At 68.6% G+C, this 57,671-nt stretch carries 48 protein-coding genes and 1 tRNA gene (1 of these 49 running past the window's edge); 34 read left to right on the plus strand and 15 right to left on the minus strand.

From position 1 onward, the window contains the following. The first annotated feature begins 35 nt into the window (after positions 1 to 35). Together CQ042_RS17300 and ccsB are read left to right on the plus strand one after the other, a co-directional pair. Positions 36 to 1,820, plus strand: coding sequence for a cytochrome c biogenesis protein ResB (locus CQ042_RS17300; RefSeq protein WP_258132309.1), 1,785 nt, complete (start codon positions 36 to 38; stop codon positions 1,818 to 1,820). Between the two features lie 4 nt (positions 1,821 to 1,824). After that, entirely contained in the window at positions 1,825 to 2,799 is a 975-nt protein-coding gene (ccsB, locus tag CQ042_RS17305) for a c-type cytochrome biogenesis protein CcsB (protein ID WP_105671695.1), read from the plus strand. A gap of 260 nt (positions 2,800 to 3,059) precedes the next feature. Here ccsB and CQ042_RS17310 read toward each other — a convergent pair whose 3' ends face one another. From CQ042_RS17310 to CQ042_RS17320, 3 genes are all read right to left on the minus strand, one after another. After that, positions 3,060 to 3,650 (minus strand): 2'-5' RNA ligase family protein, encoded by a 591-nt coding sequence (locus CQ042_RS17310; RefSeq protein ID WP_258132307.1) that lies wholly within the window; start codon positions 3,648 to 3,650, stop codon positions 3,060 to 3,062. A gap of 129 nt (positions 3,651 to 3,779) precedes the next feature. Further along, positions 3,780 to 5,762, minus strand: coding sequence for a YhgE/Pip domain-containing protein (locus CQ042_RS17315; protein WP_105671697.1), 1,983 nt, complete (start codon positions 5,760 to 5,762; stop codon positions 3,780 to 3,782). Next, a complete protein-coding gene (locus CQ042_RS17320) occupies positions 5,759 to 8,563 on the minus strand; it encodes an efflux RND transporter permease subunit (RefSeq protein ID WP_105671698.1) in 2,805 nt (934 codons plus the stop codon). Before CQ042_RS17320 ends, CQ042_RS17315 begins: the two co-directional genes overlap by 4 nt. A gap of 131 nt (positions 8,564 to 8,694) precedes the next feature. Here CQ042_RS17320 and CQ042_RS17325 point away from each other — a divergent pair, with 131 nt between their 5' ends. Next, a complete protein-coding gene (locus CQ042_RS17325) occupies positions 8,695 to 9,318 on the plus strand; it encodes a TetR/AcrR family transcriptional regulator (RefSeq protein WP_105671699.1) in 624 nt (207 codons plus the stop codon). Here the strand turns inward: CQ042_RS17325 and CQ042_RS17330 are convergent. Next, positions 9,305 to 10,744, minus strand: a complete 1,440-nt coding sequence (locus CQ042_RS17330; protein WP_105671700.1) for an MFS transporter — start codon at positions 10,742 to 10,744, stop codon at positions 9,305 to 9,307. The genes CQ042_RS17325 and CQ042_RS17330 overlap by 14 nt on opposite strands. Positions 10,745 to 10,822: 78 nt before the next feature. Here CQ042_RS17330 and CQ042_RS17335 point away from each other — a divergent pair, with 78 nt between their 5' ends. From CQ042_RS17335 to CQ042_RS17345, 3 genes are read left to right on the plus strand one after another with little or no spacing between them, the layout of a single operon-like run. Continuing rightward, entirely contained in the window at positions 10,823 to 11,497 is a 675-nt protein-coding gene (locus tag CQ042_RS17335) for a helix-turn-helix domain-containing protein (RefSeq protein WP_105671701.1), read from the plus strand. A gap of 51 nt (positions 11,498 to 11,548) precedes the next feature. Next, positions 11,549 to 12,304 carry a TetR/AcrR family transcriptional regulator gene (locus CQ042_RS17340; protein WP_105671702.1) on the plus strand — a complete coding sequence of 252 codons (756 nt, stop codon included), beginning with the start codon at positions 11,549 to 11,551 and terminating at the stop codon, positions 12,302 to 12,304. Then, the gene (locus CQ042_RS17345; protein WP_105671703.1) at positions 12,301 to 13,551 is read left to right on the plus strand and encodes an MFS transporter; all 1,251 of its coding nucleotides are present in this window, start codon (positions 12,301 to 12,303) and stop codon (positions 13,549 to 13,551) included. Before CQ042_RS17340 ends, CQ042_RS17345 begins: the two co-directional genes overlap by 4 nt. Positions 13,552 to 13,558: 7 nt before the next feature. Here the strand turns inward: CQ042_RS17345 and CQ042_RS17350 are convergent, their stop codons facing one another. From CQ042_RS17350 to CQ042_RS17360, 3 genes are all read right to left on the minus strand, one after another. After that, a complete protein-coding gene (locus CQ042_RS17350; protein WP_105671704.1) occupies positions 13,559 to 14,542 on the minus strand; it encodes an o-succinylbenzoate synthase in 984 nt (327 codons plus the stop codon). 1 nt (position 14,543) lies between these two features. Continuing rightward, positions 14,544 to 15,674, minus strand: a complete 1,131-nt coding sequence (locus tag CQ042_RS17355; protein WP_105671705.1) for a Fic family protein — start codon at positions 15,672 to 15,674, stop codon at positions 14,544 to 14,546. A gap of 171 nt (positions 15,675 to 15,845) precedes the next feature. After that, positions 15,846 to 16,865 carry a GNAT family N-acetyltransferase gene (locus tag CQ042_RS17360; RefSeq protein ID WP_105671706.1) on the minus strand — a complete coding sequence of 340 codons (1,020 nt, stop codon included), beginning with the start codon at positions 16,863 to 16,865 and terminating at the stop codon, positions 15,846 to 15,848. A gap of 87 nt (positions 16,866 to 16,952) precedes the next feature. Between CQ042_RS17360 and CQ042_RS17365 the strand changes: the two genes are divergently transcribed. The 11 genes from CQ042_RS17365 (at position 16,953) to CQ042_RS17415 (ending at position 26,846) form a co-directional block, all read left to right on the plus strand. Further along, positions 16,953 to 17,285 (plus strand): PadR family transcriptional regulator, encoded by a 333-nt coding sequence (locus CQ042_RS17365; protein WP_105671741.1) that lies wholly within the window; start codon positions 16,953 to 16,955, stop codon positions 17,283 to 17,285. Position 17,286: 1 nt separating this feature from the next. Then, positions 17,287 to 18,282: a permease prefix domain 1-containing protein gene (locus CQ042_RS17370; RefSeq protein WP_105671707.1), complete on the plus strand. Its 996-nt coding sequence runs from the start codon at positions 17,287 to 17,289 to the stop codon at positions 18,280 to 18,282. Between the two features lie 82 nt (positions 18,283 to 18,364). After that, positions 18,365 to 19,285: a 1,4-dihydroxy-2-naphthoyl-CoA synthase gene (locus tag CQ042_RS17375; RefSeq protein ID WP_105671708.1), complete on the plus strand. Its 921-nt coding sequence runs from the start codon at positions 18,365 to 18,367 to the stop codon at positions 19,283 to 19,285. Positions 19,286 to 19,315: 30 nt separating this feature from the next. After that, the gene (locus CQ042_RS17380; protein ID WP_105671709.1) at positions 19,316 to 20,476 is read left to right on the plus strand and encodes an AMP-binding protein; all 1,161 of its coding nucleotides are present in this window, start codon (positions 19,316 to 19,318) and stop codon (positions 20,474 to 20,476) included. Positions 20,477 to 20,559: 83 nt separating this feature from the next. Continuing rightward, on the plus strand, positions 20,560 to 21,351 hold the full coding sequence (locus CQ042_RS17385) for a class I SAM-dependent methyltransferase (RefSeq protein ID WP_105671710.1): 792 nt from the start codon (positions 20,560 to 20,562) through the stop codon (positions 21,349 to 21,351). Positions 21,352 to 21,412: 61 nt separating this feature from the next. Continuing rightward, entirely contained in the window at positions 21,413 to 22,585 is a 1,173-nt protein-coding gene (locus tag CQ042_RS17390; protein WP_105671711.1) for a sensor histidine kinase, read from the plus strand. Continuing rightward, a complete protein-coding gene (locus CQ042_RS17395; RefSeq protein WP_105671712.1) occupies positions 22,582 to 23,217 on the plus strand; it encodes a response regulator transcription factor in 636 nt (211 codons plus the stop codon). The genes CQ042_RS17390 and CQ042_RS17395 overlap by 4 nt, the downstream gene beginning before the upstream one ends. A gap of 167 nt (positions 23,218 to 23,384) precedes the next feature. Then, entirely contained in the window at positions 23,385 to 24,146 is a 762-nt protein-coding gene (locus CQ042_RS17400; RefSeq protein ID WP_105671713.1) for an ABC transporter ATP-binding protein, read from the plus strand. After that, on the plus strand, positions 24,143 to 25,603 hold the full coding sequence (locus tag CQ042_RS17405) for an ABC transporter permease (protein WP_105671714.1): 1,461 nt from the start codon (positions 24,143 to 24,145) through the stop codon (positions 25,601 to 25,603). Before CQ042_RS17400 ends, CQ042_RS17405 begins: the two co-directional genes overlap by 4 nt. An 18-nt stretch (positions 25,604 to 25,621) precedes the next feature. Next, a complete protein-coding gene (locus CQ042_RS17410) occupies positions 25,622 to 26,281 on the plus strand; it encodes a 2-phosphosulfolactate phosphatase (RefSeq protein ID WP_105671715.1) in 660 nt (219 codons plus the stop codon). Positions 26,282 to 26,420: 139 nt separating this feature from the next. Beyond that, positions 26,421 to 26,846 carry a DUF3054 domain-containing protein gene (locus tag CQ042_RS17415; protein ID WP_105671716.1) on the plus strand — a complete coding sequence of 142 codons (426 nt, stop codon included), beginning with the start codon at positions 26,421 to 26,423 and terminating at the stop codon, positions 26,844 to 26,846. Positions 26,847 to 26,853: 7 nt separating this feature from the next. On the opposite strand, the gene CQ042_RS17420 is transcribed toward CQ042_RS17415, so the two are convergent. The 4 genes from CQ042_RS17420 to CQ042_RS17435 form a co-directional block, all read right to left on the minus strand. Further along, entirely contained in the window at positions 26,854 to 27,342 is a 489-nt protein-coding gene (locus tag CQ042_RS17420; RefSeq protein WP_105671717.1) for a SprT-like domain-containing protein, read from the minus strand. 46 nt (positions 27,343 to 27,388) lie between these two features. Further along, positions 27,389 to 27,916 (minus strand): hypothetical protein, encoded by a 528-nt coding sequence (locus tag CQ042_RS17425; protein WP_105671718.1) that lies wholly within the window; start codon positions 27,914 to 27,916, stop codon positions 27,389 to 27,391. A 164-nt stretch (positions 27,917 to 28,080) separates the two neighbouring features. After that, the gene (locus CQ042_RS17430; protein WP_105671719.1) at positions 28,081 to 28,941 is read right to left on the minus strand and encodes a spermidine synthase; all 861 of its coding nucleotides are present in this window, start codon (positions 28,939 to 28,941) and stop codon (positions 28,081 to 28,083) included. Between the two features lie 29 nt (positions 28,942 to 28,970). Beyond that, positions 28,971 to 30,242 carry an LCP family protein gene (locus CQ042_RS17435; RefSeq protein ID WP_105671720.1) on the minus strand — a complete coding sequence of 424 codons (1,272 nt, stop codon included), beginning with the start codon at positions 30,240 to 30,242 and terminating at the stop codon, positions 28,971 to 28,973. 150 nt (positions 30,243 to 30,392) lie between these two features. Here CQ042_RS17435 and CQ042_RS17440 point away from each other — a divergent pair, with 150 nt between their 5' ends. The 5 genes from CQ042_RS17440 to CQ042_RS17460 are packed head-to-tail and all read left to right on the plus strand — an operon-like array spanning position 30,393 to position 35,891. Continuing rightward, positions 30,393 to 31,682, plus strand: coding sequence for a sugar ABC transporter substrate-binding protein (locus CQ042_RS17440; RefSeq protein WP_105671721.1), 1,290 nt, complete (start codon positions 30,393 to 30,395; stop codon positions 31,680 to 31,682). Positions 31,683 to 31,697: 15 nt separating this feature from the next. Beyond that, on the plus strand, positions 31,698 to 32,672 hold the full coding sequence (locus CQ042_RS17445; protein ID WP_105671722.1) for a carbohydrate ABC transporter permease: 975 nt from the start codon (positions 31,698 to 31,700) through the stop codon (positions 32,670 to 32,672). Then, the gene (locus CQ042_RS17450) at positions 32,669 to 33,502 is read left to right on the plus strand and encodes a carbohydrate ABC transporter permease (RefSeq protein ID WP_105671723.1); all 834 of its coding nucleotides are present in this window, start codon (positions 32,669 to 32,671) and stop codon (positions 33,500 to 33,502) included. The genes CQ042_RS17445 and CQ042_RS17450 overlap by 4 nt, the downstream gene beginning before the upstream one ends. Next, on the plus strand, positions 33,499 to 35,010 hold the full coding sequence (locus tag CQ042_RS17455) for a glycoside hydrolase family 3 N-terminal domain-containing protein (RefSeq protein WP_105671724.1): 1,512 nt from the start codon (positions 33,499 to 33,501) through the stop codon (positions 35,008 to 35,010). The genes CQ042_RS17450 and CQ042_RS17455 overlap by 4 nt, the downstream gene beginning before the upstream one ends. 14 nt (positions 35,011 to 35,024) lie before the next feature. Continuing rightward, positions 35,025 to 35,891 (plus strand): MurR/RpiR family transcriptional regulator, encoded by an 867-nt coding sequence (locus CQ042_RS17460; protein WP_105671725.1) that lies wholly within the window; start codon positions 35,025 to 35,027, stop codon positions 35,889 to 35,891. A gap of 89 nt (positions 35,892 to 35,980) precedes the next feature. On the opposite strand, the gene CQ042_RS17465 is transcribed toward CQ042_RS17460, so the two are convergent. Next, positions 35,981 to 36,901 carry a sugar kinase gene (locus tag CQ042_RS17465; RefSeq protein ID WP_105671726.1) on the minus strand — a complete coding sequence of 307 codons (921 nt, stop codon included), beginning with the start codon at positions 36,899 to 36,901 and terminating at the stop codon, positions 35,981 to 35,983. 164 nt (positions 36,902 to 37,065) lie between these two features. Between CQ042_RS17465 and CQ042_RS17470 the strand changes: the two genes are divergently transcribed. From CQ042_RS17470 to rpoC, 6 genes are all read left to right on the plus strand, one after another. Further along, entirely contained in the window at positions 37,066 to 38,739 is a 1,674-nt protein-coding gene (locus CQ042_RS17470) for an ABC transporter substrate-binding protein (protein ID WP_105671727.1), read from the plus strand. A gap of 136 nt (positions 38,740 to 38,875) precedes the next feature. Next, entirely contained in the window at positions 38,876 to 39,880 is a 1,005-nt protein-coding gene (locus tag CQ042_RS17475) for an ABC transporter permease (protein ID WP_105671728.1), read from the plus strand. 34 nt (positions 39,881 to 39,914) lie between these two features. Further along, entirely contained in the window at positions 39,915 to 40,880 is a 966-nt protein-coding gene (locus CQ042_RS17480) for an ABC transporter permease (RefSeq protein ID WP_105671729.1), read from the plus strand. Then, on the plus strand, positions 40,877 to 42,583 hold the full coding sequence (locus tag CQ042_RS17485) for an ABC transporter ATP-binding protein (protein ID WP_105671730.1): 1,707 nt from the start codon (positions 40,877 to 40,879) through the stop codon (positions 42,581 to 42,583). Before CQ042_RS17480 ends, CQ042_RS17485 begins: the two co-directional genes overlap by 4 nt. A gap of 503 nt (positions 42,584 to 43,086) precedes the next feature. Continuing rightward, a complete protein-coding gene (locus tag CQ042_RS17490; RefSeq protein ID WP_105671731.1) occupies positions 43,087 to 46,590 on the plus strand; it encodes a DNA-directed RNA polymerase subunit beta in 3,504 nt (1,167 codons plus the stop codon). An 81-nt stretch (positions 46,591 to 46,671) separates the two neighbouring features. Next, on the plus strand, positions 46,672 to 50,547 hold the full coding sequence (gene rpoC, locus CQ042_RS17495; RefSeq protein ID WP_105671732.1) for a DNA-directed RNA polymerase subunit beta': 3,876 nt from the start codon (positions 46,672 to 46,674) through the stop codon (positions 50,545 to 50,547). 258 nt (positions 50,548 to 50,805) lie between these two features. Here rpoC and CQ042_RS17500 read toward each other — a convergent pair whose 3' ends face one another. Continuing rightward, a complete protein-coding gene (locus CQ042_RS17500; RefSeq protein ID WP_105671733.1) occupies positions 50,806 to 51,393 on the minus strand; it encodes a hypothetical protein in 588 nt (195 codons plus the stop codon). 86 nt (positions 51,394 to 51,479) lie between these two features. On the opposite strand from CQ042_RS17500, the gene CQ042_RS17505 reads away from it, so the two are divergent. Together CQ042_RS17505 and CQ042_RS17510 are read left to right on the plus strand one after the other, a co-directional pair. Beyond that, complete coding sequence (locus CQ042_RS17505) at positions 51,480 to 52,409, plus strand: PfkB family carbohydrate kinase (RefSeq protein WP_105671734.1); 930 nt, start codon at positions 51,480 to 51,482, stop codon at positions 52,407 to 52,409. 86 nt (positions 52,410 to 52,495) lie between these two features. Further along, a tRNA-Tyr gene (locus tag CQ042_RS17510) sits at positions 52,496 to 52,580 on the plus strand. A 139-nt stretch (positions 52,581 to 52,719) separates the two neighbouring features. Here CQ042_RS17510 and CQ042_RS17515 read toward each other — a convergent pair. Both CQ042_RS17515 and CQ042_RS17520 read right to left on the minus strand, forming a co-directional pair. Then, positions 52,720 to 53,202 carry a hypothetical protein gene (locus CQ042_RS17515; RefSeq protein WP_146115423.1) on the minus strand — a complete coding sequence of 161 codons (483 nt, stop codon included), beginning with the start codon at positions 53,200 to 53,202 and terminating at the stop codon, positions 52,720 to 52,722. Next, entirely contained in the window at positions 53,199 to 54,527 is a 1,329-nt protein-coding gene (locus tag CQ042_RS17520) for a hypothetical protein (protein ID WP_105671736.1), read from the minus strand. Before CQ042_RS17520 ends, CQ042_RS17515 begins: the two co-directional genes overlap by 4 nt. A 174-nt stretch (positions 54,528 to 54,701) precedes the next feature. On the opposite strand from CQ042_RS17520, the gene CQ042_RS17525 reads away from it, so the two are divergent. From CQ042_RS17525 to CQ042_RS17540, 4 genes are all read left to right on the plus strand, one after another. After that, the gene (locus CQ042_RS17525) at positions 54,702 to 55,601 is read left to right on the plus strand and encodes a bile acid:sodium symporter family protein (protein WP_105671737.1); all 900 of its coding nucleotides are present in this window, start codon (positions 54,702 to 54,704) and stop codon (positions 55,599 to 55,601) included. Between the two features lie 9 nt (positions 55,602 to 55,610). Beyond that, on the plus strand, positions 55,611 to 56,102 hold the full coding sequence (locus CQ042_RS17530; RefSeq protein ID WP_105671738.1) for an FBP domain-containing protein: 492 nt from the start codon (positions 55,611 to 55,613) through the stop codon (positions 56,100 to 56,102). Between the two features lie 45 nt (positions 56,103 to 56,147). After that, positions 56,148 to 56,948, plus strand: a complete 801-nt coding sequence (locus tag CQ042_RS17535; RefSeq protein ID WP_105671739.1) for an enoyl-CoA hydratase/isomerase family protein — start codon at positions 56,148 to 56,150, stop codon at positions 56,946 to 56,948. A 117-nt stretch (positions 56,949 to 57,065) separates the two neighbouring features. After that, positions 57,066 to 57,671 carry the 5' portion of a hypothetical protein gene (locus CQ042_RS17540; RefSeq protein WP_105671740.1) on the plus strand. The gene runs 375 nt beyond the window's last position, so only the first 606 of its 981 coding nucleotides appear in the window; it begins with the start codon at positions 57,066 to 57,068; its stop codon lies beyond the right edge, outside the window.

The following is a 57,671-nucleotide window of genomic DNA, read 5'->3' on the forward strand; positions in this document are numbered from 1 at the left end:
ACATCGAGTACGACCCCAACCGCACCGAGAAGGCCATGACGAAGAACAAGGGCGCCGCGAGAGGCGACTCCAGCGATCCGCTCCGCCCGTCCGACCATGTCGATGGCGATGACTCGATCACCCAGCCGCGGCTCGGGTTCGTCGGCTGGTTGCGGTGGGGCTGGCGTCAGCTGACCTCGATGCGCACCGCGCTGGTCCTGCTGCTCGTGCTCGCGATCGCGGCGATCCCCGGCTCGATCTTCCCGCAGCGGATGGCCGACCCCAACGGCGTCACGCAGTGGGAGCGCGACAACCCCGACCTCTTCCCCGTGCTCGACGGGCTGAAGATGTTCGACGTGTACCTGTCGCCGTGGTTCTCGGCGATCTACCTGTTGCTGTTCGCCTCGCTCGTCGGCTGCGTGATCCCGCGCATCAAGCACCACGCCAAGGCGCTGCGGGCGCGCCCCCCGCGCACCCCCGCGCGACTGCAGCGGCTCGAGGACTACCGTTCGATCACGCGCGACCCCTCCGTCGAGTCGGGCACCAAGACCGGAGATGCCGAAGCCGAGGCCGCCGCGTCGATCGACATCGCGACGAAGCAGCTCAAAGCGCTCGGCTACCGCGTCGAGCGTTACGACCGCGGACGCACGTTCTCCGTATCCGCCGAACGCGGCTACTGGCGCGAGACCGGCAACCTGCTCTTCCACCTCGCGCTCGTGGGCGTCCTGGTCACGGTCGGTGTCGGCGGGGGGTTCTCGTACACCGGGCAGCGCGTGCTGGTGGAAGGGGAGACGTTCGCGAACACGCTCCTCGATTACGACTCGATGAACCGCGGCCGCTTCGTCGGCGACGACGCCTTCGCCCCGTACTCGATGCGCCTCGACTCGTTCGACGTGACCTACCAGCCGTTCGGAGAACCGGGCTCGGGTCAGGCCGGCGACTTCTCGGCCAACGTCACGGTGCAGGAGAACGGCGAGGAGCGTACGGGCGCCGTCAAGGTCAACGAGCCGCTCGCGGTCGCCGACGACGACGTGTTCCTGCTCGGCAACGGCTACGCGCCGACCGTGACCGTGCGCGACCCCGAGGGCAACGTCGTGTTCACCAACAGCACGCCGTTCCTCCCGCAGGACAACAACATGACCTCCCTCGGCGTGCTCAAGGTGCCGGACGGACTGGCAGAGCAGGTGGGCCTGGTCGGGTTCTTCTACCCGACCACCGGTGTGCTCGAGAGCGGTGCGTTCTTCTCCGCCTACGGCGATCTCACCAACCCGACCCTCACGCTCGACGTGTACACGGGCGACCTCGGGATCAACGAAGGTGTGCCGCGTTCGGTCTACGTGCTCGACACCACCGGCATGACCAAGCTCACCGGCCGCAGCACCGACGTCGAGTCGATCGAGCTCGCCCCCGGCCAGACGGCGCAGCTGCCGAACGGACTCGGCTCGGTGACGTTCGAAGACGAGTCCCCGCCCGGCGCGACGGATGCCTCGGAGTCCGTGAAGCGCTTCGCCTCGCTGCAGATCCACCGCGACGAGTCCGGCGTATGGGTCCTCGGCTTCGCGTTGCTCGCACTCGGCGGTCTCATGATCGCGCTGTTCGTGCCGCGTCGACGCGTGTGGGTCAAGGCCACGGCGCACGACGGCGAGATCGCACTCGAGTACGCCGCGCTCGCCCGAGGTGAGGACCCGACCCTGGCCGCCGCCGTGGAAGATCTCGTCGCCGATCACGCCCGACTGCTCGACGCCGCGGGCGGGACCACGACCCGCCCCGCCACAGACGAGACCGCGGACGAATCCGCCGAACCGGAGACCCCGGCGGCCGACACCCGGAAAGTAGACTGACACCATGCTCGAGCTCAATGTGATCTCGCCGATCCTGCTCTGGACGGCGATCGCGATCTACGCGGCGGCCTTCGTGGCCTACGCCTTCGATCTCGCGCGGCGCTCGCAGGTGACGGCCGACGCGCAGACCGTCCGGGAATCGGTGCTCGTCGGCGCGGGCGGGGGAGCGACCACCGCGTCCGCCGGTGGTTCCGCCACCGACGCACCGCCGCAGCGCTTCGTGATGGCGCGGATCGGCACCTCGCTCACGGTGCTCGGATTCCTGTTCCACCTCGCCGCAGCCGTCACACGCGGCATCGCGGCCGGACGTGTCCCCTGGGCCAACCTCTACGAATTCGCGATGATGGGTACGCTGCTCATCATCGCGGTGTACCTCGTGGTCCTCACCCGCATCGACCTGCGTTTCCTCGGCACCTTCATCACAGGCCTCGTCGTGGTGCTGCTCGGCCTCGGGGCGACGAACTTCTACGTCGAGGTCTCGCCGCTGATGGACCCGCTGAAGAGCGTGTGGCTCGTCATCCACGTGTTCGTAGCCTCGCTCGCGACCGCGTTCTTCGCACTCGCTTTCGCGCTCTCGGTGATCCAGCTCATGCAGTCGCGCCGCGAGCGTCTCCTCGGCGAGGGTGCGACGAAGACCGGTCCCGGCTTCCTCCGAACCTTCCCGAATTCGGTGCGCCTGGAGAGCCTGGCGTACATGTTCACGATCATCGGGTTCATCCTCTGGACCTTCACGCTCATCGCCGGGTCGATCTGGGCGTACTACGCCTGGAGCCGTTTCTGGGGCTTCGACGTCAAGGAGACCTGGACCTTCGTGATCTGGGTCATCTACGCCGGATACATCCACGCCAGGGCGACCCGTGGCTGGCGGGGAAACCCCTCGGCGTGGCTGGCGATCGTCGGCTTCTCGGCCGTGATCTTCAACTTCACGATCGTGAACGTGTTCTTCAAGGGCCTGCACGCATACTCCGGCCTGAGCTGACCCCCTCCGGGGAACGACATCGAGACCCGTCCGCGGCACGATCCGCGCGGACGGGTCTCGTGCGTCCGCCGCCGAGAGGCAGCGAGCATGGCTCGTGCGAGAACCTCGGTGCGAAGACTTCGGTGCGAAAACAGAGACGAGACTCCCCCGGCCTGGCGCGTCCGGTGCCGACGCGCCGGGCCGGGAGCGGATGGTCTCCGCTTCGGCAGGTGAGGGCAGGTGAGGGCAGGTGAGGCGCGGCAGGTGGGCGGCAGGACGAGTCAGCCGCCCAGGGGCAGGATCTCGGCGTGCTCGATGCCGTCCTGGTACCAGACGAGTTCGGCCTCGGTGACGACCTCTGTGGGCTGCGGGCTGAGGGGGCGGGACTCGGCTCGGGCGAACGAGGTCCAGTCGGCGGCAGCGAGCGTCTTGCCGTAGAGCACGGAGAGGTGGAATGTCCAGTCGTCGAGAGACAGCTCACCGAGGCGGCGGAAGTCCGTGGGATCCAGTGCGGCCGTCAACGTCGCGTATGCCGATACGAGCGATGCGCTGCGGGCGAGTCGGACGATCAGGATCTGCCAGGGCGCGGCGAACTCATCGACGGCTTCGGCCACCAGGTCGATCGGAGGCTGCCGGGCCGCCCACTCGCGGATCAGCGCCGTGAGTTCGTCGCGCCGCTCCGGCTCGAAGAAGCCGCGGAGGGTGACGTGCTCGGTGTGGGGATGCCGCAGCGGGGTGCCGAGACGCGTGAGGGCGGCATCCTGGACCTGCCGATAGGACGCAGCGACGCTCGCGGTGGGCCGGAGCACGAGGTACTGCTGCCCGTCCAGGCTCGCGAGCTGTTCCGGGGTGTCCATGAACGGTCGACGCATGTCGAGAGCCTAGGGCGTGGCGGGGTCGGTGCGAGAACGGAGACGAAACACTTCCGGCCCGGAGCGTCTTGTGTCGACGCGCCGGGCCGGAAGAGGATGATCTCCGTTTTGGCGGATGTGGAAGCAGCGTCAGGCCGCGGCGAGGACCGCCTTGGCCGAGGTCGTCCGCCGCAGCGTGACGGCGAGCGTCGTGGCCACGAGCGACAGCACACCCCACACCACCAGGGCGGCCACCGCGGAACCGCTGCCCGCGATCAAGCCGGCGAAGGCCGGAGCCGTCGGGAGGGCTGCGCCGATGCCGGCGAGCCAGTCGGGCACGGTCGAGATCAGGCCGGTCGCGACAGCGAGTACCCCGACGAGGGCCGAGATCCAGCGTCCGACGCCGCCGAACAGGGCGACGAGCGCCTGGTTCACGGCGGCGAACGCCACGCCGGCGAGCACCGCGGTCCCGGCGAACGCCCACCACGTCGCGGCATCGTAGCTCGCCACGATCTGCACGATCAGCGACACCAGGAGGCCCTGTCCGGCACCGATGAGTGCGGCGGGAGCGAACGCCCTCAGCGTCAACGTCGCCGACGACCGGCGAGAGGTGAGGGTGCGGGCGGTGTGGGCGCGCATCACCACGAACGTCGCGAGTCCGCCGAACCACAGCACGACGGCGGCGAGCAGCGGGATCGCGGTCGGGCCGAAGATCGTGTTCGTCGACGAGTTCGACGAGTTCGACGACACGGGGTCGGCGATGACCGAGGCGAGCGAGGTCGACTCGCTGTCGCTGAACGAGGGGAGGGAATCGGCGGCCGTGCGCAACCCACCCGCGAGGTCGCCCGTGCCGGTCGCCAGGGTGTCGAGCCCTGTCGCCAGCTCGGTGGTGCCGTCGGCGAGGGCGGTCGCACCGTCGGACAGCTGGGTCGCACCGGATGCCAGGCCGCGAGCCCCGGTGGCGGATGCGCCGATGCCCTGGTCGGCGAGCTGGGTGAGTCCGCCGGCGAGCTGCGTCGCGCCGGCGCCCGCCTGGGACATGCTGGACGCCAGCGTGCTGAAGGTGCCGGGCAGCGCAGCGATCCCACCTGCGACCGTGGCGTCGTTCAGGACGCCGGATGCCGTGCCGGCATCCTTCGCCACCGCGCCCGCATCGGCGGCGAGGGACCTCAACAGGTCGCACTGCGCCTGGTCTGCGACCGGGGGAGTGCACGCCGTGGCCGCGAGGGTGCCGAGCCGCCCCGCCAGAGCAAGGGAACCGCCCGCTGCGGACTGTGCCGATGCGGAAGCGCCCTGGACCGCGCCGACGAGCTGCTGGGTGCCGCCGACGTTCTGCTGCAGCTGCGCTCCGCCATCGGTGAGGCCAGCCCCGATCGCCCCGGCGCCGGCCGCGGCCTCACGGGTCTTGCCCGCGATCGTGTCGAGTCCCGATGCCAGAGAGGATGCCCCCGCCCCAAGCTCCCCTGCACCGGCGGCCAGCTTCGTGGCACCCTCGGGGATCGCGGCAGCACCGGTCGCGGCATCACGCGCGCCGTTCGCGAGCTTCACCGCACCGTCAGCCGCTTCGCCGATCTGGTCGCCGATCGTGGTGAAACCGACGAGGATGTTCTCGGTCGTCGCCTCGGAGAGCATCGTGCCCATCGTCGATGCCGCGACATCGGCGATCTGCCCCGTGATGAGGTCGTCGGCGACGAGCCCGTCCTCCGGGGTCGTCACGGTGATGGTCGCCTGCTCGGGGTCGCCCCCGCCGTCGGCGATCGCCGTGCCGGCCGAGGTGGCGGCAGCCGAGAATTCCTCGGGGATCGTGATGACGGCCTGGTAGGAGCCGTCCGCGAGACCGTCTGCGGCGTCGTCCTCGTTGGAGATCACCCAGGTGAGGTTCGAGTCCAGGTCGTCGGAGCCCTCGACGAGTCCCGACGCGAGCTGGCGCCCGAGCGGGGTCAGCTGGCCGTCGATGGTCACGGGCTCGTCGAGGTTGACGATGGCGGCGGTCATGGAGTCGAGGCGCTCCGTCGGGTTCTGCAGGGCCGCGACCAGGATGCCGCCGACCGCCGCCGGCAGCAGCAGCACGCCGAGGATGGTCAGCCACGTGATGGGCTTGCGGGAGCGCGCGCGCTCGATGGGGAGGGTCATGCGGTCACCTCGGTGGATTCTGCGGCGCTCCGGCGAGGAGCACGCGTGTCGAGAGTCTGTGCGTCGGGCCATCCGGCCTCGGCGAGGGTGGTCCGTGCCGAGCCGGCATCGGAGGCGGTGGCGAAGACCGCGAGCGTCCGGGAGGCCGCGGCATCGCGCAGCATCGCGGTGGCCTGGTCCCGCTGCCCGCCGGTCAGGCGGTCGATGCCGTCGATCACGACGAACTGCGACCTGCCCCGCAGGGCTTCGGCGAGGTCGCCGAGTGCGGCATCCGCGTCGTCGACCAGCACGCAGCCGACGTGCGAGCGCACCCAGGCCGCACGTCCGGGGAGCAGATGTCCGGCGACGCGGAGCTTTCCGTCGGTGGGCATCAGGCGTCCCGCGATCGTCAGGGCCAGAGCTCGACGGCTGCGCAGGTCGCCCCCGGCCGCGATCACCGCTCCACCTTCGGGGACCCGCATCGACAGGCCATCGACGAGCGGCGCGTCGGCGCTGATCTCGAGGTCGTCGGCGGCGACGATCGATCCGTCGCCCGGCCATCCGGCCAGATGGCGTTCGCGTTCGACCGCCTCGCCCTCGACATCGACGCGGGGGAGGATCTTCTCCAGCCAGCGCGGGAGCTCCCAGGCGCGCTCGCCGAGGATCGCCATGAGGGCGGGGATCAGCGTCATCCGCACCAGGAAAGCGTCGAATGCGATGCCGGCGGCGAGGCCGAGGGCGATCGGCTTGAGCGATGAGTCACCCTCGGGCACGAATGCGACGAACACCGCGAACATGATGAGTCCAGCCGCGGTGACGACCTTCGCCGAGCCGGTGAAGCCGCTGCGCACCGCGCGGAGGGCGGCGGCTCGCCGGGTGGCGCGGTTCGGGCTCGTCGCATCCTTGTCGTGCACGAAGTCCTCTCGCATGCGGGACACCAGGAACACCTGGTAGTCCATGGCGAGGCCGAACAGCACGCCCATCAGGATGATCGGCATGAAGCTGATGATCGGCCCGACTTTGGCGACGTGCAGCAGATCGGCGAACCAGCCCCACTCGAACACGGCCCCGACTACGCCGAAGGCGGCGACGATCGAGAGCAGGTAGCCGAGAGCCGCGGTGATCGGCACCCAGAGCGAGCGGAACACGATGGTCAACAGGATCAGCGAGAGGCCGATCACGAAGATGCCGAAGGGCAGCAGCGCGTTGCCGAGCTGGTCGGAGATGTCGATGCCGACGGCCGTGAAGCCGGTGACCTTCAGATCGATCCCGAACTCGTCGAGCCATTCGTCGTGGTGGCTGCGCAGCTCTCGCACCAGGTCGGCGGTCGCCGGGTCGTCGGGGGCGGTCTCCGGGATGATCTGCACGATGCCGGTGTCGGCGGTCTCGTTCGGGGTCGCGAGGGCGACCTCCTTGACGCCGGGGACCTCCGCCACCGCGTCCCCGAGGTCCTCCATCAGGGTGAGCGGGTCGGTGGAGGTGACGATCGTGCCGGTGAGGATGAGCGGGCCGTTGAAACCGGGCCCGAACTCCTCACCCACCAGGTCGTAGTTCTGACGGGCCTCGGAGTCCTTCGGCAGCACTCCGGCGTTCGGCAGTGCGAGGTCGAGGCTCAGCGCGGGGACGGCCACGATCCCGAGTCCGAGGACGACGGCGAGCGAGACCAGCACCGGGTGCTTCATGACGCCGCCGACCCAGCGGGCGCTGCCCTTGACCGGAGCGGCGGGCTCCGACGGGGCGGATTCGTCGGTCGAACCGTCGGCGTTCTTCTTCGTCTTCGGCGCCTTGACCTTCTTCGGGCGGCCGACGACCCTGCCCTTCATGAATCCGAGCAGGGCAGGGGTGAGGGTGACGGCGATCGCGACGGCGACGGCCACCGCGGCGGAGGCGGCGATGCCCATGGTCGTCAGGAACGGGATGCCCGCGAAGCCGAGGCCGATCAGCGCGATGAGCACCGTGACACCGGCGAACACGACGGCCGAGCCGGCCGTGCCGACAGCGCGGGACGCCGACTCCTCGGGATCCACGCCGTCGCGCACCTGATCCTGATGTCGCGCCATGATGAACAGCGCATAGTCGATGCCGACCGCGAGCCCGAGCATGAGCGCCAGCAGCGGGGTGGTCGAGGAGACGGTCGCGAACGCGGTCGCGGTGAAGATGCCGGCCATCGAGATGCCCACGCCGAGGATCGCGGTGAGCAGGGGGAGCCCCGCCACGACGAACGAGCGGAACGTGACGATGAGCACGAGGAGCGCGATGAGGAGCCCGACCGCCTCGGTGAGGGTGACGCCGGGGATCGAGATGGCGAAGAGGTCGCCGCCGAGTGAGGTCTGCGAGCCGTCGGGGAGCTCGGAGTCCAGGTCGCTCACGACCGTGCGCAGCGCATCCTTCGTGTCATCGGAGACATCGGTCGACTCGCCGTCGAACTGCACACGCACGATCGCGGCCGTGTCGTCGTCGTTGATCATGCCCTTGACCATCTCGTCGTACGGCGAGGTGGCGGCGAGCACGCCGTCGAGGTCGTCGAGCTGGGTGACGGCATCCTCGATGTGCTCGCGATAGTCGTCATCCGTGATCTCGTCGCCGTCCGCGGCGACCACGATGAACTGCGCGTTCGTGCCGCTCACCTGCGGGAAGGAGCGCGAGAGCTGCTCGAGACCCGCTTGGGACTCGGTGCCGGGGATGGAGAACGTGTTGTCGGTTCCCGCGCCAAGGACGAGTGCTCCGGCGCCGGCGATGCCGAGCGCGAGCAGCCAGGACACGAGGACTCGCCACGGGTGCCGGAACGACCAGCGTCCGAGCGAGGACAGGAGTGTGGACACGCGTTCCTCCGAGGGGTGCGGGGTGGATACACAGGTGTATCCAATACATAGATGTATCGTAAGGTGACCCGCCCGGCCAAGCCTGTGTGCGGGGTGTGAATCGTGCGAGAGTGAAGGGTCAGGAGGTTTCGATGTCGACACCCGCAACCCGCAGTCGCGAGAACACGCGCGCCCGACTGCTCGAGGCGGCCGCGCAGGTCTTCGCCGAGGTCGGGCTCGACGGCGCGTCGGTCGAGGCCGTCTGCGAGCGCGCCGGTTTCACCCGCGGTGCCTTCTACTCGAACTTCGAATCCAAGGACGAGCTTTTCCTCATGCTCGCCGCCAGCGTCTCCGAGGTGCGCGTGAATGCGGTGCGCACTCGTGTCGAGGAGTTGACCGCCGCCGGCGCCCTGGTCGAGGGATGCGATCCGATCGACCTGGTGCAGCAGATCATGGAGCTCGGCGGCGACGACCGCCTCGGCGTGATGCTGCTGAGCGAGATCCGCATCCGCGCGCTGCGCGACGCGAAGTTCGGCGAAGCGTACCTCGCACAGGAACGCGAGATGGTCTCGAGCATCGCGCAGATCGTCGACGACATCGTCACGGCCGGTCTGCTGCGGCTGCGCCTGCCTGCGGAGACGGCGGCGCGCATGCTCATGATCATCTGGGAGGGCATGACCGTGCGCGGGGCGATGGCCGGGCAGGACGACGCCCAGCTGCGGCACTCCGGCGGCGAGGAGCTTGGTCGTCTGGTGCAGCTGCTCATCGAGCCGTAGTCTCCGCAGACGTCCCCACGGTCTTCGCCCGGGTGCCCGAGCTCTCGGGCACCGCCGCGAGGGAGAGCGCAGCGGCGGCGGCGAGGAGCGCTGCCGTCACGAGGAAGGTCGTCCGCAATGCCGAGGCGAGTGCGTCCGGGGATGCGGCGATGATGTCGGGCGCCCCCGCCGCCGCGGCGAAGAGAGCGGCCACGACGGAGGCGCCCGTGACGAGCCCCAGATTGCGGGAGAGGCCGAGCAGTCCCGACGCCACACCGCGGTGCTCGGCGGGCGTCGAGCGGAGGACCCCGGTGTTGTTGGCGGCGAGGAACAGCTGGTAGCCGGGGGCCAGCAGTACGGTGCCCGTGATGTATCCGGGGAGCCCCCACCAGGCGGGCAGCAGCGCGAGGGCGAGTGCCCCGACGATCATGGCGGCGAGTCCGGACGTTGTCATGGGTCGCGTGCCGTACCGATCGACCGCGCGACCGGCGAGGACCCCCGTGCAGATCGAGGCGAGCGGGCCGGCCGCCATGGTGGCCCCGATCGCCGCGGGGGCGAGGTGCAGGCCGCCGGCGAGGAAGAACGGCCCGACCACGAGGGTGCTCATCATGACCGTGCCGACGATGAGGTTGAGGATCGCGCCGATCGAGACGCTGCGGGTGCGAAGCAGCGTGGGCGGCAGAAGGGCATGCGAAGCGCGCGCCTCCCGGAGCCCGAACAGGGCGGCCGCGACGACGGCTCCGCCGAGAAGCGGCAGCGTCGGCCAGGACTCTCCGGAGCCGGGTGCGGTCACGCCGAGCGTGTAGAGGGCGACGGCCACCGTGAGCAGCAGGACACCGCCGATGTCGAACCGGCGTCCGCCGCTGCCGGTGACGCCCGCATCGCGACGGGTCATGCCGATCAGGGTCGCGGCGAGCATGCCGAGCGGCACCATGGCGGCGAAGATCGCCGGCCACCCGGCCGCCGTGAGGAGGAGGCCGCCGAGTGCGGGGCCGGAGGCGGTTCCGATCGCTGCTGTCGTCCCCAGCAGGCCCATGACCCGCCCAAGGCGTTCCGGCGCCACCACGTCGCGGGCACGGGCCAGGGGGAGTGCCATCATCACGGCCGCGCCGACGCCCTGCAGCGTGCGCGCGCCGATCAGCATCCCCAGGGTCGGAGCGAACGCGCAGAGCGCGGCGGCGCCGGTGAAGACGGCGATGCCGATCCACAGGATGCGCCTCCGCCCGAGCAGGTCGCCGAGGTGCCCGACGGTGAGGCTCGTCGCCGTCATCGCCAGCAGGTAGCCGAGCGCTACCCACTGCGTCTGCGCGAACGTGCCGCCCAGGTCCTTGGCGATCGTCGGGAGCGCCACGTTGGCGGCGCTGGTCCCGAGGGAAGCGACCAGGACGCTGAGGGCGAGCCCGGCTGTTCCCGAGCGGAGCGGGGTGCGGGTGGTGATCTCCGTCATGTGTTCAGCATCGATCTCGACATGCCGGAACGGCAACTCGCTTTGCTGAAACAGGGACGGCTGTGGTGTCATGAGGCCATGGATGAACACGAGGCCAGGGATGAACATGAGGCCACGGATGGACACGAAGCCAGGGATGAACACGAGGCGGTCGTGGATGCGACGCTGGAGCAGGTCGGCCCGCGGCTGCAGGCGCTGCGCGCACGCCGGGGGGCGACGCTCGACGCGGTGGCCAGGTCCACGGGCATCTCGAAGAGCACGCTCTCGCGGCTGGAGACCGGACAGCGGCGCCCGAGTCTCGAGCTCCTGCTGCCTCTCGCGCGGATGTACCGGGTGTCGCTCGATGATCTCGTCGGTGCTCCCGAGACCGGCGACCCTCGAGTGCGGCTTCGTCCGCGACGCGTCAACGGTCGGACCGTGGTGGCCCTGACCCGCCAGCCGGGGGAGCGGCATGCGTGGAAGATCATCGTGCCCCGCGACGCCTCGGAGCCGAAGCTCACCTCGCATGAGGGGTCGTCGTGGATGTACGTGCTCACCGGCCGCATCCGACTCGTGGTGGGCGACAGCGATGTGATGCTCGAGGCCGGGGAGGTCGCCGAGTTCGACACGCGGACACCGCACTGGTTCGGCGCCGACGGGGAGAGCGACGCTGAGATCCTGACGATCTTCGGCACCACCGGTGATCACGGCCCGCGCAGTGCCGCCCTCGCGACGCGTCATCTCGCCGAGGTGCTCGGAGGGGCGGCGAGGTGAGCGGCGCGGCGACGCCTTGATTTCGAGAGTCCTCTCTCATAATCTTGTGAGGTGACCCTAACTCCCGCCGATGGCCGGCCAACGCCCCGAAGACGCCCCGGACGACCGCCGGTGGTGGATGCCGAGGCGATCGCGACGGCCGTGATCGCCGTCGGCTTCCACGAGCTGACCTTCGCTGCCGTCGCGGAGAAGCTGGGGGTCGGGCAGGCGACGCTCTACCGGCACGCGAGCAACCGCGACGAGCTGGTGCGCCTCGGCTTGGATCGGGTGGTCCGCACCGCGGAGTGGCCGGATCTGGAAGGCGAATGGCGTCCCCTGCTCGAGCGCTGGGCGGTCGCCGCCTGGCGGCTGTGGGAGCAGCACCCGGGGGCGGTCATCGAGCTGACCAGAGGCGTGGTGCCCTGGTCGATCGTGATGCTGTCGGATCGAGTGGGCACCGCCCTGGTGGAGCGCGGGTTCACCGCTCGTGCCGCCGTGCTCGCCGTCGACCTCGTGTTCGACCTCACGGCCGACAGCAGGCGCGGCGTCGAGATTCTCGATGCGCCGATCGCGGCACAAAACGGCCGGGTGCGCGAGGTGCTCGAGAAGCAGTGGCGAACGCCCTCCGCAGAAGCGCCGGACAGCATCGCGGCTCAGGTGCACGAGGAGATGATCCTCGCCATCACCGCCGGTCCGTTCGACTGGTTCCAAGGGAAGCTGCGGGTGGTCCTCGTGGGGATCGAGCACGAGCTGGCAGGGGACGGCGCCCGCGGCCGACCGCACGTCGACGGCGATGAGACCACAGGAACGACAGGAGTCCCCCGATGACCAGCCCCGACACCGCCTCCGTGCCCACGGCGCCGGCAGCACCGCATTCGCAGGTGCCCCTCCTGCTCGGGGCGGTGTTCCTCGCCTACCTCGCCCAGATGACGCTGAACCCGATCATCGCGCCGCTCTCGCGCGAGGTCGGGCTCGCCGAATGGCAGATCGGGGTCACGATCAGCGTCGCCGCGGTGATGATCGTACTGACCAGTCAGTTCTGGGGGCGACGGTCGCAGTCGTGGGGCCGCAAGCCGGTGCTGGTCCTCGCCTTCGCGCTCGCGGTCGTGACGATGGCGCTGTTCGCCCTCACCGCCTTCTGGGGCATGAACGGCATGATCGGCGGAACGGTGCTCTTCCTGCTCTTCGTCCTTCTCCGCGGGATCGGCTTCGGAACCGCGCTCGCCGCCGTGCCACCGACCGCGCAGGCGTACATCGCCGATGTGACGCCGGATGAGCAGGCCAGGGTGAAGGGGATGGCCGGAGTCGGAGCGGTCCAGGGCATCGCGATGATCGCGGGGTCCGTGGTCGGCGGAGTCCTCTCGGCGTTCGGCCTCCTCACGCCGCTGATCGTGGTGCCATTCCTGCTGCTGGCGGGGTTGAGCGTCGTGGCGTTCCGGCTGCGCCGCGAGATGAGCATCGAGCTGATCGAGAAGCCGGCGAGGGTGCGTCCGTTCGACACGCGCGTCTGGCCGTTCCTGGTCGCCGGGTTCGGGATGTTCACCGCGCTGGGCTTCATCCAGGTCATCACCGGCTTCATCGTGCAGGACCGGCTGCATCTCGCCGCCGCGCAGACCGGTCTGGTCACCGGGGGTGCGCTGCTCGCGGCCGGCGTGGGCATGGTCACGGCGCAGGCCGTCATCGTGCCGCGGAGCGGATGGACGCCGCCCACCCTGCTCCGCGTCGGCGGTCTCACCGCCTCAGCGGGGTTCGCCCTTCTCGTCTTCGACCTCGGTGCGGTGGCGCTGTTCGCGGCGATCCTGATCATCGGGCTGGGCCTCGGTACGGCCATGCCGGGATACACGGCGGGCCCCACTCTGCTCGTCCGCCGCGACGAGCAGGGCGGACTCGCCGGGCTCATCGGGGCCACCACCGGGCTCACTTTCGTCGTCGCGCCGACCCTCGGCACCACGCTCTACGGCGTGTGGCCGACGCTGCCGATCATCATCGGCGCGGCGATCATGATGCTGGTCACCGTCTTCGTCTGGGCTCATCCGCGGTTCCGGCAGGTCGGCGCGCTGCCGACGGTGCCGTAGCTCCGGGTCAGCCGGCGGCGACCGTCAGCTCGTAGTGGCAGCGGGCGAGGCGGGCGGACCACCACTCCCGGCGCTCGTCCGAGGCGGTGAGACGGGTGAGCGCTTCCGGATCGGGCGTGACGCGGCCGACCGGGATCGAGCCGTCGACCGGGCGCCGGTCGGCCACATCGTCGAGGAACAGCGAGGCCGTGCCGAGCCCGCAGTCGTAGTCGAGTGTCGGGAGGGCGGCCGCGAGGGCCGCTCCCTGGGACAGGCCGATCGCGGTGTCCAGCGCACTCGAGACGACGACAGGGAGCCCCGCCGCCGTGACGATCTGCAGCGCGTGCGTGATGCCGCCGAGCGGCTGCGCCTTGATCACGAGGAGGTCGGCGGCACCCGCGCGGGCAACCGCGAGCGGGTCGGAGGACTTGCGCACGCTCTCGTCGGCGGCGACAGGGATACCCATGTACTTCACGCGTCTGCGGAGATCCGCCAGCTCCGGCACGGTCGCGCACGGCTGCTCCACGTACTCCAGGTCGTACTCGCCCAGCGCGTGCACGGCGTGCTCGGCCTCATCCACGTTCCAGGCGCCGTTCGCATCGATGCGGATGCGTCCCTCCGGACCCATCGCCTCGCGGACGGCGCGGACCCGCGATACGTCGTCGGCCAGTGTCTGACCCGGCTCGGCGACCTTGACCTTGGCCGTACGGCATCCGGGGAACCGCGCCAGCAGCTCGGGCACGCGGGCGGCTTCGATCGCCGGCACCGTGGCGTTCACCCCGATGCGGTCGCGCAGTGGAGTCGGCTGCTCCTGCCACGCGAAGTCGATCGCGGCTGCGAGCCAGGTGGCGGCCTCGGCGTCGTCGTATTCGGTGAACGGAGAGAATTCCGCCCACCCCTGCGGACCTTCGAAGAGCAGGGCCTCCCGCACGTCGACGCCGCGGAAGCGACTGTGCATCGGCAGGGCGACGACCCTGGCCGAGTCGAGCAGGTCTGCGAGCGGCGGGATCATGTCAGTCGTTCTCCAGGATCTTGGGGAGATGCCCCAGTTCGTTCAGGCGTCGGATGAGACGTGAAGCAAGTGGTCCTCGGCTCAATGAGAGCAGGTAGAAGCGGGGGCCGTCTTCCGCTTGACGCAGCAGCCCACGGTCGAGGAGTGCGCGGATGACCCGCGAGCGTTGCGAGGCGGTGCCGGGGATCACCGATTCGAGATCGCCGGCCTTCACGACTCCGGCGGCGAGAACCGCGCGAAGCACCGTCTCGTCTGCGTGACTCAGGATTCCTTCGCGCGTGAGCTGGGAAAGCGCCGGACCCACGAGAGCCGAGCCGACGAATTCCTGATCCTGCAACCGGACGAGTCGTGCGAGGTCGTCTCGAATGCCTCTGGCGAAGAAGGTGATCCACGAGACGGTTCCCTTCTCGTCCAGGGCATCAGCCGATTCGAGTGCGGCGATGTACGCCGATCGGTTGTTGCCGAAGACCGCGGCGGGATTCAGCGCGCTGCGGCCGCGCGTGGTGAACACCGTCTTGCGCAGCATCGCGTAGGTGAAGAGGCGGGAGACGCGGCCGTTGCCGTTGCGGAAAGGGTGGATCCAGACGAAACGATGGTGAGCGAGCGCGATCTGCATCATCTGCTCGTGCAGCGGTCGGTCGCCGTTCGCGAAGTCGAGCAGGTCGGTCATCTCAGCGTGCACCGCGACCCAGGACGGAGGAACGTGGCCCGAGCCGGAGATCGCGACCTCCTGCTCGCGGTATGCCCCTGGCGTGGGGTCGCCTTCGCGGATCAGGCCACTCACGGTGCGGGCGTGCAGGTCTCGGATCAGTCCATGGGTGAGAGGGAGCGCGGGGTCCAGGGTGTCGAGGTGGCGCACGGTCTCGACGATGTGGGAGATCTCGCTGAGGTGATCGTCGAACCGGATTCCGCCGCCTATGGTCTCGACGGCTTCATAGACGGTCGTGTGGTTTCCCTCGATGCGGGCGGAGATGACGCTCATCACCAAGTCGAACAGCAGGTGCAGCTCGTCGACGATCTCCCGATGCGTCGTCCCGGCGTCGGCATCGGCTCTGAGGCGTTCGATCTCGAACAGGAGCGGGACGAGTTCGGAGTCGAACGCGGGGCGGGGGAGCCGGTACAGGTCAGCCATCGATGCCTCTCCGATCCGCCATGGAAACTTCTCTGATTCTGTCAGACTTTTTGCCGGAGATGCGTTCGGATTCCCTGGTTTACGAGGAAGTTCGTCGAATCGGGGAGGTATGCAATTTGCGCGGCCGGTGGTTCCTTCTTGCGGGCGATGCGGGTGGGGGCCTGCGGCGGTTCAGGCGAGGCGCTTCTGCAACTCGCCCATCCGCTCGGTCGGCACGAAGCCGAGAAGCGTGTTGACGGCGAGCATGTGGATGTTCGATTCCGCGTTGTAGGTGTACACGGCGCGGGCGTGCGAAGCCTCGCGCAGCAGCATCCGGAGGTTGGCGGTCTTGACGGCGGTGCCGAGGCGGTGCCCGCGGTCGGCCGCGCGCACGAGTGTGCCCCACTGGTAGGCGTTGCCGTCGTCGCCGGACACGACCAGCTGCGTGTACGCGGCGGCCTCACCCGCCGGGGTCAGAGCGATCGTGCCGATCGAGAGGCGATTCTGCCGGACGAGGAGCGCTTCGTTCTCGCGGATGCTCTCGACGTCCGGCTTCGCGGGCTCGATGTCGAGCTCGCCGCTGGGGGCTTCGGTGTCGATCGAGGCGTCGAGGATGGCCCAGCCTTCGACGACGTCATCCGGGACGGGTCCGACCCAGCTCCGGATCGTGTACCCGCTGATCGCCTCGGCGGCGTCGGCATCGAGCCGGTCGAGCACGGCCGGGTCGAAGGGGAGGGCGAGCCTGTTCTGCACATCGCCGAGCGCGAGCGCATAGCCGTGCCGGCGGGCGAACTCGCGACCGGGCGCCCCCGCGCCGTCGGATCCGAGCTCGTAGCGCCACGAGGTGTCGCCCTGCGCGGTGGTGCGTCCGGCATCGGCGGCTTCCGCTTCGAGGAAGGCGAGAGCGGCGGAGCCGATCCCTCGCCGTCGGTGGGCAGGCGGCACGTGGACGACGACGTGCGCGACGTGCGTGTTGTCCTTGAGGGGGAGCGCGAGACCTGCTGCTCCCACGATCGTGCCGCCGTCGCGCAGCAGGAAAGGGCGGCGTTCGATCACCCGCGACTCCTGCTGCATCTCGCTCCGGGTCTCCTCCCGGGACCACACCGGCACGTCGGGTCCGCGGTCGGCCCGCTCGGCGGTGGCGTAGGCGTCCCACCAGGCGTCCACTGCATCGGAGTCGAACGGGTCGATACGCGTGATCTCGAGCGTCATGCCTCCACGCTACTTCCCGTCCGGTTCTTGGATCGCGCATAAATGTGTGATTGACAATGGTGTGTGATGCACAGTAATGTGATCGACATGAACGAGACGCTGGACACGCACCTGCAGGAACTGCGGCGAGGCACCGTGGTGCTGGCCTGCCTGCAGCTGCTGCGTACGCCGGGCTATGGCTACTCGCTGCTCGAACAACTCGAGAAGCGCGGCTTCGCGACGGATGCCAACACCCTGTACCCGCTGCTTCGACGGCTCGAGAAGCAGGAGTACCTCACGAGCGAGTGGAACACCGACGAGGCCAGACCTCGCAAGTTCTACCGCACCTCGGATGCCGGCGCCCGCCTCGCCGACACCCTCACCGACGAATGGCGCTCGCTCACCACGGCGATCGCGTCCCTCACCTCAGAGGAGAACTGACATGACCGCGACGACCCCACTCACCGAGCGCTACATCAGCGCCACGATCCGCAGCCTCCGCCCCGAGACCCAAGCCGACGTCCGCGCCGAGCTGGAAGCCTCCATCGCCGATGCGATCGAGGCGCGGCTCGATCAGGGCGAAGCGCCGGAGGCTGCCGAGCGCGCGGTGCTCACTGAGCTCGGAGATCCCGGCGCTCTTGCGGCGGGATACGCGGACCGCCCGCTGTACCTCATCGGGCCGCGTTTCTACCTGACCTGGTGGCGGCTGCTGAAGCTGCTGCTGGCCATCGTCCCCGTCTGCGTTCTCGGTGGTGTCGCGGTGGGACAGACCATCTCCGGGGCGCCCGTGGGGGAGATCATCTCCACGTCGATCCTCGCGACCGGAGGGGCGATCCTCCATCTCTGCTTCTGGACCACCCTCGTCTTCGTCATCCTCGAACGCTCCAACAGCGCGACCGCGATCGAGGAGTGGGATCTCGACCAGCTCCCCGAGCCGACGCAGAACGGTGCCGGCCGGAGCGAGCTGATCGCGTCGTTGGTCTTCCTCGGGATCGCCGTCGGTGCCCTGCTCTGGGACCGCTTCCGCGGCTTCGTGTCGGTGGACGGCGAAGCGCTGCCGATCCTCGACCCGCAGCTCTGGCCGTGGGGGATCGGTGTGCTGTTCCTCCTCATCGTCGCTGAGGCCGTGTTCGCGGTCGTGCTCTTCCGCAGGGGGAGGTGGAGCACGGGGTTGGCCGTGGCGAACACGATCCTCGCGCTGGCGTTCCTCGGATGGGTGCTCGTGCTGCTGCTGGGCGGCGACCTCGTCAACCCGGCGTTCCTCGCGCACCTCACGGCGGCGGGCGGAGAGGGCTTCGCCGCGGGACAGGCCGAATCGGCCGGTGAGGGCGGGGTGTTCCGCATCCTCGCCGTCCTGCTCGGATTCGGGATCGCGGCAGGCGTCGTGTGGGACATCGTCGACGGGTGGATCAAGACCGCTCGCGCGCCACGCGTCTGACCGCACCGGCCGAGGAAGCGCCGTCCCCTCGGGGCGGCGCTTCCTCCCTCGCGGGGAGACGGCGAGGAATAGGCTGGATGCCGTGACCACCGCATCCGTCTCCGATCTCTTCGACCCGGCCGAATGGGTGCTCGCGCCCGGTGCCGAGGACTACACCGACATCACCGCGCACGTCTCGCACGACGGCGGCGTCGCGCGCATCGCCTTCAACCGACCGGAGGTGCGCAACGCGTTCCGTCCGCACACGGTCGACGAGCTCTACCGCGCGCTCGACATCGCGCGCCAGGACGCCCGCATCGGCGCGGTGCTGCTCACGGGGAACGGCCCGAGTCCGAAAGACGGCGGCTGGGCGTTCTGCTCCGGCGGGGACCAGCGCATCCGCGGCCGTGACGGATACAAGTACTCCGACGCGGAGACGGCGATCGTCGACGGCGCGAGCCGGGCGGCGGTCGGTCGCCTGCACATCCTCGAGGTGCAGCGGCTCATCCGCTTCATGCCGAAGGTCGTCATCGCGGTCGTCCCCGGATGGGCGGCCGGAGGCGGGCACTCCCTGCACGTGGTGTGCGACCTCACGATCGCCTCGGCGGAAGAGGCCCGCTTCAAGCAGACGGATGCCGATGTCGGCAGCTTCGACGCCGGGTACGGCTCCGCGTACATGGCCCGCCAGACCGGGCAGAAGATCGCCCGCGAGGTGTTCTTCCTCGCCGAGGAGTACTCGGCACAGCGCGCCTATGAGATGGGCGCCGTGAACCGCGTGGTGCCGCACACCGAGCTCGAGCGCGAGGCGCTGAAGATGGCGCGCACCGTGCTGACCAAGTCGCCGACCGCGATCCGCATGCTGAAGTTCGCCTTCAACGCGGTCGACGATGGACTGGTCGGGCAGCAGGTCTTCGCCGGTGAGGCCACACGCCTCGCATACGGCACCGACGAAGCCGTCGAGGGACGCGACTCGTTCCTCGAGAAGCGCGACGCCGACTGGTCGTCCTTCCCCTGGCACTACTGAGTCCCTGGTCCCACCGAGTCGGAGACGCGCATGACCGCCCTGATCCCCACGGATGCCGAAGATCCGGTTCTGCTGCGGGAAGCTCTACAGCGTGCTCTCGACGGCGGCCCGGCGCTGGGGCTCGGGATGGTGGGCGGTGCTCCCGAGAACGTGGCGGACGGCCTCGCCGCCGTGATCGCGACGTCCGGCTCCAGCGGCATCCCGAAGCGGGTCGCGCTCAGCGCAGAGGCGCTGCGGGCGAGCGCCGAGGCCACGGCGGCGCGGATCGGCAGCGGGCGTTGGCTGCTCGCGCTGCCGGCCGGGTACGTCGCCGGCCTCCAGGTGGTGGTGCGCTCGATCCTGGCGGGCACGCACCCGACGACGATCGAGGGGCGATTCTCGCCGATGTCCTTCGCGGAGGCGACCCTGGCGATGCTGCGACCGTCACCGGGCGGGGACACCGGGATCCCCGAGCTGTACACCTCGCTCGTGCCGGCGCAGGTCGCGACCCTGCTCGATGCCGCGGACGACACCGCCGTGCGTGCGGCGCTGACCGCGTATCGGGCGATCCTCGTGGGGGGCCAGGCGCTGCCGGAGCCGTTGCGGGAGCGGGCCGCCGACCTCGGCGCACGCCTGGTGCGCACCTATGGTTCGACGGAGACCAGCGGCGGCTGCGTGTACGACGGCGTGCCGCTCGACACCGTGGGCGTGCGCACGGTCGACGGCGAACTGCGCATCGCCGGTCCCATGCTCGCCGAGGGGTATCTGGGAGACGGGTCGCTCACCGCGCGCACCTTCGTGCGGGACGAGCACGGGATCCGCTGGTATCGCACCGGGGATCTGGGCCTCGTCGAGGACGGGGTCGTGCGGGTGCACGGGCGCGCCGACAACGTGATCGTCTCCGGTGGGATCAACATCTCGCTCGACCGCGTGGAGCGGATCGTCCGCCGGATCGCAGGCCTGCACGAGGCCGTCGTCGTCGGCGTGGAGGACGAGCGCTGGGGCGAGGCCTCCGTGATCGTCGCCGCGCGCGGCGAGGTGCTGCGTCGCAGCGAATCCGAGCAGCTCGTGCATGCCCGCGACGCCGTCGAGGAGGAGCTGGGCAAGCACGCGCGTCCTGCGCGCCTGATCCTGGTCGATGAGATCGAGGTCCTGTCCTCCGGCAAGCCCGACCGGGAGGCGATCCGGCGCATGGTCGCCGAACTGCACTGATCACCGAGCTGCCCTGATCGAGACGGCGCGACGGCGCCGTCATCCGACGAGGAGTCCTCTCGCACGGTGCCAGACTGAAGCGCATGGCCTCGTACACGCATGGACACCACGAATCCGTCCTCCGCTCGCACAACGTGCGCGATATCGCGAACTCCGCGGAGTACCTTCGCCCGCACCTCGCGGACACCACGCGCCTCCTCGACGTCGGTGCGGGCCCCGGCAGCATCACGGTCGACTTCGCGGGAGTCGTCGCCCATGTCACCGCCACCGAGATCGACGAGAACGCCCTGTCGCTCTCGCGCACGCTCGCAGCCGAGCGCGGTCTCACGAACCTCTCGTTCTCCGTCGAGGACGTGCACGCGCTGAGCTTCCCCGACGACTCGTTCGACGTCGTGCATGCCCACCAGGTGCTCCAGCACGTCGGCGACCCGGTGCAGGCGCTCCGTGAGATGCGTCGTGTGACGGTTCCCGGTGGGGTCGTCGCCGCCCGTGACGCCGACTACGCCGGCTTCCTCTGGTTCCCCGTGCTCCCGGAACTCGACCGTTGGCTCGCCCTGTACCGCGCGGCCGCGCAGGCCAACGGCGGCGAGCCGGATGCCGGGCGTCGGCTGCTGTCGTGGGCACGGGCCGCGGGCTTCGAGGAGACCACGGCGACCGCATCCACCTGGTGCTACGCGTCTGCCGAGGAGCGCGCGTGGTGGGGTGGGATGTGGGCCGACCGCATCCTCGAATCCGCGCTCACCCGCCAGCTGCTCGACGGCGGGATGGCGGACGCCGCCGCCCTGCGGGAGATCAGCGACGCGTGGAAGCGCTGGGCCGACGACGGCGACGGCTGGTTCCTGGTACCGCACGGCGAGATCATCGCGAGGGCGTGACGCCGCAGGGATACATCCTGCGACGGATGCCGGTACCGGGACCCTCGCGTAGCGTGGGGGAGTGATCCGCCCGCTCTCCCGCACGGCGCTGGCTCTCGACATCGTCGGGGCGGCGCTGCTCTTCCTCGTCCTCGCGCCGATATCGGTCGTCTTCTACGGCACGACGACCACCCCGATCGGCAGTGTGGCCATCGTCGCCACGGTCATCGCGAGCGTGCTGATGTTCGGCGGGGTCGCGATCGGACGACTCGCACCGGGATTGGCGCTCGCCGCGGCATGGGTCGGCGCCGTGGTGCAGATGCTGGCGGGGTTCGGTCCGCTGCCCGTCGACTTCGCGATCCTGCTCGTTCTGTATGCCACCGCCGCCTGGGGCAGTAGGCGCGTGCTCTGGTGGGGGTTCGCCTCGGCGCTCGGCGGCGGCCTCATCGCGGCGCTCTACATGGTGTTCGTGAACGGGGTGAGCCTCGGCTCCGGCAGCGGCTGGGAGATGCTCAGCATCGGCACGCTGCTCCTCGCGCTCTCCGTGATGGCCCTCGGGTTCGCCTGGGTGTGCGGCCTGCTCTGGCGGGTCGTGCTGCGTGCTCGGCAGACCCGATCGGCTCAGCTCCAGGCCGAGTCGCTCGCTGCCGAGGAGCAGGAGCGGGTGCGCATCGCACGCGACATGCACGACGTCGTCGCACACTCCCTGGCCGTCGTCATCGCCCAGGCCGATGGTGCCCGCTACGCCGCCGCCGTGAAACCCGAGATCGCGACCGAGGCTCTCGGGACGATCGCGCAGACGGCCCGCGGGGCGTTGAGCGACGTGCGGATGCTGCTCACGCAGCTGCGGCACCGGCAGGGGGACGGCCCGCAACCGACGCTCGCCGACCTCGAGGCGCTGTTCGCCCAGGTGCGGCAGGCCGGCATCGAGCCTCGAGTCACGGTCGACCCGATGCCGCCGGGGGAGCCGCCCGCCGCCATCCAGCTCGCGGTGTACCGCATCCTGCAGGAGGCACTGACGAACGCGATCCGGCACGGAGACGGCGCGGTCGACGTGCACCTCGCGTGGCTTCCCGACCGCGTCGACGTCGACGTGCGGAACACGGTGCGAGGTGAGGGGGCGGTCGCTCCGGGCGGGCACGGGGTGATCGGCATGCGCGAGCGTGCGCAGCTCGTCGGCGGTAGTCTGCAAGCCGAGCGCCGCGGGGCACAGTTCGTCGTCCACGCCACGCTCCCGATCGGAGTCTCCGAATGATCAGAGTCGTGCTCGTCGACGACCAGGCGCTCTTCCGCGCCGGAATCCGGATGCTCATCGCGTCCCAGCCCGACCTCGAAGTGGTCGGAGAGGCCGGCAACGGCAAGGAGGCGCTCGACCTCGTGCGCACGACCCGTCCCGATGTGGTCCTGATGGACATCCGGATGCCGGTCATGGACGGACTCACCGCGACCGCGGAGATCCTGACGAGACCGGAGCCGCCGCGCATCGTCATGCTCACGACCTTCGACCTCGACGAGGCGGCGGCGCGGGCCATCCGGCAGGGAGCGAGCGGCTTCCTGCTCAAGGACGCCGATCCGGAGTTCCTGCTCGCGGCGATCCGCACGGTGCATTCGGGGTCGAGTGTGATCGCGGCGTCCGCGACCCGTGACCTGTTCGCGCACTTCGCCGAAGCGCCGAAGCCCGTGCCCGCCCAGTACGCCGAACTCACGGACCGGGAGCGCGAGATCTTCGCGCTCGCCGCGAGGGGGCTGTCGAACGCCGAGATCGCCGGCCGGGAGTACCTCAGCGAGGCGACGGTGAAGACCCACATCAGCCGCATCCTCAGCAAGCTCTCGCTGCGCGACCGCGTGCAGCTGGTGGTCTTCGCCTTCGAGCACGGTCTCATCTGAGCGATCCGGTCGCGGTGTCGGTGGCCGAGGCGACCATGTCGTCATGGAATCCCAAGATTCCGGTGAGGTCGGGACGCCTGGGTGTGAAGCGGATCATCCTTGCGATGTACGCGGATGATCCCGTCGGGCGATGCCCCGCACGGGTCGACGGAAATAGCGTCGAAGGCATGGAGATCACGACCACCGACCTGGGACTCGCCGCCCGCGTCCAGCACCTCAAGAAGACCTACGGCTCCGGCGAGGGCGCCGTCCGCGCACTCGACGATGTCAGCGTGGGCATCCGCCGTGGGCAGTTCACCGCGATCATGGGTCCGTCCGGTTCGGGCAAGTCCACGCTCATGCACATCATGGCCGGGCTCGACAGCCCGACGGAGGGACGCGCCTGGATCGGGGACACCGAGATCACCGGCCTCGGCGACATCGACCTGACGATCCTGCGTCGTCGTCGCGTCGGCTTCATCTTCCAGGCCTTCAACCTCGTGCCGACGCTCGATGCGCTCGGCAACATCATGCTGCCGTTCGAACTCGACGGTCGTCGACCGAGCGCGATCGAACGTGCCCGCATCGACGGACTCATCGAGACGCTCGGACTCGGGTCGCGTCTGAACCATCGCCCGCACCAGTTGTCGGGCGGGCAGCAGCAGCGCGTGGCGATCGCCCGGGCCCTCGCCACCGCGCCCGACCTGGTGTTCGCCGACGAGCCCACGGGCAACCTCGACTCGAAGACGGGGCGCGAGGTGCTGCGACTGCTCGCCACTGCGAGCCGCGAGCACGGACAGTCCATCGCGATGGTCACCCATGACGCGATCGCCGCGAGCCACGCCGACCGCGTGCTCTACCTGGGCGACGGACGCATCGTCGCCGATCACCCACGGCAGACGGCGGAGGAGATCTCCGCGTACATGCTCGCCGCGGAGGTGGCGGCATGACCGCCGCCGCCTTGGTCGTCCCCGAGACGCGGGCGACCGGACCCCGTCTGGCCTGGCTGCGCGACCGAGGCATGGGCGCCAGCATCCTCGTCGCCGCGCTGTCGGCCGCCTTCGGCGTGCTCCTCGTCGAGATCACCGCCTACATCGGCGCGGTGCTGCAGGCCGACCCCTTCATCGGCGACAGCGGCACGCTCGCCTTCGTCGTCGCCCTGCTCTCGGTGCTGCTGACCGTCGTGGCGATGTACGTCGCCGCGATCGTCACCGCGAACACGTTCTCGACCATCATCGCCGGGCGTACGCGTCAGATCGCGCTCATGCGCCTGATCGGCGCGACGGCGCGGGCGCAGCGGGCGCAGGTCGGCAAGCAGGGACTCGTCGTCGGGCTGCTCGGCGCCGCGATCGGTCTTCTCGCCGGACTCCTGCTGTCCGTCATCGGGGTGCAGGTCGGGGCGCAGCTGATCGACAACGCTCCCGCGGGCTTCTCCCTCGCGCAGCCGTTCATCGCGCTCCCGGCCATCGGCGTCGCCCTCACCACGTGGGCGGCGGCCTGGGCCGGCTCACGGCGCGTGCTCTCGGTGACCCCGCTGCAGGCGCTGGGCGGATCGGTCGAGCGCACCCACGACGAGGTCTCGGGCAAGCCGGGTCGGCACATCGGCGCCTGGGTGCTGCTGATCGCGGGTGCCGTGCTCCTCGCCGGCGGGGTGCTGGTCGGACTCATGACGCCGCTCGGCGTCGTCGTCGCCTTCTTCGGAGGTGTGCTCTCGTTCACGGGTCTCGCCCTCGGCTCCGTGCTGTTCATGCCGCCGGTGCTGCGCCTGGTCGGCCGGATGTTCGGGTCGAGTGCCACCGCGCGACTCGCGGCCGAGAATGCGCTGCGCTATCCGGAGCGCTCTTCCCGCATGGCGATCGGCGTGGTGATGGGCGTGACGCTGGTGACGATGTTCGCCGTGGCACTCGAGTCGGCCAAGCGTCTGATGATGAGTCAGGTCACGGGTGAGGTGCCCGAGGAGTTCTTCGCTCCCATGGACGCCTTCGCCGCCGTGATGATGGTGCTCGTCGCCGTCTCCGCCGTCATCGCGGCCGTCGGGCTCATCAACCTGCTCACGATCGGTGTGGTGCAGCGCCGCCGCGAGCTCGGGCTGCTGCGGTCAATCGGCCTGTCGAATCGGCAGGTGCGACGGATGGTGCTGCTCGAGGCCACGCACATCACGGTGGCGGCGACGCTGACGGGGCTCGTGCTGGGCATCGTGTACGGCTGGATCGCCGCGCAGTCGCTGCTCGGTTCGGTGCCGACGCTGCCGGAGTTCACCCCCGCCGGGCTCGTGGCCCCGCAGGTCCCGTTGGTCCCCGTGGTGATCATCGTCGTGGCCACAGCGGTCCTCACGTTGGTCGCAGCGGCGACGCCCACCCGCCTGGCGACCAGGGTGGCTCCGGTCGAGGCTCTCGCGGCCGACTGACGCCTCTAGGCTGGTCGGATGCCGTCGCCGTTCGATCAGTCCACGTATCAGGTCCGTCTCGACTGGGGCACCGCGGGCCTCGCCCGTCTCGCCCCGTCCGACGTCGTCGTGGTGGTGGATGTGCTGCGGCTCTCGTCCACGGTGATCGATGCCGTCGACTCCGGCGCCGAGGTCGCACTGGCTGCAGCCGAGGGGTGGTCGCACAACGGCGCGGCCGTGGCCGCCGCGGCTTCGTCGAACGCGACGGTGATCGTCGGCGGCATCCGCAACGCCACCTCGGTCGCGCGCGCGGTCCAGACCATCCAGGAGCGGCGGCAGGCACGGACCTCGGTCGCGGTCATCGCGGCGGGCGAACTCGACGCCGCGGGGACGCTGCGATTCGCGGTCGAGGATCAGCTCGGCGCGGGGGCGATCATCCTGGCGCTCTCGGATCGCGGCATCGATCACACGGCTCCGGATGCCGCGGTCGCCGCGGAAGGATTCCGTGCCCTCCGCGGCGCGGTGCGGCACATGATCGGTGCGAGCGGATCCGGTCGCGAGCTCGCGGTCGGCGTCGGGGCGACCGCGCGCATCGAGGCCGCGGGGCTCGTGCCGACCACGGTGTCCGATGCCGCCGTGCATGATGCGGTCGACGTCGTCCCGGTCCTGCGCGACGGGTTCTTCACGCGTTTCGCGTGAGCACGGCGCTCGTCGCGCTCAGGTGGACTTCTCCCGGACGGGCGGATGCGTGTCGGCGCAGCATCTTCCCGAAACGGAGATCTCCTCCCGATGCCGCGGGGCAGGCGCCGCCACGGCTCGGGAGACGTATGGTCGTGTCATGAGGTACCTTCCCGCTGTCATCGTCGACGTCGTGCTCGTGCTGATCTTCGCCGCGATCGGTCGAGCATCCCACGACGAGAACCCCGCCGGATTCCTGCTCACCGCCTGGCCCTTCCTGATCGCCCTGCTCCTGGGGCATCTCGTCGCGGCACTGCTGCCGGGAAGACCGCGCAGACCGTGGTCGGTCCTCTGGGGCGCGGTGGTCTGGGTGGTGACGGTCGCGGGAGGCATGCTGATCCGTGTGCTCAGCGGCGACACGGCCGAGGTGCCGTTCATCATCGTCGCGACGATCGTGCTCGGGGTGTTCCTCGTCGGCTGGCGCGCGATCGCGGCGCTGCTGCGTCGGCGCCGCAGTACCGCGGGCGCGGGCGACACCGCGGGAGCGGCGTCCGAGGCGGAGAGCAGCGACGAGTCGAACGACTGAGGCGCGTTCAGCGCGGCATCTGCGCCGCGAGGCGTGCGTCGGTCGAGATCTCGCGGCGCGTCCAGGCGAACAGGTGCCTGGCGTCGAAGGTGCGCGAGCAACGCGCGCACGACGTGGCCCTCGTCGGGCGGCGGTGCCGGTAGGTCACGTGGCCGGCGGGACAGCTGCCCACCCACGGGGCCAGCTCCACTGCCGTCTCGCCGTGATGCGTCGTTCCGCCGACGTAGCCCAGGTCGCGGGCGACGCGCTTCCATGCCGGACCGTGCGCCGCGGCGTGCCCCGCGAGGGCGTGGGCGACCTCGTGCAGCAGCACCTGATGGATCTCGTCGTCGTCGAAGCGCGCGGCGAGGTAGCGCGACACCGTGATGCGCTTCTTCGTGTAGTCGCACTGCCCGGCCCGACGCTTGGCATGGTCGAAGCCGAAGGACCAGCTGTCATCGAGATGCAGCGTGATCAGTGCTTCGCCCCAGACGCGCACACGGTCAAGTTCCGCCATGCGCTCAGGTTAAGGCATGCGACCGACATCGCGGTCGAAGGCGGGGTCAACCGGCGACGAGCTGTGACGGACGACGGCGTTCGGCCGCCTCGATCGCCAGGAGTGCGGTCTCGAGTTCGCGGTCCTCCGCGCCGGATTCGCGCCGCAGGAACAGCGACTGCTTGAAGCTGTCACGTGCGGTCTCGTAGTCCTCGGCGTCGTAGGCGTTCTTGCCGTGGTGCTGATAGGCGAAGGCCGCGATCGACAGCCATCGCTGCCCCTCGGCCTCGGTCGCGCACGTCGCGAGCTCCTGTTCGGCGGCCGCATGGGCACCGCGGAACTGCAGGATCGTCGCGTGCAGCACACGCGCACGCAGCACATCCTTGCGGGTGCCGGCCATCCGCGCCTGGCGCACCGTCTCGTCGGCCAGTGCGAGCGCCTCATCGAGCCTGCCGAGCACCTTCAGCAGCCACACGCGCTCCAGCAGGGCGGGCAGGCTGCGCTGCGACTCGATCTCCGCGAGACGCGCCGCGCATTCGTCGAGATCGACCACCTCGCGGAGGGTCTCCTGGTCGTATCCCCGGATGAAACTCATTGCTCTCCTTCCGCAGCGTCCCCATCCAGTGTGCCTTCCGTCTGCACGGTCGTGGGGGCGGCGCGCCCTGGTCGGCGCATCCCCGTCGAGTGACACGCCGAAGGAATCGAGCCGGTCCTCGACGGGGCGTCCGCGGAGGGCCCAGGCGGCATCCGCCGGCGCGCTCAGCGCAGGAAGAGGGAGGCGTCGGGGCGCGGTGAGGCGACCGCGTCCGCGTCGGTCACGATCCGGGAGCCCTGGAGGAAGGCCTCCGCCTCGGCGCCCTGCGCGATCTTGGCGGGGTGGGGGCCTGCAGCCAGCATCCGAGGCAGCCATTCGGTCGGCAGGGGAGAGGCGGAAGCCGCGACGACGAGGTTCCCGAACCGGCGCCCCTTGAGCACCTGGGTGTCGGCGAGGATGCCGATCTCGGGGAGCACCTCCGCGATCGTCGCCGCCTGGCGACGGGCGAAGGCGAGACCGGGGCCGTCGGCGACGTTGACCAGCAGCACGCCTCCCGGACCGAGCAGCGTGGCGAGTTCGCGGTAGAACTCGACGCTGGTGAGGTGGGCCGGCGTCTGCGCGCCCGAATAGACGTCGGAGACGACGAGGTCGCAGCTCGCGTGCAGCGCGCTGGGCAGCCGCTGGACACCTTCGCGCGCGTCCCCGATCCGGATGCGGATGGAGGCGCCCTTCGGCAGCGGCAGGTGCTCGCGCACCAGCTGGGCGAGCGGGGCTTCGAGCTCGATCACCTGCTGTCGCGAGCCGGGGCGGGTCGCCTCGATGTAGCGGGGGATGGTCAATGCGCCCGCACCGAGGTGCACGGCGGTCAGGGGGCCTGGCGCGAGCTGGTCGATCACCGCCCCCATGCGGACGATGTACTCGAAGTGCAGGTGGGTCGGGTCGTCGAGGTCGACGTGCGATTGCGGGGTGCCGTCGACGACGAGCTCGAAGCCGCTCGTGAACTCCGACGGCACGATGCTCGCGATGCCGCCGTGGTCCAGGCGGGCCTGGGGATGCTCGGTGTCTCGCGATCGCATCCGGCCCATGGCACGAGCCTACGCGCTGGCGGTGCGGCTCAGCGCTGCTTGCCGTTGGCGCAGGTCTCCTGGTCGACCGTCTGACCGGAGATGTTCGGGTCGAGCGTCGCACGCGGCGCCGGCGTCTCGGGTGTCGCCCCCTCGGTGGCGGGGGCATCGGTGGCCGGTGTCTCCACCTCGGTTCCCGGAGCGGGATCGACGAGCTCGACGCCGCCGTTGTTGGTGACGTCTCCCGTGAGCTGCACGGGTTGGCCTGCCGCCAGCGCCGTCCAGATGCTCTCCGCGGCGTCCCGGTCGGGGATCACGCGGTCGTCGTCGTCGGGGTCGGGGAACACGGGGTACTGCAGGAACACGAAGTCCGAGAACGGCACATCCTTGATCGAGAGGGCGAGCTGAGCGAGGCGGACGGGATTGCCCAGCTCCTGACTGGGATCGATGTTGTCGACGATCGTGTCGGCGAGGGCGAGCACCTTGCCCGGATCGGAGAGCACCTCGTCGCTCATGATCTTCTTCACCAGCCGCGACATGTACTGCTGCTGGTTCGACACCCGCGCCATGTCGCTGCCGTCGCCGACACCGTGCCGTGTGCGGATGAACTGGAGCGCCTCGTAGCCCGAGACGGTGCGGGGTCCGGGTTCCCAGTCGATGGACGTGTGCTCGTCGCGGATGCCGTTGCCGCCGATGCACACCTCGACGCCGCCGACCGCGTCGGTGATCTCCATCACACCGTCGAAGTCGATCTTCGCGGCGAAGGGGATCTCCACGCCGGTCAGCTCCGTGACCGTCTTCGCGACGCACGACATCCCGGCGCGCTGGAAGACCGAGTTGATCTGGCTCTTGGTCGTCTCCGAAGCGATCGAGCCGTCCTCTCTCGTGCACTCCGGGGTCGGGACCATCAGATCGCGTGGCAGGGAGACGACGGTGACGTTGCGCGGTTCCGCCGACACGTGCACCAGCAGATTCACGTCGTTCAGGATCCCGCCGTCGGTGTTCGTGCAGCGCGCACCGAGCAGCCCGGTCGAGACATCACCGCATTCGTCCGTCCCGATGATGAGCATGCTGAACTCGCCGGGGTAGGCGCCGATCGAGGGGGGTTCCACCTCGGGAGCGTCTTCGAGGGCGACGGCGCCGTCGTTGAAGCGGTTGAAGTAGTCGATCACGACGAACGCGGCGACCGCGATCGCGGCGACGAGCACGACGGCCACGGAGATGCCGGCGATCTTGAGGAACCCTCTGGCCGGTCCGGGTGTGGCGAGCGTCGCGTGGCGGGCGACCGTCGAACGATCCTTGTCAGGGGTGCGGCGAACCATCCGGTGAGCCTACCTGCGGAAGTTGATGTTACGGCCGCATGACGATTGTGAGAGGAACTTGCAGGGAATTAGTTAGTCGTGGATACTTTTTCCTAACCCCCGGTGAGTACCCGATGCTTGCCAGGACTTTTCAAAGAGGAGATCCCCGCAATGCACAAGCGCATTCTTCCGGCTGTGGCGCTCGGCGCCGTGGCCACGCTCGCCCTTGCCGGCTGCGCCGGCGGCGGCGACACCGCCTCCACCGACGGCGAGGGCCAGGAGCTCACCGTCTGGATCATGAAGGGCACCAACCCCGACGCCTCGGCCTTCTACGACAAGGTCTCCGAGGCCTTCGAGAAGGAGACCGGCGCGACGGTCACCATCGAGGAGATCCAGTGGGCCGACGCCCACGACCGCTTCGTGACCTCCATCGCCGGTGGCACGACTCCCGACATCGCCGAGACCGGCACCACCTGGACCGCGGAGTTCGCCGACGCCGGCGCGCTCCTCCCGCTCGACGAGTACGTCGATGCGGAGAAGGGTCTCCGCGACGACCTGGTCGAGGGCCTCGCCGTCGCCGGCACCTACGACGAAGAGCTCTACGGCATGCCGTGGTACGCCGGTGTCCGCTCGCTCGTCTACCGCGCCGACGTGTTCGAGGAGCTCGGACTCGAGGCCCCGAAGACGTGGGACGACATCGTCGCCGCTGGCGAGGCCATCAAGGCCGCCAAGCCCGACATGCTGCCCTTCCCCGTTCCGGGTGACGCCGAGTTCCAGGTCTACCCCTGGGTCTGGGGCGCCGGCGGCGAGGTCGCGACGCTCGACGGCAAGACCTGGACGAGCGAGCTCGACAGCACCGAGTCGCAGGCGGGCATCGAGTTCTACACGGGCCTGGCCACCGTGCACGGCTTCTCCTCCGCAGGTGCCACCACCTGGAAGGAGACCGACCTCCGTGACGCGTTCACGCAGGGCAACGTCGCCATGATGCTCTCCGGCTCCTGGACGCCGAAGTCGCTCATCGAGGCGAACCCCGACCTCGAGGGCAAGATCGGCGCTGCGGTCATCCCGGGCGAGGACGGCGGCATCGCTCCGTCCGTGCTCGGCGGATCGCACCTCTCGGTCTTCAACACGACCAAGAACGCCGACCTCGCATGGGAGTTCGTCAAGCTCATGAGCACCGGCGAGTTCGCCGAGCAGTGGTCGAACGAGACCGGCTACTTCCCGGGCGTCCAGTCCGCGATGGAAGAGGCCCTGGCCTCGACCGACCCGCTCGTCGCACCGTTCGCCGAGCAGATGGTCGACGGCGGAGCATCCGTCCCGGTCACCCCGAACTTCGGCGCCGTGCAGGCGAAGAAGACGACCAACTCCATGATCCAGGCCATCCTCAGCGGGCAGAAGGACGTCGCGACCGCGACGAAGGACGCCGCTGCCGAGATGACCGATCTGCTCAACCAGAAGTAAGGAAGCATTCCTTCCATGTCGATGGTGCAAGCGCCACTGCCGGCCACGAAGGCGGAGTCCACCTCCGCCTCCGTGGCCGGCGGCCGGAAGCGACGCGGACTCTCGGTCGTCGCGGCCCGCCCCTGGCTCCTTCTCGCGCCCGGGCTGGCCATCCTCGCGGTGCTCATGCTCTGGCCGCTCATCCAGGTGTTCATCTACTCGCTGCAGGACTACGGTCTGCGCGAGATCAACACCGGGGAGAACAACTGGATCGGTCTCGACAACTACGTCGAGGCGCTCACCAATCCGACACTGTGGACGGTGGTGCTGCCCAACACGGTCGGCTTCGCCGCCGTGGCGGTCTTCGTCACCGTAGCGGTCGGCACACTCGTCGCCCTGCTGCTGGCACGCCTTGGTACCACCTGGCGCGTCATCGTCTCCAGCTGCATCATGGTCGCGTGGGCGATGCCCGCTGTGACCGGCACGTACGTCTGGACCTTCATCTTCGATGCCGACCGCGGCATCTTCAATGCCGTGCTGCGCGACCTCGGCCTCATGGACGACCCGGTCAACTGGTTCACGAACCAGTGGTCCTTCTATGCCATCGTGCTCCTCAACGTGGTGCACCACGGCTTCCCGTTCGTGGCGATCACGGTGCTCGCGGGCCTGCTCGGCGTCTCGAAGGAGATGCTCGAGGCCGCAGCCCTCGACGGAGCCGGCGCCTGGCGTCGGTTCTGGAAGATCATCTTCCCCACGCTCAAGCCCGTCTTCTCGGTCGTGATCATCCTCTCGACCATCTGGGACTTCAAGGTCTTCGCGCAGGTGTACCTGATGCCCGGCGGTGGCGGTGGCAATCGTCAGGTGCTGAACCTCGGCGTCTGGTCCTACGTGGAGTCCTTCGGCCAGAACCGCTACGGCTTCGGTGCGGCTCTCGCCGTGCTGCTCACCCTCGTCCTGATCGGCATCACGATCGTCTACATCCGCTCCCTCATGAAGGAGGACGAGCTGTGAACCCGCGCCCCAGGCTCCGCTCCCGCATCGGAACCGGCATCGCGGTCGCCGCGGTCCTGATCTTCACGCTGTTCCCCGTGTACTGGATGGTCTCCAGCGCGTTCGACGGCAAGGCCTCCAGCGGTGGGCAGTCGCTGATCCCGCAGGAGTTCACGTGGGACAACTTCGCCTTCGTCCTCACCGACGGCGGCTTCGGCACCTACCTGCGCAACTCCGCGATCGTGGCCCTCGTGACGGTTCTCGTCAGCGCGCTCGTGTGTCTGCTCGCCGCGGTCGCGGTCGCGCGTTTCAAGTTCAAGTTCCGCACCACGATCCTGATGATGATCCTCATCGTGCAGATGGTGCCGCTCGAGGCGCTCGTGATCCCGCTGTTCCTCCAGGTCAAGAGCCTCGGCCTGCTCAACAGCATCCTGGGCCTGATGGTCGTCTACGTGGCCCTGTCGCTCGCCTTCGGTATCTGGATGCTGCGCGGCTTCGTCGCCGCCGTCCCGGTCGAGCTCGAAGAGGCCGCGTACATCGACGGCGCGAGCTGGTGGCGTATGTTCCGCTCGGTCCTGCTGCCGCTCGTCATGCCCGGCCTCGTCGCGACCAGCATCTTCAGCTTCATCACGGCGTGGAACGAGTTCATCTTCGCGATGACGATCCTCGGCGCCCAGACCGACCAGTACACCGTCTCGATCGGTCTGAAGTCGTTCTTCGGTCTGCACTCCAACGACTGGGGCAGCATCATGGCGGCATCGACCATCATCACCGTCCCGGTCATGATCTTCTTCGTGCTGGTGCAGCGCAAGCTCGCCTCCGGCATGGTGGCAGGAGCGGTGAAGGGATGACCGACGAGCTCGAACGCCTCGCGAACGGCGTGCTGTGGCCGGGCTTCTTCGGCACCGAGGCGCCGGAGTGGCTGCGCGACGAACTGCGCGACGGACTGGCCGGAGTCGTGTACTTCGGGCAGAACGTCGGTGAAGGACTGCCGGCCCTCAGTGCCGCGATCCTCGACGCGAACCCCGACGCCCTGATCGGGATCGACGAGGAGGGCGGCAGTGTCACCCGACTCGAGTCCGCCACCGGTTCGACCGTGCCGGGAGCCGCCCAGCTGGGGCTCCTCGATGACCTGGTCGCGACCGAGAAGACCGGGGCGGAGCTCGCCAGGCGCGTGCGCGCGGTCGGCGCCAACGTGGTGCTCGGTCCGGTCGCCGACGTCAACACCGCCCCCCGCAACCCGGTGATCGGCGTCCGCGCGTTCGGTGACGACGAGGCGCTCGTCTCCCGTCACGTGGTGGCGACCATCGACGGCATCCAGGATGCGGCTGTCGCAGCGTGCGTCAAGCACTTCCCCGGTCATGGCGACACGCACATGGATTCGCACCACTCGCTCCCGGAGATCACACTCGACATCGAGGAATTCGAGCGCGTCCACCTGGAGCCGTTCCGCGCAGCGGTCGACGCCGGGGTGGATGCGGTCATGACCGCGCACATCGTGGTGCCCGCGTGGGGCGCGCAGCCTGCGACCCTCAACCCTCGCGTGCTCGGCATGCTGCGCGACTGGGGCTACGACGGCGTCATCATCACGGATGCCCTCGACATGGCGGCCATCCGCGAGACGGTCGGACTCGGCGGGGGAGCAGCTCTGGCACTCGCCGCCGGAGCAGACCTTCTCTGCATCGGGAACCCGACCAACCCGGGCGACGCCGCACTTCCCGATCAGGACGAGCAGGATTTCCACGCGGCGCGTGACGGGATCGTCGCGGCGCTGCGCGACGGGTCGCTGCCGCGGGAACGTGTCGAGGAGGCGGCACGACGCGTCGCGGCGCTCGCGGCCAAGCTGCGTGCTGTCGCCGACAGCGATCAGGAGCCGACCGACGACTTCGATGCCGCTGACATCGTGCGTCGCATGGTGACCGTCTCCGGCGAAGCCCCGGAAGCGGCCACCGAGCTCGCCGTGATCGACGCGCGCCGCCGTTCGACGCTGGCCGTCGACAGTGCCGGCGCGTACGTCGCGAAAGCGCTCGCGGAGGACGGCCTGCGCGTGCGCCTCGACGTGGCATCCGCGCCGATGTCCGAACAGGACTGCGTGCTCGACGAGGTCGCCGCGGCTGCAGGAACGACGGTGCTGCTGATCGACAGGCCCGACACGGATGCGGCGCAGCGCGCTCTCGTCGAACGCGCAGCCGTGCGCGATCCGGGTGCCGTGGTCGTCAACGTCGGTCTTCCGACGACGACGCCGCTGCCGCTGCCGACCGTCGAGGTGGCCGCAGCCAGTAGGCTCGGTGCCCAGGTGGCGCGCGAAGCACTTCTGGGAGGTCTCTCCGTGTCGCAGAGGATGACCAGCGCCGGCTGAGACAGGACCTCTCCATGGACGATGACGTTCTCGCTCGGGTGCGACGCTCACTTCCCAAGGTGAGCGTCGCCGAGGCGCGCGTCGCAGAGACGATCCTGGGCGACCCGACGCTCGTCGTCGACCTCGCGATCAACGATCTCGCCCAGCTCTGCCACACGTCGCTGTCGACGGTCGCCCGCTACGCCCAGGGGCTCGGATACAGCGGCTATCGGGAGCTCCGGGTCGCGGTCGCGCGCGCGATCACGCTCGCCCAGGCGCAGCAGGCGCGATTCGGGCTGGACACCACGGCGATCGACCCGGACGACGGGCCGACGGCGATCGCCGCCAAGCTCGCCGCACAGGAGATCGACGCGATCGAGAAGACCGCACTCGCCATCGACGCCGTGGCGCTCGACCGGGTGGCCCGCGCGGTGGTCGACGCCCGGCACATCGACCTGTTCGGACAGGCCGCCTCATCGCTCACAGCGCAGGATCTGCAGTTGAAGCTGTCGCGCATCGGGTGCTCGGTCTCGCACTCGCCCGACCCGCACCTCGCGGTCACGACGGCATCGCTGCGGACGGCGGACGATGTGGCGATCGCGTTCTCCCACGGCGGGGAGACCTCCGAGACGCTGCGTGCGCTCGAGGTCGCGCGCGATGCCGGGGCTCTGGCGGTCGCGGTCACCAGCGCCGGGGAGTCGCCGCTGGCGCTGGCGGCGGATGTCGTGCTGCTCACCCATGCGCACGAATCCCCGTTCCGGATGGCTGCGATGTCCAGTCGCATCGCCCAGCTCGCCCTCGTCGACGTGCTCTTCGTGCGTGTGGTGCAACACCGTGGCGAACCGGTCGCCGTCTCGCTCCAGCGGACGCACGACGCGGTGCCCACGCGCCGCCGCACCTGACGCCGGGGCGGAGCTCTTCCTGTTGTCGGGCGGGATGCGCGCGCACGCGATCCTCCCCGCGGCGAGTTCTCCGCCCGGGGCGATGTGCCTCAGTCCACGTGGTCGCGGGTGCTCACCAGAGCGCGCGTCGCGATGCGGTGTCCTCGGGCGAGGCTCCCCGTGAGCGAGAGGCCGGTCAGGACCCCGGCGAGGAAGCCGGCCGCGAACGCGTCTCCCGCTCCGATGGTCTCCACCACCGGGGCGTCGAGTGCCTCGCTCTCGGCGGTCTCCGCACCGTCGAAGGCGACGGCTCCGCTCGAATCGGTGACGAGCAGGTACCGCGGCCCGGGGAAGCGCGCGCGCAGCTGCTGCGGATCGCTCGTGCCGAACACCGCTTCCGCGTCCGGGCGGGTGCAGAAGAAGATGTCGGCGCGGCCGGCGAACTCGGAGACGATCCTCCGGCCTTCCGCCTCGCGGCCACGCCAGAGCGCAGGGCGCCAGTTCAGATCGAAGCTGAGCAGCCTGTCGGGGATCCGCTCCGTGAACAGCGCCTCCTGCGCGGCGAGTGCTGACGGCGACAGCGCGGGCGTGATCCCGGATGTGTGCACGAGTGCGGCCTCGGCGAGGAGGGCCGATACCACCGGTGTCGTCAGGGTCTGCGGCGAGAGGGCCGCGGCGGCGGAACCGGCGCGGTAATAATGCATGGTCCCGTCGACAGCACCGTCGGGGCGAGCGGCGAGCTCCTTCACGTACAGCCCTGTCGGTGCCTCGCGATCGATCTCGACGGCGGTGTCGTCGACGCCGTGAGCGCGCAGCTCGGCGGTGAGGAAGCGACCGAAGCCGTCGTCGCCGACCCGGGAGACGACGGACGTGCGGATGCCGGCGGATGCCAGGGCGATCGCGGTGTTCCATTCCGCGCCCGCGAGCGAGCGATGGAACGTGCGGCAATCCTCCAGCGGACCTGCGGTGGCGGCGACGAGGGCGACCATGCCCTCGCCGAAACAGACGGCGAGCGGGGTGGAGTCGGGCACGATCTGGACACTACCGGATCGGCGTCGCTCACGCCGATATCGGATTGCAACCTGGATCCGTTTGGTATCTGAGGATCTGCTGGGTACGTTCGAGGGATCACCGTCCCCGAGGCGAAGCGGCCTCGGGAACGCGCAACGAAGCGCCCGACAGGGAAGGTCATACAATGCACCAATCAGTCAAGCGTCGGCGAGGACTCATCGCCGTAACCGGAGCCACGATCGCAGCTCTCGCCCTCGCCGGGTGCGTCGCCAGCGAACGAGGGGACGAAGGCTCCGAAGGCTCGGGCGATGTGGACGGGACGTTCGTCTTCGCCGCGTCGTCGGACCCGGCCAGCCTCGACCCCGCCTTCGCACAGGACGGCGAGAGCTTCCGCGTCTCGCGTCAGATCTTCGAGGGTCTCGTCGGCACCGAACCCGGCACCGCCGACCCCGCCCCGCTCCTCGCCGAGTCGTGGGAGTCGTCGGAGGACGGCATGTCCCACACCTTCGCGCTGAAGGAGGACGTGACCTTCCAGGACGGCACGCCGTTCAACGCGGAGGCCGTGTGCGTCAACTTCGACCGCTGGTTCAACTGGACCGGCCTCGCCGCCTCCGAGGCATTCGGGTATTACTACAACAAGCTCTTCAAGGGATACGCCTCCAACGCGGCCGACGCCGTGTACAAGTCGTGCACCCCGGATGGCGACTACTCGGTGACGATCGATCTGAACAAGCCGTTCGCCGGTTTCGTCGCCTCGCTCTCGCTCCCGTCGTTCGCGATGCAGAGCCCGTCGGCGATGCAGGAGTTCGGTGCAGACGAGGTCAGCGGTTCGGCCGAGGCCCCGCAGCTGTCCGAGTACGCCATGGGTCACCCGGTCGGCACCGGCCCCTACGCCTTCGACGAGTGGGCACCGGGCGAGCAGGTCACGCTCAAGACCTACGACGGCTACTGGGGTGAGAAGGGCCAGATCGACGAGATCATCTTCCGCACGATCGATGACCCGACCGCTCGCCGGCAGGCGCTCGAGTCCGGCTCCATCGACGGCTACGACCTCGTGGGCCCGGCGGACACCAAGGCACTCGAGGACGACGGCTTCACCATGGTGTCGCGCCCGCCGTTCACGATCCTCTACCTCGCCTTCAACCAGACGGTCCCGGAGCTGCAGGACCCGAAGGTCCGCGAAGCCCTGTCGTACGCGGTCGACAAGGATGCGCTGATCAGCCAGGTGCTCCCGGAGGGCACGCAGAAGGCGATCGAGTTCGTCCCCGAGGTCGTCAACGGCTACAACCCCGATGTCACGACCTACGACTACGACCCCGAGAAGGCCAAGTCGCTGCTGGCCGAGGCGGGCTACACCGAGGCGAACCCGCTGAAGCTCACCTTCAACTACCCGGTCAATGTCTCGCGTCCGTACATGCCGGACCCCGAGCAGATCTTCACGGTGCTGTCGTCGCAGCTGTCCGAGGTCGGCGTCGAGACCACCCCGGTCTCGGAGGAGTGGGTCGAGTACCTCGACCGCACCACCGGCACCTCGGACCACGGCATCCACCTGCTCGGCTGGACCGGTGACTACAACGACACCGACAACTTCGTCGGCGTCTTCTTCGGACAGCAGAGCTCCGAGTGGGGCTTCGACAACCCGGAGCTGTTCCAGAAGCTGAACGAGGCGCGCGGCGTCTCGAAGCTCGAGGACCAGACCGCGCTGTACGAGGAGATCAACGAGATGGTCGCGCAGTTCATCCCCGGAGTCCCGCTGGCGCACCCGGCACCGACTCTGGCGTTCGACCCGCGCGTGGAGAGCTACCCGGCCAGCCCGGTGAACGACGAGGTCTTCACGGACATCGTCCTCACCAAGTAGGCCTGACCGACCGGCGTCCTTCGTCTCGTCGCTCCGCTCCTCGCTCAGGAACCGGGTCAGGGTGACCCCACCCCGATCCGGTTCCTGAGCGAGCGGAGCGAGACGAAGGACCCCGCCCGATCGACGGAGATCTCTTTTGCTGCGCACCATCGGCAGGCGACTGCTGTTCCTCATCCCCACCCTGTTCGGGCTCAGCATCCTGCTGTTCGCCTGGGTCAGGGCCCTTCCCGGCGGCCCCGCGGTCGCCCTCCTCGGCGAGAAGGCCACACCGGAGGCCGTCGCCAGGGTCAACGAGCTCTACGGCTTCGACAAGCCGCTCATCGAGCAGTACTTCATCTGGATCGGACGTCTCCTCCAAGGTGACTTCGGCACCTCGATCCAGACCAACCGGCCGGTGACGGAGGAGTTCCTCCGCCGTTTCCCCGCCACCCTCGAGCTGAGCGTGATGGCGCTCATCTTCGCGATCGGGATCGGCATCCCGCTCGGGTACTGGGCCGCCCGCCGCCACGGCAAGTTCACCGATCACGCCTCGGTCGTGCTGAGCCTCATCGGCATCACCATCCCGGTGTTCTTCCTGGCGTTCATCCTGAAGTACGTGTTCGCGGTGCAGCTCGGATGGCTGCCGTCCGACGGGCGCCAGGACCCTCGAATAGATGCGACACATCCCACCGGGTTCTACGTGTGGGACGGCATCATCACCGGCGAGTTCGATGCGGCATGGGATGCGATCCTGCATCTGGTGCTGCCCGCACTCGCCCTGGGCACCATCCCGCTCGCCATCATCGTCCGCATCACCAGGGCCAGCGTCCTGGAGGTGCAGAACGCGGACTACGTTCGCACCGGTCGGGCGAAGGGCGTCGGATCCCCGACGCTGCGCAACAGGTTCATCCTGCGCAACGCGATGCTCCCGGTGATCACGACGATCGGACTCCAGACCGGACTCCTGATCTCCGGGGCGGTGCTCACCGAGACGGTGTTCGCGTTCCCCGGAATCGGCTCGTTCCTCGCGAGGGCGATCTTCACCAGGGACTTCCCTGTGCTCCAGGGATTCATCATCTTCATCGCGATCGCGTACGCGCTGATCAACCTGGCGGTCGATGTCTCCTACAGCTTCATCGACCCGAGAGTGAGGGTGCAGTGATGTCCCTCCCCATCGTCCGAAAGGAGGCGGTCGCATGAGCATCGCACTCCCGCCCGCCCAGGGCCCGTCGGCGGAGAGCGGCGGCAGCATCGACACCGTCGCCATCGCCCAGGCCGACCTGAAGAGCGGTTCCGGCGGATTCTGGAGCGACGTCTTCCGTCGTCTGCGCCGTAATCCGACGGCGTGGATCGGCGCCGTCATCGTGCTGGCGTTCCTGCTGGTCGCAGCCCTCGCGCCGCTGCTCGCGCCCTACCCGGAGACGGCGCTTCCCGGTGCGAAGTTCATCACGCCGACGCACATCCCCGGACCGGGCGAGCTGCCGGAGTTCCCGCTCGGACTCGACCGCTTCGGCGGCGACGTGCTCTCCAAACTCATCTGGGGCGCGCAGGCGTCGCTCATGATCGGTGTCATCTCCACCGCGATGGGACTGGTCGGCGGCATGATCCTCGGGCTGCTCGCCGGCACGTTTGGCGGCTGGGTCGACACGCTCATCATGCGCATCGTCGACATCATCCTCTCGGTGCCGAACCTGCTGCTCGCGGTGTCGATCGCCGCGATCCTCGGGCAGACCCCGTTCGCGGTGATGATCGCGATCGGGGCGTCGCAGGTGCCGATCTTCGCGAGGCTGCTGCGCGCGTCGATGCTGCAGCAGCGCTCGAGCGACTATGTGCTCTCGGCACAGACGCTGGGACTCGGTCGCGGCAAGATCACGATGTCGCACGTGCTGCCGAACGCCATCGGTCCCGTGATCGTGCAGGGAACCCTCACGCTCGCGACGGCCGTGATCGATGCGGCCGCGCTGTCGTTCCTCGGACTCGGCGGCGGCGGCCCCGCGACGGCCGAGTGGGGGCGCATGCTCACCTACGCGCAGGCCGAGCTCGCGATCGCGCCGTGGCTGGCGTTCCTCCCCGGTATCTGCATCGCGGTCACCGCGCTCGGCTTCACCCTGCTGGGCGAGGCGCTGCGTGAGGCGATGGATCCCCGGACGAGGGCACGATGAACGCGCGGGATGACGGCGCGATGCGCGCCGCGAAGGAGAATCAGATGTCGACCGAGCCGCTGCTGTCGGTCCAGGGACTCGCCGTGGATTTCGCCACCATGGACGGCGTCGTGCACGCGGTCGAGGGAGTGGACCTCGAGATCCGACCGGGCGAGACCGTGGCGATCGTGGGGGAGTCCGGTTCGGGCAAATCCACGACGGCCATGGCCATCATCGGGCTGCTCGCCGGTGGAGGGAAGGTCGCGTCGGGCAGCATCCGTCTCGACGGGAAGGAGATCTCCCACGCGCCGGAGCACGAGCTGCGCATGATCCGCGGTCGCGACATCGGCCTCGTGCCGCAGGACCCGATGTCGAACCTGAACCCGGTCGCGAAGATCGGCACACAGGTCGCGGAGACGCTGCTCGCACACGGTCTCGCCACCCGGCAGAACGTGCAGTCGAAGGTGGTCGAGGCGCTGACCGCTGCGGGGCTTCCCGATCCGGCGCGGCGCGCGAAGCAGTATCCGCACGAGTTCTCCGGCGGCATGCGGCAGCGTGCGCTCATCGCGATCGGACTGGCGTGCAAGCCGCGCCTGCTGATCGCGGACGAACCCACGAGCGCGCTCGACGTCACGGTGCAGCAGACCATCCTCGACCAGATCGGGCAGATGACGCGCGAGCTGGGCACGGCCGTGCTGCTCATCACCCACGACCTCGGGCTCGCCGCCGAGCGGGCCGAGCGGGTGATCGTGATGCACCGCGGCAAGGTCGTGGAGCAGGGAGACGCGCGGCAGATCCTGGAGGATCCGCAGCATCCGTACACCCAGTCGCTCGTGAAGGCCGCGCCGTCGGTCGCCGCGGCGCGCCTGCGGCCGGAGGCGTTCCAGGTGCAGGAGCGGGCATCGGAGGCCGACGCCGTCGCCGAGGCGGTCCCGGCCGACAACATCGTCGAGATCGAGAACCTCACCAAGGTGTATCCGGTGCGGGGCCGCGGCGAGGACTTCGTCGCCGTGGATGATGTGTCGCTGGTGATCCCGCGCGGGGAGACGGTCGCGATCGTGGGGGAGTCCGGCTCGGGCAAGACCACGACCGCGCGGATGCTGCTGAAGGTGATCGAGCCGACGAGCGGGCTGATCCGCTACGAGGGCAAGGACATCTCGTCGCTGAGCCGGGCGGAGACGAAGGACTTCCGTCAGCAGGTGCAGCCGATCTTCCAGGATCCGTACTCGAGCCTGAATCCGATGTTCACGATCGAGCGCCTGATCGCCGAGCCGCTGGAGTTCTACAAGCGGGGGAGCGGAGCGGAACGGCGTACGCGCGTGCGGCAACTGCTCGACGACGTGGCCCTGCCGCAGTCGATGCTGCGGCGGTATCCGTCCGAGCTCTCGGGTGGACAGCGGCAGCGCGTCGCGATCGCCCGGGCGCTCGCCCTCTCGCCGGATCTGATCGTGTGCGACGAACCCGTGTCCGCGCTCGACGTGCTGGTGCAGGATCAGATCCTGACCCTGCTCGGCGACCTGCAGCGGGAGTACGGGCTCAGCTACCTCTTCATCTCGCACGATCTCGCGGTGGTGCGGCTGATCAGCGACTACGTGTGCGTCATGAAAGACGGCAAGCTCGTGGAGGCGGCGACCTCGGAGGAGATCTTCACCAATCCGCGCGACCCGTACACGCGGCGGCTGCTGGCGTCGATCCCCGGCAACGAGTTGGGCATCGCGTCCTGAGGGCCGTCGGCTCGTCGAGACCCACTCCGCCCGCCGAGACCCATCGCCGCCCATGTCCGCGACGATGGGTCGCGGCGTGGAACCTGGGTCGCGGCGCGGAAACGTGGGTCTCGGCGCGGAACGCGGGTCGCGGCGTGGAACGCGGGTCTCGGCGCGGAACGCGGGTCTCGGCGCGGAACGCGGGTCTCGGCGTGGGCTCGCAGCTCACCTGCCCGCCGACACGCCAGATGTCGGACGCGGGAGGGCATCCGGTCCTCCATCTGGCGTGTCGGCCCCCCGGGTGGACGCGCTTCCGCCCGGCAGCCGGGGGCTCATACCCCAGCTTCAAAGAATGGTCAAGGACTGCGCTTGCCATGTCGCACAATCGTGCGTATAGTTAGTAGTTGCGCTCGCTTCTCCATGCCCTCATATGGTGGTCGGCATTTCGTTGAGCTTCTGAGCGCACACTCCACCTGACGACAAAGGAATCGAGAAGCCCTGCGGGGCTCACGGAGGTTATTCCCTTGGCTGCTGCTCGCAACGCATCCACATCCACCACCACCAAGAACGGACGCGGAGCTTCCCGTCTTTCGTTCGCCAAGATCTCCGACACGCTGACGGTCCCTGACCTTCTCGCCCTGCAGACCGAGTCCTTCGGTTGGCTGGTCGGCAACGACGCCTGGAAGGCGCGCGTGGCCGAGGCCAAGAAGCAGGGGCGCACCGACGTCAACGAGAACAGCGGTCTGGGCGAGATCTTCGAGGAGATCTCTCCGATCGAGGATCTCGGCGAGACGATGCAGCTGTCGTTCACGAACCCCTACCTCGAGCCGGAGAAGTACTCGATCGAGGAGTGCAAGGAGCGTGGCAAGACCTACGCCGCTCCGCTGTACGTCGAGGCCGAGTTCATGAACCACCTCACGGGTGAGATCAAGACCCAGACGGTCTTCATGGGCGACTTCCCGCTGCAGACCGACAAGGGCACGTTCATCATCAACGGCTCCGAGCGCGTCGTCGTCTCGCAGCTCGTGCGCTCGCCGGGTGTCTACTTCGACAAGACTCCCGACAAGACGTCCGACAAGGACATCGTGTCGGCGCGCGTCATCCCGAGCCGTGGCGCATGGCTCGAGTTCGAGATCGACAAGCGCGACCAGGTCGGCGTGCGCGTCGACCGCAAGCGCAAGCAGTCGGTCACGGTCTTCCTCAAGGCGCTCGGCATGACCAGCGAGGAGATCCTCGCCGAGTTCGCCGGCTACACCTCGATCGAGGAGACGCTCGCGAAGGACACGATCGTCACGAAGGAAGATGCGCTCCGCGACATCTACCGCAAGCTCCGTCCGGGCGAGCAGGTCGCCGCCGAGGCCGCGCGCGCGCTGCTCGACAACTTCTACTTCAACCCGAAGCGCTACGACCTGGCCAAGGTCGGTCGCTACAAGATCAACCACAAGCTGGGCCTGGACCAGCCGCTGAACTCGTCGGTGCTCACCGTCGAGGACATCGTGGCCACGATCAAGTACCTCGTGCGTCTGCACGCGGGCACCGAGGAGACCTTCACGGGCATCCGCGGTGGCAAGAAGGCCGAGATCCGTCTCGCGACCGACGACATCGACAACTTCGGCAACCGTCGCATCCGCGCGGTCGGCGAGCTGATCCAGAACCAGGTCCGCACCGGTCTGTCCCGCATGGAGCGCGTGGTCCGCGAGCGCATGACCACGCAGGACATCGAGGCGATCACGCCGCAGACCCTGATCAACGTGCGCCCCGTCGTCGCCGCGATCAAGGAGTTCTTCGGAACGTCGCAGCTGTCGCAGTTCATGGACCAGAACAACCCGCTCGCAGGTCTGACGAACAAGCGTCGTCTCTCCGCGCTCGGCCCCGGTGGTCTCTCGCGTGACCGCGCCGGTGTCGAGGTCCGTGACGTCCACCCCTCGCACTACGGCCGCATGTGCCCGATCGAGACCCCGGAAGGCCCCAACATCGGCCTGATCGGTGCGCTCGCGACGTTCGCGCGCATCAACTCGTTCGGTTTCATCGAGACCCCGTACCGCAAGGTCACCGGTGGCGTCGTCACCGATCAGATCGACTACCTGACGGCTTCCGAAGAGGTCGACTTCAACATCGCGCAGGCCAACGCCCCGCTCGATGCCAAGGGTCGCTTCCGCGAGAGCCACGTCCTGGCCCGCCCCAAGGGCGGCAGCGGCGAGGTCGACCTGTTCGTCCCCGAGGAGATCGGCTACATCGACGTCTCCCCGCGCCAGATGGTGTCGGTCGCGACCTCGCTCGTGCCGTTCCTCGAGCACGACGACGCACAGCGCGCCCTCATGGGTGCCAACATGCAGCGTCAGGCTGTGCCGCTGCTGCGCAGCGACTCGCCCCTCGTCGGAACCGGTATGGAGGGCTACACGGCCATCGACGCCGGTGACGTGCTCACCGCCGAGAAGGCCGGTGTCGTCTCCGAGGTCTCCGCAGACCGCGTCGTCGTCATGCTCGACGAGGGCGGGACGCAGGAGTACCACCTGCGCAAGTTCGACCGCTCCAACCAGGGCACGTCGTACAACCAGAAGGTCGTCGTCAACGCCGGTGAGCGCGTCGAGGTCGGAGAGGTCATCGCCGATGGCCCCGCCACCGAGAACGGTGAGCTGGCCCTCGGAAAGAACCTCCTCGTCGCGTTCATGACGTGGGAGGGCTACAACTTCGAGGACGCGATCATCCTGAGCCAGGACCTGGTGAAGGACGACACCCTCTCCTCGATCCACATCGAGGAGTACGAGGTCGATGCGCGCGACACCAAGCTCGGCAAGGAGGAGATCACCCGTGACCTCCCCAACGTCAGCCCGGAGCTGCTGAAGGACCTGGACGAGCGCGGCATCATCCGCATCGGCGCCGAGGTCCGCCCCGGCGACATCCTCGTCGGCAAGGTCACGCCGAAGGGTGAGACCGAGCTGTCGGCCGAGGAGCGTCTGCTCCGCGCGATCTTCAACGAGAAGAGCCGCGAAGTCCGCGACACGTCCCTGAAGGTGCCTCACGGCGAGCAGGGCACGATCATCGCCGTCAAGGAGTTCAACGCCGAGGACGGCGACGACGAGCTCGGCTCGGGCGTCAACCGCCGCGTCGTGGTCTACATCGCCCAGAAGCGCAAGATCACCGAGGGTGACAAGCTCGCCGGTCGTCACGGCAACAAGGGTGTCATCGCGAAGATCCTCCCGATCGAGGACATGCCGTTCATGGCGGACGGCACCCCGGTCGACATCGTCCTGAACCCGCTGGGCATCCCCGGTCGAATGAACTTCGGTCAGGTGCTCGAGACCCACCTCGGGTGGATCGCGAAGCAGGGCTGGAAGGTCGAGGGCACCCCGGAGTGGGCCACTCGCCTGCCGGAGCAGGCCTTCGAGGCGGCTCCCGGCACGAAGGTCGCCACCCCGGTGTTCGACGGTGCGAGCGAGGAGGAGATCGCCGGTCTCCTCGACGCGACCACCCCGACCCGCGACGGCGTCCGTCTGATCGACTCCACCGGAAAGGCCCAGATGTTCGACGGCCGCTCCGGCGAGCCGTTCCCGGCCCCGATCTCGGTCGGCTACATGTACATCCTGAAGCTGCACCACCTGGTCGACGACAAGATCCACGCACGTTCCACGGGTCCGTACTCGATGATCACCCAGCAGCCGCTCGGTGGTAAGGCGCAGTTCGGTGGACAGCGCTTCGGTGAGATGGAGGTGTGGGCCCTCGAGGCCTACGGCGCCGCATACGCGCTCCAGGAGCTCCTCACGATCAAGTCCGACGACATCCTCGGCCGCGTCAAGGTGTACGAGGCGATCGTCAAGGGCGAGAACATCCAGGAGCCCGGCATCCCCGAGTCCTTCAAGGTGCTCATGAAGGAGATGCAGTCGCTCTGCCTGAACGTCGAGGTCCTCTCGGCCGACGGCACGCTGGTGAACCTCCGCGACACCGACGATGAGGCGTTCCGCGCCGCAGAAGAGCTCGGTATCAACATCTCCAGCCGCTTCGAGGCCGCCTCGATCGACGAGATCTAATCCTTCGGTGGACCCGGGACGCATACTCCCGGGTCCACCGAAGCAGACTTCTCAAAAAGAATTTCCGACACAGGAGAACTAGTGCTCGAGTCCACAACTTTCGATGAGCTTCGCATCGGCCTGGCGACCGCAGACCACATCCGCGCGTGGTCCTACGGCGAGGTCAAGAAGCCCGAAACCATCAACTACCGCACCCTGAAGCCGGAGAAGGATGGTCTCTTCGGAGAGCAGATCTTCGGCCCGTCCCGCGACTGGGAGTGCGCCTGCGGCAAGTACAAGCGTGTCCGCTTCAAGGGCATCGTCTGCGAGCGCTGCGGCGTGGAGGTCACCAAGAGCTCCGTCCGTCGTGAGCGCATGGGTCACATCGAGCTCGCCGCTCCCGTCACCCACATCTGGTACTTCAAGGGCGTGCCCTCGCGTCTCGGCTACCTGCTCGACATGGCGCCGAAGGACCTCGAGAAGGTCATCTACTTCGCCGCCTACATGGTCATCTCGGTCGACGAGGATGCTCGTCACCGCGACCTGGGGACGCAGGAGAACAACATCCGTCTCGAGCTGAAGACGCTCGGCGACCGCCGTGATTCCAAGATCGCGGAGCGCCTGGCCAAGCTGGAGGAGGAGCTCGCTGCTCTCGAGGCAGAGGGTGCCAAGGCCGACGCCAAGAAGAAGGTGAAGGACGCCGCCGAGAAGGAGATGTCCCTCATCCGCAAGGGTGCCGACGAGCAGATCGCCAAGCTCGAGCGCGTGTGGGAAGACTTCCGCACCCTCGAGGTCGGGGCGCTCCGCCCGGAGGATGACGTCTTCCACGAGCTGCAGGACCGGTTCGGTCAGTACTTCGAGGCCTACATGGGCGCCGAGTCGATCCAGCGTCGCCTCGCGGCGTTCGACCTCGTCGCCGAGGCGGAGAACCTGCGTCTGCAGATCTCCGAGGGCAAGGGCCAGCGCAAGATCCGTGCGATCAAGCGCCTCAAGGTCGTCAGCTCGTTCCTCGAGACCGGCATGAGCCCGGCCGCGATGGTCCTCGACGTCGTCCCGGTGATCCCGCCGGAGCTGCGCCCGATGGTCCAGCTCGACGGTGGCCGTTTCGCCACCTCCGACCTGAACGACCTGTACCGCCGCGTGATCAACCGCAACAACCGTCTTCGTCGTCTGATCGACCTCGGTGCCCCCGAGATCATCGTCAACAACGAGAAGCGCATGCTGCAGGAGGCCGTCGACGCCCTGTTCGACAACGGTCGCCGTGGTCGCCCCGTCACCGGTACCGGCAACCGTGCCCTGAAGTCCCTCAGCGACATGCTGAAGGGTAAGCAGGGTCGTTTCCGCCAGAACCTGCTCGGCAAGCGTGTCGACTACTCGGGTCGTTCGGTCATCATCGTCGGCCCGCAGCTGAAGCTGCACCAGTGCGGTCTGCCCAAGCAGATGGCTCTGGAGCTCTTCAAGCCGTTCGTCATCAAGCGTCTGATCGACCTCGGTCACTCGCAGAACATCAAGGCCGCCAAGCGCGCCGTCGAGCGCACCCGTCCCGAGGTCTGGGACGTGCTCGAGGAGATCATCCGCGAGCGTCCGGTGCTGCTCAACCGTGCACCCACCCTGCACCGTCTGGGCATCCAGGCGTTCGAGCCTCAGCTCGTCGAGGGCAAGGCCATCCAGCTGCACCCGCTCGTCTGCGCGGCGTTCAACGCCGACTTCGACGGTGACCAGATGGCTGTCCACCTGCCGCTGTCGGTCGAGGCTCAGGCCGAGGCCCGCGTGCTGATGCTCGCGTCGAACAACATCCTGAAGCCGTCTGACGGACGTCCGGTCACCCTGCCTTCGCAGGACATGATCATCGGTCTCCACCACCTGACCACGGTCAAGGCGGGGGCAGCCGGTGAGGGCCGCGCGTTCGGCTCGGTGGGCGAGGCGATCCTGGCCAAGGACGAGGGCACCCTCGACCTGCAGGCGAAGATCCGCATCCGCATCCCGGGTCTGACGTTCCTCGAGGGCGAAGCTCCCGAGGGCTACGAGCGCCACGGTCTGGTCGACGCCTCGCTGGGTCAGGCGATCTTCAACGACACGCTGCCCAAGGGCTACCCGTTCGTCCGCGAGCAGGCTGACAAGAACAAGCTGTCGCAGATCGTCAACAAGCTGGCCGAGGAGTACCCCAAGGTCGAGACGGCTGCGTCGCTGGACCGCATCAAGGATGCCGGTTTCTACTGGGCAACGCGCTCCGGTGTGACCGTCGCCCTGAGCGACATCCTGACCCCGCCGAACAAGGCGGAGATCGTCGCCGGCTACGAGAAGCAGGCCGCGAAGGTCCAGTCGCAGTACGAGAAGGGTCTGACGACCGACTCGGAGCGTCGCCAGGAGCTCATCAAGATCTGGACCGAGGCGACCGACGAGGTGCAGGCCGCCATGAAGGCGAACTTCCCCGAGGACAACACCATCAACCGCATGGTGTCGTCGGGTGCTCGTGGTAACTGGCTGCAGATCCGGAACATCGCCGGTATGCGTGGTCTGGTGAACAACCCCAAGGGTGAGATCATCCCGCGTCCGATCATCTCCTCGTACCGCGAGGGTCTGTCGGTGGCGGAGTACTTCATCGCGACGCACGGTACCCGTAAGGGGCTGGCCGACACCGCTCTGCGTACCGCCGACTCGGGTTACCTGACCCGTCGTCTGGTGGATGTCTCGCAGGACGTCATCATCCGCGAAGAGGACTGCGGCACGTCGAAGGGCCTCGAGCTCCCGATCGCCGCTCCGAACTCGCAGGGCGAGCTGGTGCGCGACGCGAACGTCGAGAACTCGGTGTTCGCTCGTACCCTGGCCTCCGACGTGGTCGACAGCAAGGGCGAGGTTCTCGCCTCGGCCGGCGACGACGTGGGTGACGTGCTGATCGACAAGCTCGTCGCGCTGGGTGTCGAGAGCATCAAGGTGCGCTCGGTCCTGACCTGCGACTCCGCCGTCGGTGTCTGCGCGCAGTGCTACGGCCGCTCGCTCGCGACCGGCAAGACCGTCGACATCGGCGAGGCCGTCGGCATCATCGCGGCCCAGTCGATCGGTGAGCCCGGTACCCAGCTGACGATGCGTACCTTCCACACGGGTGGTTCGGCATCGGCGGATGACATCACGCAGGGTCTGCCCCGCGTGCAGGAGCTCTTCGAGGCGCGTACCCCCAAGGGCGCGTCGCCGATCGCCGAGGCCGACGGCCGCATCGCGATCGACGAGACCGACAAGGGCAAGAAGGTCATCCTCACGCCCGACAGCGGTGACGAGCCCGTCATCTACCCGGTGCTGAAGCGTGCGACGCTTCTCGTCGAGGACGGCCAGCACGTCACGGTCGGTCAGCCGATCCTGGTGGGCACGCTCGACCCCAAGGAGATCATGCGTGTCATGGGTGCTCGCGAGGTGCAGCGTTACCTCGTCGGCGGCGTCCAGGGCGTGTACCGCTCGCAGGGTGTGCCGATCCACGACAAGCACATCGAGGTCATCGTCCGTCAGATGCTCCGCAAGGTCACCGTCGTCGATCACGCCGACACGACCCTGCTCCCGGGTGAGATGGTCGACCTCAAGCGCTACCAGTCGATCAACCGCGAGGCCGTGGCAGAGGGCAAGCGCCCCGCGTCCGGCCGTCCGGAGCTGATGGGTATCACGAAGGCGTCGCTCGCGACCGAGTCGTGGCTGTCGGCCGCCTCCTTCCAGGAGACGACCCGCGTGCTCACCGAGGCTGCGATGCAGGGCAAGCGCGACCCGCTGGTCGGTCTCAAGGAGAACGTCATCATCGGTAAGCTCATCCCCGCCGGAACCGGTCTCTCGAAGTACCGCGACGTCACGGTCGAGGCCACCGAGGAAGCCAAGAGCGAGCGCTACCCGAACCGGATCTTCGCATCCGACGGCGCGTACGCGGACGGCGACTTCGGCTACGTCGATTTCGACGCGTTCTCGACCGACGACATCACCCCCGGTACCTACAACTGATCGAGGCGAGAGCCGGCGAGCTTGCTCGTCCGGCCGAGCCGATTGAAGTTGTCGAGCGACGAAGTCGCGACACAACTGATTGAGTACTGAGTGACTGAGAAGGCCCCAGGGTTCGCCCTGGGGCCTTCTTCGTGCCCGGGTGTCGTCGCGCTCATCGGTCGAATGCACGGGAAGCTACCCAGCGCACGGGATACGTACGTCGCCAAGCCGTGCACTCGTCGAGAAGTCGTGCAGTCGACAGAGGATCGTGTGGCGGGGTCAGTCGAAGACGTGGTCCACGATGCTCGAGGTGTAGCCGCTCGGAGCCAGGTTCGAGTAGCGCGTGTCGATCAACACGTCCTCCCGCCAGAACAGCGTGCGGCCGTCGGTCACGGGGTACTGCTCGTTCGGCCAGGTCTTCTCGCACCGGGTGCCGCCGTCGGGCGTGAAGCAGGAGAATCCCTCGTCGTCGGCCAGGGCGTTGAGCATGTCGAGAGCGGGGCCGCGGTTCATTCGCGAGACCGTCGTCGTGAGCCCCGTCGTGTCGGCTCCGGGGTCGGCCCAGATGCAGGTGAGGGTGCCATCGGCACCGACGCCGGAAGGACCGAACGCCGCGTCGTTGAGCGGAGTGCTGCCGAGCTCGGCCAGGACGCTGTCGGACAGGATCGCACGGCAGTCGGTCGGGAGGGCGACGGGCGCACTGGTCGGAGTCGGGGAGGGGGAGGGCGTGCCGGTCTGCTCCGCCCCGCTCGTGCTGCTTCCGGTGGGGCTCGGCGCCGGACCGTCGCCGCCGGCCTGCGGGCTGCACGCGGTCAGAGCGATGAGGAGGACGAGAGCCGCGGCAGCGCCGGTGAGTCGGGGCTTCATGGCCACACCGTACTGCTCATCGGCATCGGGGCGAGAGAGGATCGCGGTATTGCCGCGGGCTCCCCATGCCGCGGTAGTGTCGGCGAGTGAGCAACGAAACTTCTCCCGCCGACTCCGTGGTCGTGATCGGCGATGCCCTGATCGACGAGATCCGCGACGATGCGGGGGTGCGCGAACTCGTGGGCGGTGCCGCACTGAACGTCGCCGTCGGGCTTCGACGCCTGGGTGTGACGACGACCCTGATCGCCATGGTGGGTGAGGATGAGGCCGGCGCGCACATCCGCGAATACCTGTCCGACCACGGCGTTCGTCTGATCTCGAGCGAGGCGCCGCGGGGGTCCTCGCGGGCCGTCGTGCAGCGCGCATCGAACGGTGAGCCGCAGTACGTGTTCAATGAGGCGGCCCAGAAGCGCAGCATCCGCTACTCGGCTGATGCGCGCCAGGCGATCGCGGAGGCCGGACTCGTCGCGATCAGCTGCTTCCCCTTCGATGTGCCGTCAGAGGTCGACGCCCTGCTCGAGGCCGTGACCGACGCCCGCATCGCCGTCGACCCCAACCCCCGCACGGGGATGCTCGGCGATCGTGACGAGTTCGTGCGCGGATTCGAACGCCTCGCGGCCTCGGCCGCCATCGTGAAGGTGGGAGCGGACGATGCGGCGATCCTCTACGACGGCGACCTCGACGCCCTGCGCCGGCGCCTTCGCGAGCTCGGCGCCGCGGCCGTCCTGGCCACGGCCGGCGCCGACGGCGCCACGATCGACGCGGATGCCGGCATCGTCTCCGCTCCGATCGCCTCGCTCCCCGGAGCGGTGATCGACACCGTCGGAGCGGGGGACGCGACGCTCGCGGCCGTCTCCGAGGGGCTGGTCACCGCGTCACCGAGTGACCAGGAGGAGTGGCGTGCGCTGCTGCTTCGCGCGATGGATATCGCGGCCGCGACCTGTCGTGCAGAGGGCGGGCTGCTGCGGACTCCCGAGTCGTTGGCCGACGCCGGGCGTGGCGTGAACGGCAGCTGACGGTTCGATTTCTTGCACCTGCCTCGGGCAGGTATGCTTGTCTATCGTGCCCCCGGTTGGCTGTCCAAGTCGGACGGGTGCGCTCTGGCGAGTTACCCAAGCGGCCAAAGGGATCTGACTGTAAATCAGACTGCTCAGCATTCGGGGGTTCGAATCCCTCACTCGCCACCATCACCAGGAAGTCCGCGGATCTCATCCGCATCATCCAGGAATGCTGCCAGTGAAGAGAAACGCCCCCGGGTTTCCGGGGGCGTTTTCACTTTTCTCAACGGCACGCAGCTCCGCCCTCCGGATGAACCCGTGGTGCGGATCAGCGGCTCGATGGCGCCGGGCCGAGCACTCTGAGGATTCCGAGCATCGAAGTGCGCAGAAGCCGAAGGATGTCCTCGCCCGGGGGCTCGGTGCTCTCGCCGACATGCTCGGCGAGGAAGATGTCCGTGTAGCCGCAGAGCAGCACGGAACCGGCTCGACGGATCTGGTCGATCCACTCGGGATCGATGGAACCGCCGAAATCGGGCTCACCGCTGTCGTCAATGCGGAGAGTCGGGGCGGCGAAGTCGTTGGTGGCGCTCAGGATGCAGGTGCGGACGGTGCCCGCTTCATCGACGTAGAGTGCGAGCGGGTCGGAGTACTCGAACTGAGTGGGGTGGGTCGCTCCCGCCTGGAGGGTGAGCGGAAGACCATCGAAATAGCCCTTCGGGAAGAGCAAGAGGGGGAGACGGCCCGGCGTCTCGTCGACGTTGATGACAGTCCAGACATCGGGCCACACGCCGGGCTCGTAGACGGCGCTCACCACCTGCCTCCGAATGGATCGAACGCGACGGCTCGCCCGTCCATGGTCCTCATCGAACTGTTCGGGGTGCGCCGGCGACCGCCCGGGGGGAGGGGTTCATTGAGATAGGTCCGAAGTGCAACGGTCTCAGCGACCCGGTTGCGAACCTCGCCGTTTCCGTCTTCGGGTGATCGGCCCATCAACCAGCGGAGCATCGAACTCGCCACGCCGACGACAGCGGGCGAGGCGGCTTCGAGCGTGGTCGCGAGAAGGTTCTGGTGGGTGAACGCCGCGACGGGGGCAACAGCGATCCCGGCTTGGATCGAATCGCGCAGACCGCCCCTCAGCGCCGATGTCAGCCGCTCGGTCTTCTGAAGCTGCTGCACGTGGTCGGCGATATTCGCCTGCACCTCCATCCGGGTGGCGAGGTCAGAGCTTGCGGCCAGGTGCCCGATCTCCGTCCGAAAGTGGTTTCTCCATTGGCTCATGTGGTCGGCATCCCGGACAGCGAGTATCTCCGCTACCGACAACTGCTGCACGATCTCCGCGGACGGTGCGGGCAGGTCGAGGAGCTGAGAGACCGCCTGCTGATCCTTGAGTCCTTGAGCTGTGACCCATTCGGGTGGCGTGGAGGACCGGTAGAGCCATTCGAGAAGCTGCGGTCCCGCGAACCAATCCGGCAGGTAGAGGTCGATGCTCTGGTGGTAGTGATCAGAATGGTCGAGGACCGCGTGCAGCTGCTGGAACCAGAACGCGAGCTCATCGACGACCATCCCGCGCCCGCGCGGAGTGTCCTTGACCGTCGGAATCCAACCGCGGCGCTCCTCGACCAAGAAACTGAGGTCGGGAGCGGCATCAGTGGCGACGCCCTCGCGGATCGCGTTCTCGTCGCGGAAGGTCGGGGGCTCGACGTAGTACAGCAGCTGCGCGCGTTCCAGCTCCGCGTACCGCCCGATGCGGCGAAGAGCCCACGGGAGGTGCCCGCACTCGGGGAATCCGCCGAAGTACATCTCGGCGAGGTATGCCTCCGGGTCTGGTTGCGCCGCCCAGCCGGCGATCTCGTCGACGACCGCCACTTGATCCGCATAGCTCAGTGAGCGTGCCACGAAAGCGAACTCCCGGTCGTAGGGGGTGTCACTCTCGCCGTAGTAGTCGAGGAGAAAAGCGGGGCGGAACGTGGAGGGGGTCTTGGACGGCACCGGTTCCAACGTGTCCGACGACCGGTACCGCTCGATCATGTCGAGGGCGAGCGTCATACCGCTGCGGTCCCTTCGCGTCGCCAACCAGATGTTCCGATCGGTCGGCTCTGCGCCCAGGGAATCTGCGAGGAGTTCTGAGACAAGCATCCTGTTCCCATCCGTCTGGATGACAGCAGTCGCAGACTGCCGCGGTCGAGCACAGGTTAGAGGAGCCAGGTGATCACCGGCGGAGGCGCTCCACACTCCGACGAAAGACCGGCTCGGATCGGATTGCCGGCGAACCCGTGACACCGAGGCGCTCGATAGGTCACACTGAGTCCCATGGGATCAGCGTTGACCACCATCGGACTGCCCGTCGCTCTGGGCATCATCATGCTGGGCCTCGGGCTCAGCCTCACCCTCTCCGACTTCGCGAGGGTGCTGAAGCAGCCGAAGGCGGTGATCATCGCCCTGCTCTGCCAGCTCGTCGTCCTGCCGGCGATCTGCTTCGGGCTCGTCCTCGCCTTCCAGCTCCCGCCCATCCTCGCGGTCGGCATGATGATGCTCGCCGCGTCGCCCGGCGGCACGACGGCCAACCTCTACAGCCACCTGTTCCGCGGCGACATCGCCCTCAACATCTCGCTCACCGCGGTGAATTCGGTCATCGCCGTGATCACCCTCCCGATCATCACCAACTTCGCGATCGCGTACTTCCAGCCGTTCGACGACCGGCTGGGACTGCAGTGGTCGAAGGCTCTCGAGGTGTTCGCGATCGTGCTGCTGCCGGTCGCGCTCGGCATGATCGTGCGGCGCTTCTGGCCGAAGTTCGCGGCGGGTATGGACAAGCCGGTGCGCATCGCCTCCGTCGTGATCCTGATCGTCGTGATCGCCGGCGCCGTGGCCTCCAACTGGACGCTCCTGGTGGCGAACTTCACGCAGCTCGCGCTCATCACCGTGCTGTTCTGCCTGATCAGCCTCGCCATAGGCTTCCTCGTTCCGCGGATGCTGCGGGTGGGTAAGCGCCAGGCGATCGCCACCTCCTTCGAGATCGGGATCCACAACGCCACGCTGGCGATCGTGATCGCCCAGTCCGTCCTCGGGTCCGTCGAGCTGAGTCTGCCTGCGGCGGTCTACGGCGTGCTGATGTTCTTCATCGCGTTCGGCTTCGGCTTCCTGATCCGCGACCGGACGGTCGATGCCCCTCGGGACGTCCCTGCGCCGTCGCGCGCCTCCGGTTCCTAGACTGGAACGATGCGACCGCTCACCGAAGCCGACATCCGGGCATCGTTCGTCAATGCGGATGACGACGAGCTGCGGCTCATGGAGATGCCGCACGACTTCCTGCTCGTGGACTGGGACTACCTCGACTTCTTCGCCTGGCAGGACCCCGCCGCGAGCCGCCGCGGCTATGTGCTGATCCCGCATGACGACCGCGTGGTCGGCGTCGTGCTGCGTGCGACCGATCCCGGCCGTGGGCGTGCGGGGATGTGCAACATCTGCCACACGATGCAGCCGGGAAACCAGATCGCCCTCCTCTCCGCCCGGCGCGCCGGAGAGGCCGGTCGGCGGGGCGACTCGTTCGGCACCTACATGTGCGCCGACCTCTCGTGCCACGAGAACGTCCGCCTCGCCCACCCGCTCGCGCCGAACGAGATCAGGACGCCGGGACAGGTCGACTTCCGCCTCGACGGCACGCGCCGTCGGATGGAGAGCTTCGTCTCGCAGGTCTGGGAGCGGGTCTGATCGCGGTTACGCTGGACCACACGTCCTGTGCTCGAAGGAGAAGCCATGAGTGATGCCATCCTGTTCGCCGTCGAAGAAGGGATGGCCAGGCTCACGCTGAACCGCCCGTCCCGGCTCAACGCCTTCAACGCCGACCTCGCGCACGCCTGGAAGGATGCGACGGCGGAGGCGACCTCGAGGGCGGATGTGAAGGCCATCCTCATCGATGCCGCGGGACCGGCGTTCTGCGCCGGCGGCGACGTGATCGACATGGCGACGACGATGGGCGCCTCCGGCGCGGAGATCACCGCGCTCGCCGAGGTCATCAACGCCGGCATTCGCTCGCTCACGGAGTCCGCGATCCCCGTCGTCGCCGCCGCCCACGGCACCACGGCCGGCGGGGGACTCGGGATCCTGCTGTCCAGCGACTACGCCGTCGTCGGTTCGCGATCCAAGCTCGGCAGCCTCTACGCGAACATCGGCCTGACCCCCGACCTCTCGGTGTCGGCGCAGCTCGCGCGTGCCGTCGGTCAGCGTCGCGCGCTGCAGCTCGTGCTGCAGGACCGCCTGCTCTCGGCCGCGGAGGCCGTGGAGTGGGGGCTCGTCGCCGAGGCCGTCGCGGGCGAGGACGGCGCCGACGAAGCCGCGCTCGTCCGCGCACGGGGCGAGGAGATCGCCCGTTTCTGGCTCGCGGGAGCTGCCGACGCCTACGGGCAGGCCAAACGACTGGTGCGGTCGCAGCCTGAGCGGTCCTTCGTCGAGCAGCTGACCGAGGAGGCGCGCTCGATCGGAGCGGCGTTGGAGACCCCGGATGCACAGGCCAGGGTCTCGGCATTCGCCGCGGCGTCGGCGAGGAAGACCAGCTGACCCCTCCTCCCCAGAGAGGGAGCGCGGCACGAGCTTTCCCCGGATGGGGCGCGCACCGTGGCAACAGGTGCCCAGCGTGGCAGGATGAAGGCATCGCCGCTCGACGAGAGGATCGCCATGTCCCTACAGGACACCACGCCGCAGCAGAAGACGCAGGGTGAGAAGAAGAACATGTCCCTGCTCATCAGGGGTTCTCTCTGGATCGCCATCGGCGCGCTCATCGCCGCGGCGCTCGTGTGCGTCGTCTGGGTGCTCGTCGGGGATCAGGACGGCCTGATCGGCCGCGCCTTCCTCACGATCCTGCTGCTCGCCGCCTTCGCTGGGATCGCGATCCTCGAGGCCGGTCTGGCGCCGAACCGCCCCGACTGGCTCCAACTCGCCAGCATGGTGAGCTGGATCGTCGCCCTCCTCGTCGGCGCCGTGAAGATCTGGCTGCCCGAAGACGGCTCGTTCTACGGGGCCGAGCGCTTCTTCCAGCTCCTCCTCGTCGTCGGCATCCTGCAGCTCGCTCTCCTCCATGTGCGGCTGTTCACGCCGGCAGCGCAGCGCCACGTCACGACTTTCACGCGGGTGATCTACCTCGTGACGGTCACATTCCTCGTCGGTCTCGTCGGCATGCTCGTGTTCTTCCTCGCCTTCCCCGACACCTTCGAGTACGGCGAGCTCTACTGGAGGATCGTCGTCGCTCTCACGATCCTCGTCGCCGTCGGCACCACGCTCATC

The sequence above is a fragment of the Microbacterium sp. MYb62 genome (assembly GCF_002979475.1).
Taxonomy (GTDB): Bacteria; Actinomycetota; Actinomycetes; order Actinomycetales; family Microbacteriaceae; genus Microbacterium.

Coding starts and splice junctions, on each gene's coding strand:
- CQ042_RS17300 (WP_258132309.1), top strand. CDS start 36: ATGACGAAGAACAAGGGCGCCGCGAGAGGCGACTCCAGCGATCCGCTC.
- ccsB (WP_105671695.1), top strand. CDS start 1,825: ATGCTCGAGCTCAATGTGATCTCGCCGATCCTGCTCTGGACGGCGATC.
- CQ042_RS17310 (WP_258132307.1), bottom strand. CDS start 3,650: ATGCGTCGACCGTTCATGGACACCCCGGAACAGCTCGCGAGCCTGGAC.
- CQ042_RS17315 (WP_105671697.1), bottom strand. CDS start 5,762: ATGACCCTCCCCATCGAGCGCGCGCGCTCCCGCAAGCCCATCACGTGG.
- CQ042_RS17325 (WP_105671699.1), top strand. CDS start 8,695: ATGTCGACACCCGCAACCCGCAGTCGCGAGAACACGCGCGCCCGACTG.
- CQ042_RS17330 (WP_105671700.1), bottom strand. CDS start 10,744: ATGACGGAGATCACCACCCGCACCCCGCTCCGCTCGGGAACAGCCGGG.
- CQ042_RS17335 (WP_105671701.1), top strand. CDS start 10,823: ATGGATGAACACGAGGCCAGGGATGAACATGAGGCCACGGATGGACAC.
- CQ042_RS17345 (WP_105671703.1), top strand. CDS start 12,301: ATGACCAGCCCCGACACCGCCTCCGTGCCCACGGCGCCGGCAGCACCG.
- CQ042_RS17350 (WP_105671704.1), bottom strand. CDS start 14,542: ATGATCCCGCCGCTCGCAGACCTGCTCGACTCGGCCAGGGTCGTCGCC.
- CQ042_RS17355 (WP_105671705.1), bottom strand. CDS start 15,674: ATGGCTGACCTGTACCGGCTCCCCCGCCCCGCGTTCGACTCCGAACTC.
- CQ042_RS17360 (WP_105671706.1), bottom strand. CDS start 16,865: ATGACGCTCGAGATCACGCGTATCGACCCGTTCGACTCCGATGCAGTG.
- CQ042_RS17365 (WP_105671741.1), top strand. CDS start 16,953: ATGAACGAGACGCTGGACACGCACCTGCAGGAACTGCGGCGAGGCACC.
- CQ042_RS17370 (WP_105671707.1), top strand. CDS start 17,287: ATGACCGCGACGACCCCACTCACCGAGCGCTACATCAGCGCCACGATC.
- CQ042_RS17380 (WP_105671709.1), top strand. CDS start 19,316: ATGACCGCCCTGATCCCCACGGATGCCGAAGATCCGGTTCTGCTGCGG.
- CQ042_RS17385 (WP_105671710.1), top strand. CDS start 20,560: ATGGCCTCGTACACGCATGGACACCACGAATCCGTCCTCCGCTCGCAC.
- CQ042_RS17395 (WP_105671712.1), top strand. CDS start 22,582: ATGATCAGAGTCGTGCTCGTCGACGACCAGGCGCTCTTCCGCGCCGGA.
- CQ042_RS17400 (WP_105671713.1), top strand. CDS start 23,385: ATGGAGATCACGACCACCGACCTGGGACTCGCCGCCCGCGTCCAGCAC.
- CQ042_RS17405 (WP_105671714.1), top strand. CDS start 24,143: ATGACCGCCGCCGCCTTGGTCGTCCCCGAGACGCGGGCGACCGGACCC.
- CQ042_RS17410 (WP_105671715.1), top strand. CDS start 25,622: ATGCCGTCGCCGTTCGATCAGTCCACGTATCAGGTCCGTCTCGACTGG.
- CQ042_RS17415 (WP_105671716.1), top strand. CDS start 26,421: ATGAGGTACCTTCCCGCTGTCATCGTCGACGTCGTGCTCGTGCTGATC.
- CQ042_RS17420 (WP_105671717.1), bottom strand. CDS start 27,342: ATGGCGGAACTTGACCGTGTGCGCGTCTGGGGCGAAGCACTGATCACG.
- CQ042_RS17425 (WP_105671718.1), bottom strand. CDS start 27,916: ATGAGTTTCATCCGGGGATACGACCAGGAGACCCTCCGCGAGGTGGTC.
- CQ042_RS17430 (WP_105671719.1), bottom strand. CDS start 28,941: ATGGGCCGGATGCGATCGCGAGACACCGAGCATCCCCAGGCCCGCCTG.
- CQ042_RS17435 (WP_105671720.1), bottom strand. CDS start 30,242: ATGGTTCGCCGCACCCCTGACAAGGATCGTTCGACGGTCGCCCGCCAC.
- CQ042_RS17440 (WP_105671721.1), top strand. CDS start 30,393: ATGCACAAGCGCATTCTTCCGGCTGTGGCGCTCGGCGCCGTGGCCACG.
- CQ042_RS17445 (WP_105671722.1), top strand. CDS start 31,698: ATGTCGATGGTGCAAGCGCCACTGCCGGCCACGAAGGCGGAGTCCACC.
- CQ042_RS17455 (WP_105671724.1), top strand. CDS start 33,499: ATGACCGACGAGCTCGAACGCCTCGCGAACGGCGTGCTGTGGCCGGGC.
- CQ042_RS17460 (WP_105671725.1), top strand. CDS start 35,025: ATGGACGATGACGTTCTCGCTCGGGTGCGACGCTCACTTCCCAAGGTG.
- CQ042_RS17470 (WP_105671727.1), top strand. CDS start 37,066: ATGCACCAATCAGTCAAGCGTCGGCGAGGACTCATCGCCGTAACCGGA.
- CQ042_RS17480 (WP_105671729.1), top strand. CDS start 39,915: ATGAGCATCGCACTCCCGCCCGCCCAGGGCCCGTCGGCGGAGAGCGGC.
- CQ042_RS17485 (WP_105671730.1), top strand. CDS start 40,877: ATGAACGCGCGGGATGACGGCGCGATGCGCGCCGCGAAGGAGAATCAG.
- CQ042_RS17500 (WP_105671733.1), bottom strand. CDS start 51,393: ATGAAGCCCCGACTCACCGGCGCTGCCGCGGCTCTCGTCCTCCTCATC.
- CQ042_RS17520 (WP_105671736.1), bottom strand. CDS start 54,527: ATGCTTGTCTCAGAACTCCTCGCAGATTCCCTGGGCGCAGAGCCGACC.
- CQ042_RS17525 (WP_105671737.1), top strand. CDS start 54,702: ATGGGATCAGCGTTGACCACCATCGGACTGCCCGTCGCTCTGGGCATC.
- CQ042_RS17530 (WP_105671738.1), top strand. CDS start 55,611: ATGCGACCGCTCACCGAAGCCGACATCCGGGCATCGTTCGTCAATGCG.
- CQ042_RS17535 (WP_105671739.1), top strand. CDS start 56,148: ATGAGTGATGCCATCCTGTTCGCCGTCGAAGAAGGGATGGCCAGGCTC.